The organism is Pseudochelatococcus sp. B33, from assembly GCF_053570585.1.
Genome location: NZ_JBSEFH010000031.1, coordinates 1 through 55,480, shown reverse-complemented (window position 1 = coordinate 55,480; position 55,480 = coordinate 1). Strand labels below are relative to the sequence as shown.

52 protein-coding genes and 5 pseudogenes are annotated in these 55,480 nt (G+C 61.1%); 24 read left to right on the top strand and 33 right to left on the bottom strand.

Annotated elements, in window-relative coordinates; all coding sequences use genetic code 11:
• Positions 1-349 precede the first annotated feature (349 nt).
• A complete protein-coding gene (locus ACUSIJ_RS25795; protein ID WP_449311287.1) occupies positions 350-751 on the top strand; it encodes a MerR family transcriptional regulator in 402 nt (133 codons plus the stop codon).
• A gap of 252 nt (positions 752-1,003) precedes the next feature.
• On the opposite strand, the gene ACUSIJ_RS25790 is transcribed toward ACUSIJ_RS25795, so the two are convergent.
• From ACUSIJ_RS25790 to ACUSIJ_RS25765, 6 genes are all read right to left on the bottom strand, one after another.
• Positions 1,004-1,579 carry a PIN domain-containing protein gene (locus ACUSIJ_RS25790; RefSeq protein ID WP_377590858.1) on the bottom strand — a complete coding sequence of 192 codons (576 nt, stop codon included), beginning with the start codon at positions 1,577-1,579 and terminating at the stop codon, positions 1,004-1,006.
• Positions 1,569-2,015, bottom strand: coding sequence for a DNA-binding protein (locus tag ACUSIJ_RS25785; protein ID WP_449311286.1), 447 nt, complete (start codon positions 2,013-2,015; stop codon positions 1,569-1,571). Before ACUSIJ_RS25785 ends, ACUSIJ_RS25790 begins: the two co-directional genes overlap by 11 nt.
• Positions 2,016-2,110: 95 nt before the next feature.
• Positions 2,111-2,602, bottom strand: coding sequence for a GNAT family N-acetyltransferase (locus tag ACUSIJ_RS25780; RefSeq protein ID WP_449311285.1), 492 nt, complete (start codon positions 2,600-2,602; stop codon positions 2,111-2,113).
• Positions 2,603-2,634: 32 nt separating this feature from the next.
• Complete coding sequence (locus ACUSIJ_RS25775; protein ID WP_449311284.1) at positions 2,635-2,940, bottom strand: type II toxin-antitoxin system TacA family antitoxin; 306 nt, start codon at positions 2,938-2,940, stop codon at positions 2,635-2,637.
• A 490-nt stretch (positions 2,941-3,430) separates the two neighbouring features.
• Positions 3,431-4,501, bottom strand: coding sequence for a UvrD-helicase domain-containing protein (locus ACUSIJ_RS25770; protein WP_449311283.1), 1,071 nt, complete (start codon positions 4,499-4,501; stop codon positions 3,431-3,433).
• Positions 4,488-6,083, bottom strand: a complete 1,596-nt coding sequence (locus ACUSIJ_RS25765; RefSeq protein ID WP_449311282.1) for an ATP-dependent nuclease — start codon at positions 6,081-6,083, stop codon at positions 4,488-4,490. The genes ACUSIJ_RS25770 and ACUSIJ_RS25765 overlap by 14 nt, the downstream gene beginning before the upstream one ends.
• 138 nt (positions 6,084-6,221) lie before the next feature.
• Between ACUSIJ_RS25765 and ACUSIJ_RS25760 the strand changes: the two genes are divergently transcribed.
• On the top strand, positions 6,222-7,622 hold the full coding sequence (locus ACUSIJ_RS25760; protein WP_449311281.1) for a hypothetical protein: 1,401 nt from the start codon (positions 6,222-6,224) through the stop codon (positions 7,620-7,622).
• A 187-nt stretch (positions 7,623-7,809) separates the two neighbouring features.
• Here ACUSIJ_RS25760 and ACUSIJ_RS25755 read toward each other — a convergent pair whose 3' ends face one another.
• The 3 genes from ACUSIJ_RS25755 to ACUSIJ_RS25745 form a co-directional block, all read right to left on the bottom strand.
• Positions 7,810-10,257: a S8 family serine peptidase gene (locus ACUSIJ_RS25755; RefSeq protein WP_449311280.1), complete on the bottom strand. Its 2,448-nt coding sequence runs from the start codon at positions 10,255-10,257 to the stop codon at positions 7,810-7,812.
• Positions 10,163-11,248 (bottom strand): AAA family ATPase, encoded by a 1,086-nt coding sequence (locus ACUSIJ_RS25750; RefSeq protein ID WP_449311279.1) that lies wholly within the window; start codon positions 11,246-11,248, stop codon positions 10,163-10,165. The genes ACUSIJ_RS25755 and ACUSIJ_RS25750 overlap by 95 nt, the downstream gene beginning before the upstream one ends.
• Before the next feature lie 285 nt (positions 11,249-11,533).
• Entirely contained in the window at positions 11,534-12,808 is a 1,275-nt protein-coding gene (locus ACUSIJ_RS25745) for a tyrosine-type recombinase/integrase (protein WP_449311278.1), read from the bottom strand.
• A 558-nt stretch (positions 12,809-13,366) separates the two neighbouring features.
• On the opposite strand from ACUSIJ_RS25745, the pseudogene ACUSIJ_RS25740 reads away from it, so the two are divergent.
• Positions 13,367-13,537 (top strand): annotated as a pseudogene (locus ACUSIJ_RS25740) (IS5/IS1182 family transposase); the annotation flags it as partial.
• 1 nt (position 13,538) lies between these two features.
• On the opposite strand, the gene ACUSIJ_RS25735 reads toward ACUSIJ_RS25740, so the two are convergent.
• From ACUSIJ_RS25735 to ACUSIJ_RS25725, 3 genes and pseudogenes are all read right to left on the bottom strand, one after another.
• Positions 13,539-14,705, bottom strand: a complete 1,167-nt coding sequence (locus tag ACUSIJ_RS25735; protein ID WP_449311277.1) for an alpha/beta hydrolase — start codon at positions 14,703-14,705, stop codon at positions 13,539-13,541.
• Between the two features lie 173 nt (positions 14,706-14,878).
• Positions 14,879-14,965 (bottom strand): annotated as a pseudogene (locus ACUSIJ_RS25730) (hydrolase); the annotation flags it as partial.
• Positions 14,966-15,387: 422 nt separating this feature from the next.
• On the bottom strand, positions 15,388-16,296 hold the full coding sequence (locus ACUSIJ_RS25725; protein WP_449311294.1) for a LysR family transcriptional regulator: 909 nt from the start codon (positions 16,294-16,296) through the stop codon (positions 15,388-15,390).
• Between the two features lie 246 nt (positions 16,297-16,542).
• Between ACUSIJ_RS25725 and ACUSIJ_RS25720 the strand changes: the two genes are divergently transcribed.
• Positions 16,543-18,045, top strand: coding sequence for an alginate export family protein (locus ACUSIJ_RS25720; protein ID WP_449311276.1), 1,503 nt, complete (start codon positions 16,543-16,545; stop codon positions 18,043-18,045).
• A 147-nt stretch (positions 18,046-18,192) separates the two neighbouring features.
• Here the strand turns inward: ACUSIJ_RS25720 and ACUSIJ_RS25715 are convergent, their stop codons facing one another.
• From ACUSIJ_RS25715 to ACUSIJ_RS25705, 3 genes are all read right to left on the bottom strand, one after another.
• Positions 18,193-18,609 carry a VOC family protein gene (locus ACUSIJ_RS25715; RefSeq protein WP_449311275.1) on the bottom strand — a complete coding sequence of 139 codons (417 nt, stop codon included), beginning with the start codon at positions 18,607-18,609 and terminating at the stop codon, positions 18,193-18,195.
• Between the two features lie 317 nt (positions 18,610-18,926).
• On the bottom strand, positions 18,927-19,667 hold the full coding sequence (locus ACUSIJ_RS25710) for an SDR family NAD(P)-dependent oxidoreductase (RefSeq protein ID WP_449311274.1): 741 nt from the start codon (positions 19,665-19,667) through the stop codon (positions 18,927-18,929).
• A 128-nt stretch (positions 19,668-19,795) separates the two neighbouring features.
• Positions 19,796-20,680 carry an enoyl-CoA hydratase/isomerase family protein gene (locus ACUSIJ_RS25705; RefSeq protein ID WP_449311273.1) on the bottom strand — a complete coding sequence of 295 codons (885 nt, stop codon included), beginning with the start codon at positions 20,678-20,680 and terminating at the stop codon, positions 19,796-19,798.
• A 75-nt stretch (positions 20,681-20,755) separates the two neighbouring features.
• Between ACUSIJ_RS25705 and ACUSIJ_RS25700 the strand changes: the two genes are divergently transcribed.
• A complete protein-coding gene (locus ACUSIJ_RS25700; protein WP_449311272.1) occupies positions 20,756-21,142 on the top strand; it encodes a winged helix-turn-helix transcriptional regulator in 387 nt (128 codons plus the stop codon).
• A gap of 57 nt (positions 21,143-21,199) precedes the next feature.
• Here ACUSIJ_RS25700 and ACUSIJ_RS25695 read toward each other — a convergent pair whose 3' ends face one another.
• The gene (locus ACUSIJ_RS25695) at positions 21,200-22,087 is read right to left on the bottom strand and encodes a LysR family transcriptional regulator (RefSeq protein WP_449311271.1); all 888 of its coding nucleotides are present in this window, start codon (positions 22,085-22,087) and stop codon (positions 21,200-21,202) included.
• A 223-nt stretch (positions 22,088-22,310) separates the two neighbouring features.
• Between ACUSIJ_RS25695 and ACUSIJ_RS25690 the strand changes: the two genes are divergently transcribed.
• The 12 genes from ACUSIJ_RS25690 (at position 22,311) to ACUSIJ_RS25635 (ending at position 36,061) form a co-directional block, all read left to right on the top strand.
• A complete protein-coding gene (locus ACUSIJ_RS25690; protein WP_449311270.1) occupies positions 22,311-22,964 on the top strand; it encodes a hydrolase in 654 nt (217 codons plus the stop codon).
• A gap of 246 nt (positions 22,965-23,210) precedes the next feature.
• Positions 23,211-24,251 carry an Atu2307/SP_0267 family LLM class monooxygenase gene (locus ACUSIJ_RS25685; RefSeq protein WP_449311269.1) on the top strand — a complete coding sequence of 347 codons (1,041 nt, stop codon included), beginning with the start codon at positions 23,211-23,213 and terminating at the stop codon, positions 24,249-24,251.
• Between the two features lie 28 nt (positions 24,252-24,279).
• Positions 24,280-25,149, top strand: coding sequence for an SDR family NAD(P)-dependent oxidoreductase (locus tag ACUSIJ_RS25680; RefSeq protein WP_449311268.1), 870 nt, complete (start codon positions 24,280-24,282; stop codon positions 25,147-25,149).
• Positions 25,150-25,281: 132 nt separating this feature from the next.
• The gene (locus tag ACUSIJ_RS25675) at positions 25,282-26,124 is read left to right on the top strand and encodes an alpha/beta fold hydrolase (protein ID WP_449311267.1); all 843 of its coding nucleotides are present in this window, start codon (positions 25,282-25,284) and stop codon (positions 26,122-26,124) included.
• Positions 26,125-26,249: 125 nt separating this feature from the next.
• Positions 26,250-27,992, top strand: coding sequence for a monovalent cation:proton antiporter-2 (CPA2) family protein (locus tag ACUSIJ_RS25670; RefSeq protein ID WP_449311266.1), 1,743 nt, complete (start codon positions 26,250-26,252; stop codon positions 27,990-27,992).
• Positions 27,993-28,101: 109 nt separating this feature from the next.
• A complete protein-coding gene (locus tag ACUSIJ_RS25665; RefSeq protein WP_449311265.1) occupies positions 28,102-28,746 on the top strand; it encodes a glutathione S-transferase family protein in 645 nt (214 codons plus the stop codon).
• The gene (locus ACUSIJ_RS25660) at positions 28,743-30,263 is read left to right on the top strand and encodes a VOC family protein (protein ID WP_449311264.1); all 1,521 of its coding nucleotides are present in this window, start codon (positions 28,743-28,745) and stop codon (positions 30,261-30,263) included. The genes ACUSIJ_RS25665 and ACUSIJ_RS25660 overlap by 4 nt, the downstream gene beginning before the upstream one ends.
• 314 nt (positions 30,264-30,577) lie before the next feature.
• Positions 30,578-31,252, top strand: coding sequence for a response regulator (locus ACUSIJ_RS25655; protein WP_449311263.1), 675 nt, complete (start codon positions 30,578-30,580; stop codon positions 31,250-31,252).
• Positions 31,249-32,571, top strand: coding sequence for a sensor histidine kinase (locus ACUSIJ_RS25650; RefSeq protein ID WP_449311262.1), 1,323 nt, complete (start codon positions 31,249-31,251; stop codon positions 32,569-32,571). Before ACUSIJ_RS25655 ends, ACUSIJ_RS25650 begins: the two co-directional genes overlap by 4 nt.
• Before the next feature lie 254 nt (positions 32,572-32,825).
• Positions 32,826-33,416, top strand: a complete 591-nt coding sequence (locus ACUSIJ_RS25645; RefSeq protein ID WP_449311261.1) for a CPBP family intramembrane glutamic endopeptidase — start codon at positions 32,826-32,828, stop codon at positions 33,414-33,416.
• Positions 33,417-34,221: 805 nt separating this feature from the next.
• On the top strand, positions 34,222-34,989 hold the full coding sequence (locus ACUSIJ_RS25640) for an alpha/beta fold hydrolase (protein ID WP_449311260.1): 768 nt from the start codon (positions 34,222-34,224) through the stop codon (positions 34,987-34,989).
• A 106-nt stretch (positions 34,990-35,095) separates the two neighbouring features.
• Positions 35,096-36,061, top strand: coding sequence for a zinc-binding dehydrogenase (locus tag ACUSIJ_RS25635; RefSeq protein ID WP_449311259.1), 966 nt, complete (start codon positions 35,096-35,098; stop codon positions 36,059-36,061).
• A gap of 16 nt (positions 36,062-36,077) precedes the next feature.
• On the opposite strand, the pseudogene ACUSIJ_RS25630 reads toward ACUSIJ_RS25635, so the two are convergent.
• From ACUSIJ_RS25630 to ACUSIJ_RS25610, 5 genes and pseudogenes are all read right to left on the bottom strand, one after another.
• Positions 36,078-36,476, bottom strand: a pseudogene (locus ACUSIJ_RS25630) (RidA family protein).
• 60 nt (positions 36,477-36,536) lie between these two features.
• Complete coding sequence (locus ACUSIJ_RS25625; protein WP_449311258.1) at positions 36,537-37,481, bottom strand: pirin family protein; 945 nt, start codon at positions 37,479-37,481, stop codon at positions 36,537-36,539.
• Positions 37,482-37,505: 24 nt separating this feature from the next.
• Positions 37,506-37,901, bottom strand: coding sequence for an MFS transporter (locus ACUSIJ_RS25620; RefSeq protein WP_449311257.1), 396 nt, complete (start codon positions 37,899-37,901; stop codon positions 37,506-37,508).
• Positions 37,902-38,464: 563 nt separating this feature from the next.
• A pseudogene (locus ACUSIJ_RS25615) lies at positions 38,465-38,754 on the bottom strand (P-type conjugative transfer ATPase TrbB); the annotation flags it as partial.
• 320 nt (positions 38,755-39,074) lie between these two features.
• Positions 39,075-39,632 (bottom strand): TetR/AcrR family transcriptional regulator, encoded by a 558-nt coding sequence (locus tag ACUSIJ_RS25610; protein WP_449311293.1) that lies wholly within the window; start codon positions 39,630-39,632, stop codon positions 39,075-39,077.
• Positions 39,633-39,804: 172 nt separating this feature from the next.
• On the opposite strand from ACUSIJ_RS25610, the gene ACUSIJ_RS25605 reads away from it, so the two are divergent.
• A complete protein-coding gene (locus ACUSIJ_RS25605; protein WP_449311256.1) occupies positions 39,805-40,743 on the top strand; it encodes an alpha/beta hydrolase family protein in 939 nt (312 codons plus the stop codon).
• An 83-nt stretch (positions 40,744-40,826) separates the two neighbouring features.
• A pseudogene (locus tag ACUSIJ_RS25600) lies at positions 40,827-41,576 on the top strand (SDR family oxidoreductase).
• 378 nt (positions 41,577-41,954) lie between these two features.
• Here the strand turns inward: ACUSIJ_RS25600 and ACUSIJ_RS25595 are convergent.
• Positions 41,955-42,602 (bottom strand): DUF2239 family protein, encoded by a 648-nt coding sequence (locus ACUSIJ_RS25595; protein ID WP_449311255.1) that lies wholly within the window; start codon positions 42,600-42,602, stop codon positions 41,955-41,957.
• A 144-nt stretch (positions 42,603-42,746) separates the two neighbouring features.
• Here ACUSIJ_RS25595 and ACUSIJ_RS25590 point away from each other — a divergent pair, with 144 nt between their 5' ends.
• On the top strand, positions 42,747-43,082 hold the full coding sequence (locus ACUSIJ_RS25590; RefSeq protein WP_449311254.1) for a GIY-YIG nuclease family protein: 336 nt from the start codon (positions 42,747-42,749) through the stop codon (positions 43,080-43,082).
• Between the two features lie 236 nt (positions 43,083-43,318).
• On the opposite strand, the gene ACUSIJ_RS25585 is transcribed toward ACUSIJ_RS25590, so the two are convergent.
• From ACUSIJ_RS25585 to ACUSIJ_RS25575, 3 genes are all read right to left on the bottom strand, one after another.
• Positions 43,319-43,603, bottom strand: a complete 285-nt coding sequence (locus ACUSIJ_RS25585; protein WP_449311253.1) for a type II toxin-antitoxin system RelE/ParE family toxin — start codon at positions 43,601-43,603, stop codon at positions 43,319-43,321.
• Positions 43,600-43,881: a type II toxin-antitoxin system ParD family antitoxin gene (locus ACUSIJ_RS25580; protein WP_449311252.1), complete on the bottom strand. Its 282-nt coding sequence runs from the start codon at positions 43,879-43,881 to the stop codon at positions 43,600-43,602. The genes ACUSIJ_RS25585 and ACUSIJ_RS25580 overlap by 4 nt, the downstream gene beginning before the upstream one ends.
• 599 nt (positions 43,882-44,480) lie before the next feature.
• On the bottom strand, positions 44,481-45,677 hold the full coding sequence (locus ACUSIJ_RS25575) for a serine hydrolase domain-containing protein (protein WP_449311251.1): 1,197 nt from the start codon (positions 45,675-45,677) through the stop codon (positions 44,481-44,483).
• 67 nt (positions 45,678-45,744) lie between these two features.
• Between ACUSIJ_RS25575 and ACUSIJ_RS25570 the strand changes: the two genes are divergently transcribed.
• Positions 45,745-46,374, top strand: coding sequence for a TetR/AcrR family transcriptional regulator (locus ACUSIJ_RS25570; protein ID WP_449311250.1), 630 nt, complete (start codon positions 45,745-45,747; stop codon positions 46,372-46,374).
• Between the two features lie 41 nt (positions 46,375-46,415).
• On the opposite strand, the gene ACUSIJ_RS25565 is transcribed toward ACUSIJ_RS25570, so the two are convergent.
• Positions 46,416-47,216, bottom strand: coding sequence for an NAD(P)H-dependent oxidoreductase (locus ACUSIJ_RS25565; RefSeq protein WP_449311292.1), 801 nt, complete (start codon positions 47,214-47,216; stop codon positions 46,416-46,418).
• A 96-nt stretch (positions 47,217-47,312) separates the two neighbouring features.
• Here ACUSIJ_RS25565 and ACUSIJ_RS25560 point away from each other — a divergent pair, with 96 nt between their 5' ends.
• Entirely contained in the window at positions 47,313-48,245 is a 933-nt protein-coding gene (locus ACUSIJ_RS25560; protein WP_449311249.1) for a LysR family transcriptional regulator, read from the top strand.
• A 23-nt stretch (positions 48,246-48,268) separates the two neighbouring features.
• Here ACUSIJ_RS25560 and ACUSIJ_RS25555 read toward each other — a convergent pair whose 3' ends face one another.
• Positions 48,269-48,400: a hypothetical protein gene (locus tag ACUSIJ_RS25555; protein ID WP_449311248.1), complete on the bottom strand. Its 132-nt coding sequence runs from the start codon at positions 48,398-48,400 to the stop codon at positions 48,269-48,271.
• A gap of 7 nt (positions 48,401-48,407) precedes the next feature.
• Positions 48,408-49,436 (bottom strand): zinc-dependent alcohol dehydrogenase family protein, encoded by a 1,029-nt coding sequence (locus tag ACUSIJ_RS25550; protein WP_449311247.1) that lies wholly within the window; start codon positions 49,434-49,436, stop codon positions 48,408-48,410.
• Positions 49,437-49,544: 108 nt separating this feature from the next.
• On the opposite strand from ACUSIJ_RS25550, the gene ACUSIJ_RS25545 reads away from it, so the two are divergent.
• Positions 49,545-50,450, top strand: coding sequence for a LysR family transcriptional regulator (locus ACUSIJ_RS25545; protein WP_449311246.1), 906 nt, complete (start codon positions 49,545-49,547; stop codon positions 50,448-50,450).
• Between the two features lie 28 nt (positions 50,451-50,478).
• On the opposite strand, the gene ACUSIJ_RS25540 is transcribed toward ACUSIJ_RS25545, so the two are convergent.
• The gene (locus ACUSIJ_RS25540; protein ID WP_449311245.1) at positions 50,479-51,495 is read right to left on the bottom strand and encodes a zinc-binding alcohol dehydrogenase family protein; all 1,017 of its coding nucleotides are present in this window, start codon (positions 51,493-51,495) and stop codon (positions 50,479-50,481) included.
• Between the two features lie 111 nt (positions 51,496-51,606).
• Here ACUSIJ_RS25540 and ACUSIJ_RS25535 point away from each other — a divergent pair, with 111 nt between their 5' ends.
• Complete coding sequence (locus ACUSIJ_RS25535) at positions 51,607-51,975, top strand: winged helix-turn-helix transcriptional regulator (protein ID WP_449311244.1); 369 nt, start codon at positions 51,607-51,609, stop codon at positions 51,973-51,975.
• Positions 51,976-52,358: 383 nt separating this feature from the next.
• On the opposite strand, the gene ACUSIJ_RS25530 is transcribed toward ACUSIJ_RS25535, so the two are convergent.
• From ACUSIJ_RS25530 to ACUSIJ_RS25515, 4 genes are all read right to left on the bottom strand, one after another.
• A complete protein-coding gene (locus tag ACUSIJ_RS25530) occupies positions 52,359-54,062 on the bottom strand; it encodes a recombinase family protein (RefSeq protein ID WP_449311243.1) in 1,704 nt (567 codons plus the stop codon).
• A 21-nt stretch (positions 54,063-54,083) separates the two neighbouring features.
• Positions 54,084-54,338: a hypothetical protein gene (locus ACUSIJ_RS25525; protein WP_449311242.1), complete on the bottom strand. Its 255-nt coding sequence runs from the start codon at positions 54,336-54,338 to the stop codon at positions 54,084-54,086.
• Between the two features lie 94 nt (positions 54,339-54,432).
• Positions 54,433-54,792, bottom strand: coding sequence for a type II toxin-antitoxin system PemK/MazF family toxin (locus tag ACUSIJ_RS25520; RefSeq protein WP_449311241.1), 360 nt, complete (start codon positions 54,790-54,792; stop codon positions 54,433-54,435).
• A complete protein-coding gene (locus ACUSIJ_RS25515; protein WP_449311240.1) occupies positions 54,789-55,013 on the bottom strand; it encodes an antitoxin MazE family protein in 225 nt (74 codons plus the stop codon). The genes ACUSIJ_RS25520 and ACUSIJ_RS25515 overlap by 4 nt, the downstream gene beginning before the upstream one ends.
• Positions 55,014-55,480: the final 467 nt, after the last annotated feature.

Genomic DNA, 55,480 nt, shown 5'->3' with positions numbered 1-55,480 from the left:
AAGCCCAACTAAAGTCAGCACGCGAACAGTGGGCGGCGTGCAGGTGTCGTTCGGCCCGCAGATCGATGCGGCCCGCTGCTCACGCCACAACAGCGCCACGCCACCGAGCCAAGCTGTGCTCTCGCCGATCGTCGTCAGGAGCAGTGGGAGCGCGCAGCACGATGCGACGCCAAAGGCGGCAGCCAAGGCCCCGAAGTTGACCCGCTCGGCCCCGACCCGCTTGGGGGCTGTCGAGCCGCCGCCATTTTCTCGATCGCATCGGACATAGGACACTCCTTGAAATCAGGATGGAGTGACCTTACCGTCTGTAGTCGCTACAGATTCAAGCCCTAATTTCAGGGAGCTGGATATGGCCGAACACACCATCCCCATCGGTGAACTTTCGCGGCGAACCGGCTGCAACATCGAGACGATCCGCTACTACGAACGCATCGGCTTGATGCCAGAACCGCTGCGGCGTGGACGCTATCGCAGCTATGGACCTGAGGACGTTGGCAGGCTGGCGTTCGTGCTACGCGCACGGGAGCTCGGCTTCACGCTCGACGAGGTGCGGACACTGCTTGGCCTGGCCGCCAGCGGACAAGCGTCGTGCGCTGTAGCTCGCGATCTTGCTGAAGTACATCTGAAGGACGTCCGGACGCGAATATACAATTCAGCGCATGATGCTTCGATGGGGTTGCACGCCGAGACCGGAGGGCAGAGCCGCAAGAGCGTTTTCAACGGGACCGCTTTGATCCGTTTCGAGGCTTAATTCCAGACTGTTGTTTCTACGCTTTTGCGTATTTACGGCGGGGGAAAGCCTTGTATGGGGAGTTCCCTGTCAAGGTCCAAGGAGCGACCGTCGGAGCGTGATTGGCCTGGAGAGCGTCGCGATAAGCGGACAGCAGGCGTCATCGCCAGCGTCGCACGCACGCACTGTTTCGGCCAGAACGCGTTCCATGCGCCTTAGATCGGCTAGGCGCAAAGCCGTGGCTGAGGGTTTCAGGAAATGGAGAAAGCCACCCTACAGATCGTCGACATGCTTCTCGATCTGCGCCGCCAGCTTGGTGAGCCTCTGGTCGCGAAGGATGCTGATGAAGTCGGCAGCCGACACGCGCGTCCGGCTGAGATTGCGCCGCGCATTCGCCAGCGAGCCGGTCAGCCGCTCTGGAACTTGTTCATAGAGACCGGCGAGGAAGGCATCCGGTGTCTGACGTACCAGATTGTGCTTCTTCAGCTTGGGGACCGGGAAATCACGCAGGTTCCAGGTTATGATTGTCGATGCACCGGCCTCGATCGCGGCGGCGGCGACGTGACGGTCATCGGGGTCGGGCAAGCTGACGGCCGCAATATGCTTCTCATATCCAACAACCGTCGCCGCCGGCAGCGCGATTGTCATGAGTTGCTTTGCGGCTTCCAGGCGAGTGAGCGAAAGGCTCGGCGTGTTGGCTACGAGATTGCGCATCCATTCGTCGTGGATCTCTTCAGTCCAACGCGCCTGGAACAGGCGGTCGACTCCTGCCTGGACGATGATGTTCCTCAGATGGAACGGGTAAAGGATGCAGGCGTCGCAGACCGCGACAACAGGACTAAATGCCATATTCGCGGTGGAGATCCTCGGCGTCGGCGGCCAGGGCTTCCATGGCCTTGCGCTGGACGTCGAGCTGCGCCTTCAGCGCCAGCACGTCCTTCAGCGACGCGCGCCGGTGCTTTCCGACATAGCGGAACGGCAGATCGCCGATCTCCATGCGGTGGACGACAAGGGGGCGAGAGATGCCAAGGATGATCGAGGCTTCGGTGGGGCTCAACTCCTCATGCTCCGCGATGACCGCTACCCGTTCGCCACTGAGAAGCCGAGACAGCAAGGCTTCGACGACATCGGCCGCAGCCGGCGGCAGCGAGATCGTCTGCTCCTCGCCGTCCCGGCGCCGAACATGCAGCTCAAGATGATCGCCCTCGCCGAGTTTCGGCAGGTGCGGCACCGCTTTGCGATCCCGGTCCGAAAGGCTGGCAAATTGGACGATTTGGCTGGCCATGGCATGTTCTCCTTGTCCGCCAATATAGGGACACGCGCCATCATCTGCAATAACTGAAAATCTGCGAGCCTAGCGAACGCGCTGCTGGAGGCAGATCACCCCTTCAACATTTTCTCGATGACGTACATGGGGAGCACCAGCCGCATCGAATCCGGCAGGCGCACGAACCCGTTGCCTTCGTAGAAGGCTGCGGCGCGCTCATTGATCGCGTCAACGACCAGCATCGATGAACCGATGGTCGAGGCGGATGCGTAAGCGCGTTGCACGGCATCGGCGAGCAGGATTGCCCCCAGGCGCTCTCCTTGCCGGACGGTCGACACCGCAAGGCGTCCGACCAGCGTGGCGCTCACCAGCGGATAGCGCGGGATATGCTTGCGGGCGGCATTCGGAACATCGCCCTGCGGCAGACTCGTCGCGCAGAGCGTATAATAACCGAGTACCGTTCGAGGCTGCTCGGGCTCAACGAGGATGAAGACGCCGTTCGCCTTGCGCCGCACATCCTGGCTCGCCTGCGTCCGCAGATAGCGGTCGAGACTGTCGATCCCGCAGGAGAAGGCATCGCGATCGTGATCGGCCGAAAGCGGCACGATCTGCAAATCCGGTCGGGAAGACGCCATTCTTACGGGGCGACCCGGCGCTTGTGATCGGCGAGCGCGCGCTGAAGACGATCGCTCGGCGCGGGAGGATTGATCAGGGCATCGAAGAAGGCATCACGATCACGCTCGGAGAGCATGAGCATTTCATGCTCGGCGATCGTCCGGCGTGCAGTGTCGGCGAGCGCCGACACGCAGAAGTCGCTCACCTTGCGCTGCGACAGGTAGGCGGCACGCTCGATGAGATTCTTCGTCGCCTCGTCAATGCGGAACCCCAGCCGTTCAACCCGGCCCGCTTCGTTCCGGTGCAATTTGGTCTGCTTCTGTGGCATGGGCATTCACCTGAGCAAGTTCCTATTCCTCCAAATATGTACGTCTTTGTGACTAACAATGCAAGGCTAACTGCCGCCGGATATGGAGGGTGTAGTTTCCCGCTCCGGCCCTCACGCAGCCCTTGTTTCTTCCTGTTCAGGAAGCACTGCCTTGTCCTCTTCGTCGAGCAGGGAGGCGATTTCCTCGCAGGTGCGGGTGACAGCAGGCTTCAGCGCCTCGTCGATGTGGACGTAACCCTAGGTCACGCTTTGCCGAAGCGGCGGCGATGGCGAGCACCGGCTGAAGATACTGGACGCTCGCCGCAATGCAGCCACAAGACACGATAGCTGCCTGCCGGTAATGATCGAAGTAGCTCTGCTTCGGGCATAGTGTGGTCAAGCCAAGCCATGCGTTGGTGCCGCCGAAGGACAGCCATGCGGTGACCGTGTATGGAACCTCGTGAAAATCGACCCTGCTGATCGGTATCTCAGCAGCCGGAGGGAGCGATTCCTACTCGTAGACCTGGGCGTCAGGGATCGCGACAGCACCGTCATGGACAAACGCTAGGCTGTGGCGCGCGCGCGTGGCACCCACATACATCCGCGCAACTGATTTCTCGACATGGCTGATTTGGCCGGTGCTGAGCCACTTCTTTGCCAGACCGTGCGGAAAGATCATGACCCGATTGAAGGTGAGGCCTTTGGACTCGCCGAAATTCATGGCTGGGAGGCCGCGGCAAGCGGTCTTTCGGTCGAAGCGCAGGACCTGCGGCGCGAAAGTCGCCATATAGGCGTCGACCTTGGCAGTCGCCACGATGAACACTCCGTCATGGCCGGTCACCACATCGTTCAGCGACTTGGTGGTGGGCTCGCCGGGGAAAAAGCGATCACCGAGGTCGGCGATGTGCTGATGACAGCGATGGGTATGCTGTTCGTAACTCAATGTTGCGAGCCCAGCCTTATCCCATGCTTTGAATTTCTTGATAATGTTGATGCCAGCGAAGGGCGCGTTCTTCTTGCCCTGGTTGGTCTTGAGGGTAGCCTGCCTGTGGTCGCCAACCAGCGTTAACTTGATTCCTACCCTCAGGATGAGTTCAAGGACATCAATGTCGTAGCCGGCCATATCCTGGATCTCGTCCACAAAAATGTGGTCGAAGCGCTGGGCGAGCCGACGCATGACCGCGCCGTTCGTCCGGCGGTCACATTCGCAGATGAATTTGGAGATCTTGTCTGAATAGATGAGGCGACCGCCCGCGAAATAGTGTGCGGCGGTGTTCGATTCCGGAATGTAGGGGACAGAGCGTCCTTCCTCCCATTGAAGTCCTTCGATGCGGCGGTCGTGCATGACCCGCCTGTAGGGACGTGCGAGGTCGCGTAGGAGGAAGCTGAACCACGTCATCACCTCGAGATTGGGCGGAATGACTGGTCCCAGACCATAGAGCTTTCGCTCGATCTCCTCTTCGTTGTTGCGTGTGTAGGTGACGAGCAACGCGCGTTCCGCGCCGCCAGCGGCTTCGCCGACAATACGGGTGGTCTTGCCGCCGCCTGCGGCACACATGATGATCCGGTTAGCTGACGGCACTGGCAATGTACCCTGGAACGATCCAGGGCTCCGTTGTTTTGAAGAACTTCAATGCCGTGTCGGCCTTGTTGTCCCTCATGTAGTCGAGCAGTGCGGTTTCCGACGCGAACGTCTTGCCGAGTACTTTTTCGATCGTAGCTTTGCCGTTTGCCTTCAAGAGCTGTGGCTCAAGCGTCGGGAAGTTTTGGTCGGTGTCGTAGAGGATGCTGATTTTTGGCTTTCCGATGTAGTCGGCATATTTCGTGGCGAGGGCGGCAACCTTGCCATCGTTATCTGTGACGACCGCCACCATCCGGTCGAGGAGAACGGCGATTTCAAGGAAGCGCCGGAAGGCCAGCGAGTTGACCGAGATGACATCTACACCATCGTCGAGCGGCATTTTTCCATGTTGCTTCACATAGGCCGCCTGGACAATTAATTCGTCCGATGGACCCTCGACGAGAATGGCGCGCCTCGCCAGGATCAGCCGCAAGGTATCGTGGCCCGGCAGGCGCATGAAGTAATCCTGCGTTCCGCTGCTCAAGGCGTTGAGCCGGATCGACTTGCCGTGGTGGAACAGCAAGACGGCCTCGACACCCAGCTTGTTCAATACGAAGCTGCTATGCGTGGTAATGATGAGCTGGCGGCTGCCGCGCCGTGTAGCGATGTGGCTGATAAGCGCGTTGAGGTTCGAGAAGGACAGATGGTTCTCCGCCTCCTCGATCAGGATCAGATGCGAGTCGGCAGACGACTCCATCGCCAGCTTGATCTTGATGGCGTTCTGTTCCCCCTTGCCGACAAGCGGAAGCGGCACGTCGTCAAGGTGTGGCATGACGCCAGTCTCCCAGGTCGCGCGCGATGATGTGTCGAGGGAGACCGAAAGCGCCTTGTCCGAGATTTCGCCCTTCTTCTTGGCGAGTGCCTCGTTGACACCCTTGACCTTGGCATTGTCGAGGAACGCGTCCTTCATCATGCGATAGGACAGCGCAAGATCGACTTTCTGGCCTTTGCTGAGGCTGTCGCGCATGATGTCCACGACATAGCGGCTCGCGGCAGCGTTGTTGCGGATGGTACTCGCGTCGATGAAGGCCGGCTTGATAGGGATCGAGCGTGAAGTCAGCAGTTCGTTGTCAGCGAACCCTCGCCAATTCACCATGTAGTATTCAATGGGCAGCGTCCGGATCAGTGTCGGGTCCGCGACGTAAGCTTTGAACTCCTCCGCATATTCCTGATTGAACTCGATCGAGAGGGCTACGCCGGGCAGGTCGGCGCCGAGGGTGTTGTTGGTCCCCTTCAGCTTCGACAGTGCGGCATCGTCGTGGAAATATAGTTCGATGAGAATCGCCGGTGGCGTGGCCGGAGTTTTGGCGACGAGCGCGGCGATGTAATTTGCCACGATCTCGGCGTTGAAAAGATGGGGGTGAAGTTCTGTCTGAATTGCCCGACCATTAAGCTGTCCAGTGAGCGCAAGGTGAATCGCTTCCAACAGCGTCGATTTACCGCTCTCGTTGTCGCCCACGATAATATTAAGATCAGGATTTAGAGTGACATCTGCTGTCTTCAGGCAGCGATAATTGCTGATGATCACTTGCGCTATATACAATGCTCCCTCCCAGTGACCGCCCCCTAAAGCCACCGCGGCAAGGTTGCAGGAATCTTAGTCGAAACGCCTATTTTGGTCTACTTTGCCTGGTGTGAATAGAACGGGAAAAGCACCGAAGTTGTTCAGACTGGAGAACAGATGCGGGAGCTGGCGCAATGGGAGTTTGATATCTACGCGCTCTCGCTGCCGCGAGGCCATGGCTTTGGCGAAGCCCCACCGACAGCGGCATGGCTTACCGATGACGGGCGCACGTGCGGCATCGTGACCATTCGAGGGGACAATGGTCTGTTCGGCTGTCTCGTCATGCGGCGTCGGATCGATTTGGTCTGGGTGGTCGTTGACGGGGCGCGCGACTTTCGCACACTGCGGGAGGCTAGGCTCGCCGTCGAGCGGCTAATGGTCGAGGGCAAGGCGCTAGAGCCGATGAAATCAGGTGTTCCCGCTCGGCCGGCGCTGTCCGATCTGCAGGGTCGTCAGCCGGGCGAGGTTTTCCGGCTGCTGTCACTGCCATCGCATGTTCCGGCTGCCTGGACGTTGAACCAGCTCTATCTCGCTCTCCCGAAGCCGGACCGAAACTGGGTTAGCGACTGTCAGACCGGCAATTTCCATACCCGCATTTGGGAGGCGCAATTGCTTGCGTCGTTTCGGGAGCAGGGTTTGCTGGTGACGCAGCCCTATGAGTCGCCGGATTTCCACATCGCGAACCGGCTCGGCGGCGAAGCGTGGGTGGAAGCCGTCACGGCAAACCCCTCGGTGGCGTACAATCATGTGAACGCCCCGCATGGCCCGGTGCCGACGGAGAGGGCGGAAGTGTTCTTTGGTGCAGCGGCCCTCCGGTTCGCGAAGACGTTGGGAAACAAGCTCGAGCGAGGCTACGACAAGCTGCCGCATGTCGCCGGCAAGCCCTTCGTGATCGCCATTGCAGACTTTCAGGCGCCATCGTCTATGGTCTGGAGCCGGGAGGGACTGATTGGCTACCTGTATGGTGAAGGCGCGCAGGTCGCGATGGTGGATGGGAAGGCGCAGGCCGTCGCGATGCCGGCCACACATTTGCTCGGGCCATCGGCCTTTCCTGCCGGATTGTTCGCCAATGACCGTCATGCAGAGCTTTCGGCAGTGATCTTCTCCAACGCCTGCTCGATCTCCAAATTGAATCGAGTGCCCATTTCGGGTGGCGGAGCGCCGAAAGGCCTGCGCTACATGCGGATTGGCAACTTCTTCGATCGGACGCCGGGAGCACTCGCCGGAATACCGTTCTGCCTGGATATCACGAGCGACGAATATAGGGGGCTATGGCCTCACGGATACGAGCCCTGGACGGCCGAGATGGAGGTCTTTCACAATCCGTTCGCCCGGCCTCCGGTCCCATTCGAACTTCTGCCGGAGGCGACGCATTGGTACGAGGATGAGAACGGCGAGCGGATCTGCAACACCGTGTATGAGACGTCGATTCTCTGGTCGCAAACCCTCATTCTGGACGAAGACAAACCACCGCCGAAGCTAGAGGATTTTCTCAGCGCACGTGACGTCGAGCCATGAGACTTTGCGCGCGTAGCCTGCGAGTCGCAATGCAGTTCGACGGATTTCGCAGACTTTATGTTTCGTACGGATTGGAATCCTCCCGATGACCGACTACCTATGGTCTATGCTACCGAATCACGCAGCGTGTGGAGCTCGTGCTCCGTGATGTCGGCGGCTGAAGCGTCGCACCCATTCGACGTCATCATCACACGATGTTCTCAACGGCATTGAGGATCTTGATGGCTGCCTCGACCTCGGCATAGAGCTCCGCATTGCTCTCGCCGGCGTCGATTTCGACGATTAGCGAAAAGCGGGCGACAAGATCCTGCGGATCGGGAACGGTCTTGGTCTTCCACCAGCCTGCAACAGGATGCACAGCGATCAGATTGCGGCGCGCCAGATCGGATGCCGGGCAGACCAGTTCATCGATGTGCAGCGATCCGACATCCCGGCGATTGCGGCCAAAGGTCCAGTTGTCGTCTTCCTCGACAATTGGACCCTCAGGCTGTTCGGCCGCCTTGCTGACGCGGGCCAGAAACGCGGTCTGGCTCTCGTTGGGCCGGTTCAGCTTGAAGCGCAGATTGTGGGAGGCATATCGAAATTTGGAACCGCGCGCCGGCTCGGACGGGTTCGGGTCGATGAAGGTGCTGAGCGCAACGCGCAGCTTCACCGGGTTCTGAACGAGCTTCCGCAATTCCTCGACCGGCCACGGCAACTGGAACAGCTTCATCTCGTTGTGAACGTGCTGCGTCGACGGCTTATCTGCCTTCCGGTAGGGCTTGATCGTATCCTGCACGATGAGGGTCAGGGCATTTGAAGCACTTCGGCGCGCACGGTCGAGGTCGGGAACGCCATAGCCATAGCGCTTGAACAGCGACGCATAATCCCCCTTGGCAGGATTAGCCGGCAGGTGGCTCCTCATCTGGGGGGTCCAGCGGGCGGAGGAAACGAACAGGGCGCGAATGGTTTCCGGCCAAAGATCGGGATAGTCCGACCAGATCTCGGTCACGGCGCGTGCTGCCAGCGCTGTGGCGCCGCTCGTTTCGCCTGTGGTCGTGAAGGCGCGCTGCGGGTATTGGTGATCGGTGGTGAGAAGCGAAAGCGCCAGATGCTTCATTGGTGGAGGAGCACCGTCCACCAGCCAGTTGCCGCCTTCGAAGACGACGTCGGGCTTGAGCGGCCAGTACGACGACCAACTGGCCGTCCGGGAGGACGGGGCGAGGTCGCCGACGGGTGCGAGAGGCAGACCGACCTCTCCGGCTGGCAATACGTTCTTCTCCGTATAGGCGCCGATGCAGATCCCGTTCCAGGCGTGAGCTGGCGATTCCACCTCGTTGTCGGGAAGATCGCAGACCTCCAGGTAGTCGTTATTGCCGAACAGGTTCTGGTTGGTGTTGCCGGCCGACACTAGGATCAGGCGCTTGATCTTCCTGTCGCCGGACACACCGGAGGCCAACTGGTCGACCTCGCTCGACCATGACGTGGGCGCCCCATCGTGCGGAGTATCGTCCTCTGTGGTGGTTGCCAAGGTGAAGGTGCGCCGGCGATCGCCGGTGATCTCGACGGCATTGATGCCTTTGCGGGTGACTGCGCCGAGAAGATGATGGGGATTGTGTCCGGCGTCCGGAATGATCTTGGCCGACTCCAGCCGATGCCGAACCTGAATGGGATTCATCGTCTGCACTACCGTGGTGAGGTCGCCGAAGAGAGCGAGGCCGGCGAGCTGCGTACCATGGCCAACCGCATCGTCCAGCCCCCATGCCGGTTCTGCCGCATGGCGGTCGGCGACAGCAAGCGCCGGCGCGATCAGCGGATGCGCTCTGCTGACGCCGCGGTCGAGCAGGGTGATGTAATTGGGATCGCCGCCGCCATCGAACGTCGCCCTGCCGACGACGTCATCCACCCACTCAACCTGTTCCTCAATTTCGAGCGCATCGAAGTAGTCCGCCGTGACGGTGGGAGCTGCCAGCGCACGAACGCCTGCCAGCCGGCGCACCGCCAAGGCCAAGGCGTCGCTGGTCGCTGTGCCGATGACGACGATGTCTTCAGGAAATTCTAGGCGATCGGCGCTGATGGCAACGCCGCAGCCGGGAGCGCCGGCAACGAAACCGGCCGCTGCTTCCTTGTCGAGCCAGATTTCCCAGGGACACGGGTCATTGCCGTCGGGAAACTTCTGATTGGGGCTACGCCACAGCGCTCGCAAGCCCGCTTCGACGATCACCCCGATGCTCTGGACAAGATCGGCGTTGTAGGGCCGACCTTCCGTTCCATCATTCTTGATGCGGTTCTTCTCGCCAAAGTCAGTGACTTTCTGGCGAAGCTTGTCGATGCCGTCTCCGGAAGCAAACACCGTCGCGCGCGCCGTCTGCTGCTCACCTGCTGCCGGTTGCACCTTCAGGAGCGTCAGGCCACTGGCGTTGAGGCCGGAGGTCACCATCACCTCTCCCGGTCGCCCCTCGACGTCAAGGTAGAGGCCGGGCCGCTCTTCGGCGGCTAGGTTCGAGAGATGATCGAGCGCTTGGAGGAGAGCATGAGCATGAGCAGCGCGGTTGGCGACATCACTTGGTCTTTTTGACGACCCGCCGCCCTTGGCTTTGAAGGCCTGGGCTTTTCCTAGGCCTTGCAGAATGAAGTGCTCGCGATCCCTCGGCATCCCCGCCCATTCCCCCTATTCCATGCAATGAGCGGCGGCGATCCAGGGATGCAACGAGGGATGTTGTCTCGATGCTCTCCTGATTAGCCAATACTGCTCGTCTTGCGGCGTCCTCTGCCGCGGCGACAACATCGGCGGTCGACAATCCCTCTGCACGGTGCGCGACACTCGCCCAATCGACATTGTTGGCGTCGAAACCGATCAACCGGCGGCGCAGCGCCTTCTCAATCGCCGCGCCCTTGGGCATCTCGTAGGGCAGCACAAGGTCGAAGCGACGCAGCACTGCCCGGTCCAGAATTTCCGGAAGATTGGTGGTGGCGACGATGATCGACGGACCCGTGTCCTCATCGAGGAATTGCAGGAACGAGTTCAGGATGCGGCGTGCCTCACCAATATCGTTTTCGGAGCCCCGCGCTGCGGCAAGCGCGTCGATCTCGTCGAACAGGTACACGCCTCGCGTCGTGCGAACCGCATCAAAGATCATACGCAGCTTCTGAGCGGTCTCGCCCATAAATTTTGTGATCAGTCCATGCAGCAGCACGGTAAAAAGGGGAAACCGTAACTCACCAGCCAGGGCCGCTGCACTCAAGGTCTTCCCGGTCCCGGGCGGGCCAGCGAACAGGAGCCGTCGACGCGGCCGCAACCCCTTTTCCTCCAGCCGCTCCCGCATGCGGGTTTCGGTGACGATGTGGATGAGTTCGTCCTCGAGGTGGAACGGCAAAATGACGTCATTGAGCCGCGTGGAGGGGTAGCTCGCATCAAGGAAACCGGCGAGATCACCGCGTGGTGCCGCCAGCGGCGTCGGTTTTGCCGCGACAGGCGTGGCCGGCGCCCGACTAACCTCCGCCCACTGCCGCAACTGCTCAGCAAGCCTTGTATGCCCTTTCTGGTCCTCGGCGGCAGCAAGCTGCATGGCGAGATCGAAGAAGCGTTCTTCGTCACCTTCGGCGTGACTCTTGACGAGTCCGATCAGTTGTTGTGCCGATGCCATGCTACCGCGCCTTCCAAAGCCTCCAAAGATGATTTATGCCAAATCACCACGAAACAATTTTATATCTCCGAAACGTTAATGGAAGGGGTTAGCATCCGTTCCACTGACGTTTAACCAACTTTATTGAACGCCGGTCGCTACCCCGGCGGGCGATACCCGGCGAATTGGCTAAGATAAGGCCGCCGTCGGAATCTAGGTTGCGGTATCATTCCCGCCGAAATACGACCGCGCTCCTGCATGGCCCTCATGGCCGTCATTTGCAATATCGACTGGCGGAGAAGCTCATCACGCCGCCTGTTTTTCTTCCTGTTCCGGAAGCACCGCCTTGTCTTCTTCGTCCAACAAGGAGGCGATTTTCTCGCAGGTGCGGGTGACGGCGAGCTTCAGCGCCTCGTCGATATGGACATAGCCCTGGGTCACGCTTTGAGCGGCATGACCAAGGAGAGCCCTGATCGTCAGCTCGGAGAAACCGAGATCGCCGGCGACGCTGCCGAAGGTGTGCCGCAGCGTATGCGGGGTGACGCCTTTGAGGCCGACGCTGGCGCAGAGCCTGAAGAGGCATGCCTTCGCTGCCGTGTAATGCCCGTCGGTGATGTCGGACGGGAAAACATAGGGGCAGTCCTTCCGAACCGGCTGGCTGGCGGCAAGCTTTGCGGCGGAAGGGCCGATCGCGCGGATCTGGGCATCCCCCTTGGTGTCGGGAAAGGCCACATAGCCCGCATCGGCATCGAGCCAATGGCGTTCCATGCCCTGCCCCTCGGAGATGCGGAAGCCGGTGAGGGCCAGGAGCCGGACGATGTCAAGCGCCATCGGGCTTTCGCCGTCGCGTTTCGCCTGCCGGATCGCCGCGCCGAGCATTTTGATCTCGGCCACACTCAGGCGCCGCTGCTTCTTCTTGCCCGCCAGTTTGCGCGCTCCGCGGCTAGGATGGCTTTCGAGCTTGTCGAGGCGGGCGGCATGGCCAAGGATGCTCTGGAGGGTTCCGACAGCACGGGATGCAACGCCGGGACCGCCCGTGGTGACGCCGCCTCGGCCCTTGCCTCGCGGTTTCGCCGTCTTGCCGGCCACGATATCGGACTGCATCCCCTCGATATCGGCCACCTTCAACGTATGCGCGAGACGTTTGCCGAGGAGCGGCTTGATGTGCGTCTCGATGCGGCTCTTGTCCATGCCGAGCGTCGACTTCTTGATCGGCCGATTGCGGCGACCGAGGATCCGACCGGCCTCGGCCTCCGTGAGATACCAGTCGCAAAGATCGGCAACCGTGACCTGCTGCTGGGGATCGTCGTCGGTATCCGCAGGATCTTCACCGGCCGCAATGGCGCCGAGCTTAATCTTGGCCTTTTCACGGGCCTGCTCGACGGTCATCACCCCGAAGCGGCCAAGATTGATGCGCCGTTCCTTATCGGCGGCGTTCCGATAATTCAGCACGAATGTTCGAAGGCCGGAGGGAAGCATGCGGACTCCGAAACCCCGGAGTTCGCTGTCCCACAACAATACCTGCTTGCCCTTCTCGGGCGGGCTCATGGCTTCGAGCGCTCGTTTGGTGAGTTTGGGCATACGCTTCCCTCCAACTGCGGTTGACGATTTTGCTGACAATAGCATAGACAGGTCGCCATTGTCAGCAAATTGTCAGCGGGTAAAGAGAAATGGACGGGTATTTGGAGGATATGGACGACGGCAGATGAATAAAATTTATCAATTATCGTAGTATGATAGGAAAATTTTGGATGTTGTTGCGTAGATACTTCTCAACCTTGCCAAGGTTGGGGTCGAGGGTTCGAATCCCTTCGCCCGCTCCAGACTTTATCAACAAAAACAAAGGCATATCTTCCGCCTTTAGGCGACGGAGTTGGAGACAAAGGTCTCCGGCCAAGCCGTTGTCTCCAGATTGTCTCCAGAAAAACGCCGATATTTGGATAGAGCCGGATAGCCGCGGCGGTGGCACCGATTCTGCGGTCGATCAACCCAATCTTTTCTGACCGTAGAATTGCGACCTCACCCGGCCTGTGCAGTCGGCTTGTTCCTGACGCAGGCCTGTCGGCTCCCTCGACACCGACCGTGACGCTGGGCGAAGCGACGGGGCTTTGGGAGCCTCCTATTTGGCGCAACTGATTATACGATGCCGACCATCTCGCAAACAGGATCGCCGAAGCCGGCGCCGAAGTCATCATTCCGCCAAAGCGTAACCGCAAGGTCCTGCGACCCTACGACGTCTATCTCTACAAGGAGCGCAACCGCATCAAGCGCTTCTTCGGCAAGCTCAAACAGTTCAGACGTGTCGCAACAGCTAGGGCTCGGTGGTCGTCGGACCGGCGACCCTTTGGACCAGTCGGGCGTCGAGCGTTTCGAACCTGTTAGCGACTCCAAGCTCGTAGACGCCCGGACCGACGTCGGAAGCAACCCTTCCATCTGAGCTCTGCGGGAGGCGGCCGTAGATCGAGGCAAAGGCCGCGAAACCATCGTGGCCGCTTCCTGCGTGCGTGGCCAGATTGGTTACGTCGATCACGCGGAGGTTTGCATTCCGCGCCTCGACGAGAACCCGTGGGTCGTCGATGTCGGCTGCGCCGGCGCGCAGTTGCCCTCCGGCGATAAACCTGGATAGCGACAGCGCCTGGTCCTCCTTGGAGACCAAAACGGTGACGGGGGAGCGCAGGTGGCCGACGACCCGGAGTTGTTGAAGAAATACTTCAGCGTCGATATCCGGCGCAGCGAGCGTGAGGTCGACGAGCTTGCCGAGGGTTCGATCATCTTTGGCGATCCGGATTTGCCGGACAGACTCCATGGTCAGCCAAGCCCCCATGCTGTGGGCGTGAAGCTTCACCCCCCTGACACGGCGATCGGCAGCGACCCGCTCGACCAACCGGGCAAGCGCATCGCGCGAGAAGGTCACCGCATCCTTGTCTGCGAGATACCCGGTAATCGCTGCCTTCGAAGGCCATGAGAACAGCACTGCCGACTGCGCGACATGGACGTCGACGGTGAGTTGCGCCGTGCGGAACAGCGATTCCGGAAAGTTGTTGTTGAAGCCGTGGACGAAGATGGCGACGTCGCGGCCGAGCCCTTCCCCGCGGGCGGCAGTGGCCCCGACTTCCGCAAGGAACCGCCTTTCGTCAAGGCGCTCGGACGAGACGACCGCGAAGTGCCGGGCCGGGTCCGGCACATCCGTCGGCCATTCGACCTCGGTCGGTCGGTGGGTCGGCGGAATGGAGACGACATAGCGAACGTAGGTAGTTGTAGCCGTAATCCCGTCGGTCAGGAAGGTCGGCGTGCTCGGCTCTGCTGCCCGCGTACTCGCCACGAAGATGGTGACGCGCTTCGTGCCCTCGACGGCAGTCACCGGAGTGAGGACGGATGAGCCGGGCCGCGAGGCGCAGGCGCCCAGTGCAAGCGCCAGCGCCGCGATCAGCGCGACCGCCATGGATCGCCCGGACTGCTGTCGCTGCCGGATCGTCATCGCTCTCCGCTCCTCATCCCCCTGACCAGCGCCTTTGGGCACGGTGAACCCTCGATCGTCAGGCCTCGCGCTTCCAGTTTGTGCTGCCGGTATCTCCGAATGTGCGGGTTCCGACGGTATGAGCCAGTTTTCTTCCGGTGCCCTGCTCGTGGACCGAATTCCGGTCACGCAGCCGCCAGTTGATAGGGCTGATGATCAATCAGGACGAGAACCGAATCCTCAGGACGAGGGAGTGACTTCAGGCCATTGCGGAACGTCATTTTCGATCCTTCTGCTGACGTCATCGGTAGTGAGTGCGTGCGAAGCGCAGCAACCCCGTGCGCATCGCCTTCTTCTACCGTTCGATCAGGCGTCACTGTAGTCTCGCCGCGCGCGAAACTGTGTCCTGCAACGAGGAACGCAAGCGGGAGAATCGAAGATCTGCAAGGGTTCGTTGAGATCGCGAATGCCGGGGCTTGATACCTAATGATAAAAACTATTCTCACTTGGCTGGATAAGGCTCAATGTCCGCCGACCAATAGTACCTAGCAATGTTCTGGCTGTTGCGGGTAACGTGTTAGGCGATAGGCGTACGCCCATGCAGAACCGCTATGTAATATTTTGCCAGAGCGGTTTCGTCGTTTTCGCTTCAGTCGGGTCACACGCCCTCAGTGCGAGGAATGTCACTACCCTGCGTCGATCGTTAAAATACCTTGTCGGTAGCCGGCGTGCCCTCGCTACCGGGAGGGGTTCCAAATCGTTCGATAAGCATCTCAGTCAGGGTTCGCACTTTTCGAGAGGGATACTGGCCGGGCGGCCTCACGACGAAGATTCCGGCTGGCGGAATCGGATGGCGCGTCATGATTGGCACAAGCGCACCCGAACTAATATGATCCGCGACCAGCGGTTCCGGCAGATAGGCGACCCCGACTCCGTCAAGAGCGGCCGCTACGAGAGACATTGCGTTATCAGCTATGAAGCGTCCCTGGGGCCGCACCGTGACAATCTCGTCGCCATCCATGAATTGCCACTTCTCGGCGTCCCGCATAACGACCTGGTGCTTCACAATCTCATCCGGTGTCTCGGGAGCACCGTGAGCCTCGATGTAGGCAGGACTCGCAACCAGCTTGCCAAAGATCGGTCCGATACGTCTTGCGACGAGGTTCGAGTCCGACAGATGCCCCAGCCGAATTGCGCAATCAAAACCCTCTCCCACGAGATCTACGAAGCGATCAGTATAGGAAGAAAGGATTTGCAGCTGCGGGTGTTGGCTAGCCATTCGGGAGAGGACTGGAGCAAAATAGGTCGGACCAAATGACAATGGCGCGGCTACGCGCATGCGGCCTCGAAGCTCACCGGCGGGCAGGATCGTTTCGCGCACAAGATCCAATTCGGCGGAGGTCTTGGCCGCGTAATCGCGGAATGTAGCGCCTGCTTCCGTGAGCGCTATACCACGGGTCGTCCTTGCAAATAGCTGTGCGCCGAGTTGCTCCTCGAGCCTGGTGATCCGCCGGCTGACCATCGACTTGGAGATGCCCAGTCGCAACGCTGCAGACGATACTCCGCCCGCTTCGGCAACTTCGACGAATATTCTTAAATCCTCAATTTCCACAAAGCGTTCCTTATTTTGCAACACGGCTTCACATGACCGAGGGCTACCAAGGCAAAGAAGAGAATGACAACGTCGGTGCCGGTGTCTCTCCCATGAGGGCATCCTCGCAACGTCCTCACCACCCGCCAAGATGGATTTATTCCATAATCTTTCGTAGCGGCTTCAACTCATTTCTCCGTCCATCGCACGCCGTGCAAGTAGCGGACAGCGGCGATCACCCATGAAAAATTAACACAGGATGTGGCCATGTGCCGAAGGTCGAAGGGCGAGCAGACGATTGACCGACAGAGATACGCCACCTCCCGTCTTTCAATAACGCTCGGCCTTCGGTCCGTATCCTGGGCGCGGTTACTGCTGCTTTCGCTTGCTGCCCTCGCCTTTGCTCAATGGGGCTACCGGTCAGCCCTGGCGGATGATTCTCGCTTGAAGCAGGAGAGGCCCTCGATAAAAGCCGACCGCTCGCGGGAGGACTGGTCGCTTCTCGCGGATCCGAAACTGCGGACTCAGCCGCTGGACAGTCTGAAATACATTCCGTTATTTTCCTCCAATCCCAACAGCTACATCTCGCTCGGGCTCAATCTACGCGGAATCTTCGAAGTCAGTGATGCGCCGGCTTTCGGAACCGTGCGTGCGAATCCCGGAGACTCCTACTGGTTGCAGCGTGCGCAGTTCCATATCGATGTTCACCTGCATGAAAACTGGCAATTGTTCACGCAGTTCGAGGATGTGCGTGCGTTCAACAAGACGGTGATCGGTCCTAACGACGCAAACCGATTTGACCTTCGGCAAGCCTTCATCGGCTATACGCAAAAGACTGACAGCGGAACGTTCAGGGCAAGGGTCGGCCGTCAAGACTTTGCGTTCGACCTGGAACGGTTCGTTTCGACGCGCGATGGGCCGAATGTCCGCCAGTCATTCGATGCTGTCTGGGTCGGGTGGGAGACGGATGCATGGCGCTTCTATGGTCTTGTCAGCCGGCCTGTCCAGTATCGCGATGACCGCCCTTTCGATGATCGATCGAGCGGCGATGCAATGTTCAGCGGGGCTCGCGTGGAGCGGCAGCTCTCGCCGACGATCGTGGCGTCGGCCTATTACGCACTTTACCAGCGCAAGGACGCCACCTTTCTCACCGCGTCGGGTGAGGAGGACAGGCATATCCTCAATATCCGGACAGCTGGCAAATACGCCGGTTTCGACTGGGATGCGGAAGCGATGGGACAGGTTGGCAAGGTCGGTCCGGCCGACGTTCTGGCCTGGGCCGTGGGTGCGAGGACCGGCTACACCTTCGAGGATCTCACCTGGTCGCCGCGGATCGGTATGCAGTTCGACGTGGCGTCGGGCGACCGTGATGCGAGTGATGGCACGCTCGGCACCTTCAATCCGCTGTTTCCGAACGGCTTCTATTTCTCGCTCGGCGGTCATACCGGATACGCCAACCTCGTCCACATCAAACCATCGGTCACCGTTCAGCCGAGGGAAGACCTGACCCTGATGGCCGGGGTCGGACTGCTCTGGCGACAGACGACACAGGACGCCGTGTACACCCTGCCAAGCATTCCCGTGGCTGGCACGGCGGGTCAGGGGCCGGCATGGACCGGAGCCTATTTGCAGGTCAGGGCGGACTGCCGCTTCAATCCCAATCTCACGGGGTCGCTGGAGGCCGTCCATTACCAGGTCGGCTCGGCGCTTCGCGACGCCGGAGGCCGTGACAGCAACTATGTTCGAGCGGAATTGAAATACTCATGGTAGCGCATGCACAGCTATACGCACCAACACCGGTCTTTCGCCGTGCCAAACATCTAGGGACGATGGATCGGTCGTCTCATATGCAGACGCGGTGTTGCACAATGAGAAAGCTGGATAGACATTCTGGGGCTGATATCGCAGCACCCATTCTCAAGACGCCGACTGAAACAACTCGACCGGCATCCTCTCATTGTCTCGGATGTAAGCGAAGCGATCGCCGGAATGGTTGGGGACGGAGGACGGTGGTATAACTATTTCAACACCCTTAGCCGCCAGCGCGGCTACAGTCTCTTCCAGCTCATCGACATTGAGCACGAAATGGTTGACGCCACCGAGTTTCAGGAACGTTTCGATTTCTTCTCGCTCGTTTGCCATGGGGGCAGCACCTTCGATTTGAAAGATTTCCAGCCGAGCTTCACCGCGAACGAGCATGGCCACCTGCACGCCAGGCAGAGTGAAACTGTATTGGTACTCGAACCCAAGATTATCTCGATGCCAGTCAATGCTACCCTGCAGGTCGTTGACAACGACACCGACATGATGGAGGCGAGGGACGAATTCTTGCACGTGATTTCCTGGCTTAGTTTTCTCGTTCCAGATTCGGTTCGAGAGACCATACCCGCAATGTTTGCAGGACTATATACTCTGCCGGAAACGAAGTTCATAAGTCCTAAGTCAAGTCCCCACCCCTTCTCCGATCACGGCAACATTTGTCACTCATGAGGGAAAGTGGGAACTGCCCCTCACTTTCCGAGAGCGGCTTGCACAGGTACTTCGCGTTCACGGATTCTTCGGTGCACCCGGTTTTCGTCGCAAATCTTGCCGATGGCGACGGCACATCAACGCGAAGGTTCGCCCCTCAGCATACGGAAGATTGAGCGCAGTCAGGCTATCGCACCCCCATCAGCGGTCAGGATGGCACCCGTAATCAGGCTCGCGGCGGGACTTGCAAGAAAGACCACAGCGTTCGCGATTTCGCGTGGCTCGCCGAAACGCCCCAGAGACGTGAGGCTCCGCTGGAAGTCAGCAGCCGCACCGTCCGCCGGATTTGCGTCCGTATCCACCGATCCGGGCTGCACGAGGTTTACCGTAATGCCGTTCGGACCAAGTTCGCGCGACAGCCCGCGGGTGAAAGAGGTAAGCGCAGCCTTGGACATCGCGTAAGCTGTCACGCCCGGAAAGGGAACCCGCTCGCCGAGACCGGATCCGATAGAGACGATGCGCCCGCCAGCGGAAAGATGCGGAATGACAGCCTTCGCGAACAGCACTGGCGCTCGCACGTTGACGTCCATCAACGTTTGATAGTCGGTCACATCGAGGTCGGCGATCGTTCCGGAGTGACCGATCGCCGCGCTGTTGACGAGAATATCGAGACCGCCAAGCGCCGTGACGGCATCGCTGACTGCACGCGTGATCGCCTCCGGATCAGCACTATCAGCCTGGATAGCGACTGCGCGATGCCCAGTACTCTCGATGGATTTGGCCATAGCGTCGGCTTTGTCGGCCGCGCGCTGGTACGTAAACGCCACGTCGGAGCCGTTCTCGGCCAGCGCCAATGCGATCGCGGCACCGATGCCCCGCGACCCTCCGGTTACCAATGCACGTTTCCCGTTCAGATCAATCATGTGTTCTTCCTTTTCTACCGTGGTCGTCGAGCTATCTCGGTAACCTAATGTTTCCGATTAACCCCTCTTAGTATCGAGGAGTGCTAAACTGTGTCGCAAAGTGCGGAACGCTGGCCGAAGCCGCGACGTCAAGCCCCCAGACTGCGGAGCAGACCTTCCAGATTTCGCTCGCCCTCCCTGGTCTGAGCGCCCGCGTTGAGCCCGCCCCGGATGAGCTTCTCGGCTGCAGGACGTGCGAACAGTCCCGCCCAGGCGTCGTGCTCGCGGCGAAACCCTTCCCGCAGGTTTACGGGAGGCATCGCCTTCTTGGCGGCGGCAATGACGCCTTCGGGTAAAGCGGCGATGTTGCGCGCCAACCGGTCGACGAAGCCATCGAGCTCCGAAGCCGGCAACGCCCGGTTGATCCAGCCATAGCGTTCCGCCGTCGACGCATCGATAAGATCGGCGCCGAGGATCACTTCGAGGGTCCGGCCGCGCGTCATCCGGCTGGACAGATATTGCGTGGCGCCACCGCCGGGCGTGATGCCCATTAGCGCCTCGCATTGGGCAAGCCCTGCCCGCCCCTCTGCGGCAAACACCATGTCGGCCGCCGCGACAAACTCCGCTCCGCCGCCGCGCGCCAGCCCCGCGAGCTTGACGATCGTCACCTGCGGCTGTTCCCGCAGCAGTTCGCCGAACGCCTGGAACGGGTTGAGACCTTCCGGAGCCTCGCTGACAAAATCGTCGAAGGCATGCGGCTCATCGATCAATGTCATGTCGACATGAGCAATGAAGAACTCCGGATCTGCACTCTGGAAAACGAGGACGCGCGTGTCTGGATCATTGCGAACGGAAAGGAGAAAGCGGCGAATCTCGCTCATCAAGGGCACGTCGAGAACATTCACCGGCGGATTGTCGATGGTGATCGTCGCAATACCGTCTGCCCGGGAAATCCGGAGCCGGCTGAAATCTGTGTCGGTCATATGTAAAGTCTCTGTTCTTCGGGGAACTCTGGCGCTGGTGTTTTGCACCATTGACCATAAAGTATTCATCGGATACCTAGCGTCAATTACGCACCTGAAGCATCCCAGGGATGCCGGAGGATACCGATGGATGAGTTGATCAGTGAAAATGACCCTGTCTACCGCGCCGACTGCCCGAGCCGCGTGATCCTCGACCAGATCGCCGACAAGTGGTCGATGATGGTGCTAGCGGTGCTGAGCGAGCCCCGTCGCTTCAATGCGATCAAGCGTCGCCTTGATGGCGTCACCCAACGCGTACTGACCCAGACGCTGCGCAAGTTGGAGCGCAACGGCATGGTGACGCGCAGGATTCTGGACGGACGCGTGCTCGGCGTCGAGTATGCGCTGACGCCGCTTGGGCATTCGCTGCAAGGGCCATTCTCGATCCTGTTCGACTGGACCATCGAGAACATCGATGCGATTCGAAACTGCCAGCGCAGCTATGACGCGCGCGAAGATCAGGCAGCGGTCTGAACCATGCGCGGCAAATGCAGGCAAACGCACGGTTTGCCATGATTAACGCTTTGGGCCCTAGTTGTCACGATGTGTTGAAAAGTCTTCAAAACACTCGACTAGCATCTCAGTGAGCACCCGTATCTTGCGTGCGGGATGCTGCCCCGGCGGCCGGACCACATAGATGCCCAATTTGGGCGGCGGATAGCGCGTCATGACCGGGACCAACGCGCCGGAAGCCAGATGCTCCCTGATCAATTCTTCCGGGAGACCGGCAAGGCCAATCCCGGCAAGTGCTGCAGCCACAAGAGCCACAGCGTTGTCGGCTTTGAAGCGCCCCTGCGGTTTCAGCGTGATGATCTCATCCCCATCCATCGCCAGCCAGGTTTCAGTTCCCTGCATGACGACCTCATGCGTGAGGAATTCCTCTGGCGTCTCGGGCGAGCCGTGCTTTTCGATGTAGTCCGGCGTTGCAACGTACTTGGCGGAGGTCCAGCCGACACGTCTTGCAAGCATGTTGGAATCGGCAAGATGGCCGACCCTTATCGCGCAGTCGAACCCTTCTGCGATCAGGTCAACGAACCGATCCGTATAGCTGGCTTGAACCTGCAACTTCGGATGGCGCTGCGCCAGGGATGCGAGCACCGGGGCGAAGTGCGTCGGACCGAATGTAAGCGGAGCTGCTATTCTCAGCCGGCCGCGAAGGTCGCCGGCGGGCAATATCGTCTCCTTGGCAATGTCGATCTCGGCGCAGACTTTTGCGGCGTGTTCCCGGAAGGTGATCCCAGCCTCCGTGAGGGCGGCGCCGCGCGTCGTGCGGGCGAGCAACTGCACGCCCAAATCCATTTCAAGCCGAATGAGGCGCCGGCTGACCATCGACTTGGAGATGCCTAGCCGCCGCGCGGCGGGCGAGACCCCGCCAGCATCGGCAACTTCCACGAAGGTCCGCAGGTCTTCGATGTCCAAATCAACGTTCCTGTATTCACGACAGATTAGTGCTCGAATCGTTCCGATTGTATCACAAATAGAAATAACGGGGTGGACATTGGCGTTCCTCATTTCGCGACACAGCTTCACGGGAACGGGCGCTACCGCATCACAAATGAAAATGACACTGTCGATCAAGGCGCCCTCGGAGGCAGGGCGCGCCTGCCGACTTCCCCACGCCTCAACAGCAAAGGATGCTTCCATGACCTTTCGTAACGGCCTTGATTCGCTTCTTCGCCCCGAAGACTCGGTCCTCGTTCTGATCGACCACCAGCCCTACCAGCTGGCGAACCTGAACAGCCACGACCCGCAAGCTGTGGTCAACAGCACAACCGCGCTGGCGAAGCTGGCAAAAGCCTACAATGTGCCGACCATTCTCACCAGCGTGATCGCGGCGCGCGGTGGACTTCTCTTCAAGCAGATCACCGATGTATTTCCGGACCAGGAAGTCATCGACCGGACCTGGGTCAACACCTGGCAGGACGAGAAAGTGGTGGACCTGGTCAAGGCGACCGGCCGCAAGCAGCTGATCATCGCCGGCCTGTGGACCGAGGTCTGCGTCGCAATGCCTGTCATCCAGGCCGCCGGCGAAGGCTGGGACGTGACCGTGATCACCGACGCTTCGGGCGGGATTTCGAAGGAGTCTCACGAAGTCGCCATCCAGCGAATGATCGCGGCCGGTGCGAACGTGATGACCGTGATGGCGCTCGCTGGCGAATGGCAGCGCGATTGGGCGCGCACCGGGCATGTCGAGGAGCTGACCGAGATTCTCATCCAGCACTTCAGCGGCAGCGGCATCGCGTATCTTTGGGAGCAGCAGCTTCTCAACACGCCGGTGCCGGGCAAAGTCGTCTGATCCGAACCCGGTAACGGGAAGGGGAAGGGCGCGCAACCGGCCGCGCCCTCCCCGCCGCCGCGTTCATCAACACCCGTCGACGGCGAGACGGAGTTTGCATCGGCGCCGGAGGCCGCCGTGAAACGGCACGGACGGCGGCAAACGCGACGACCTATCGTGCTGAACGATATCGGGTGCCGGAGAGGTCGAGCAGCGGCCTCCTCCTCGCGGTCGCCCCATCGACCAAAGAGTTTCGAAGGAGCCCTCATGGAAATTGGTGTCGACAGTTTTGCCGCGATCCTTCCTGATCCGACGACGGGAAAGCTCCCTTCGGCGACCGACCGCATGGCCGATCTTCTTGAGGAAGTGGAGGTCGCCGACCGGGTCGGTCTCGACGTGTTCGGCATCGGCGAGCATCACCGCGCCGAATTTCTTGATTCAGCGCCCGCTGTCATTCTGGCGGCAGCAGCGGCGCATACCAGCCAGATTCGATTGACGAGTGCGGTGACGGTATTGAGTGCCGCCGATCCTGTACGCGTCTTCCAGGAATTTGCGACCCTTGACCTGATTTCCAGAGGACGCGCCGAGCTCGTCGTCGGCCGAGGCTCGTTCGGCGAGGCCTTTCCGCTGTTCGGTCTGGACACACGGACATATGACGACCTCTTCGCCGAGAAGCTCGACCTGTTTCTGAAACTGGGCGAAACAAGCAATCCTGTCTGGGAAGGCCAATTCCGTCCGGCGCTGAACGGTCAGGGCGTCTTTCCGCGGCCCCACCAGCCGCGGCTGCCGTTATGGATCGGCGTCGGCGGTACGCCACAATCCTTCGCGCGCGCCGGGGCGCTTGGCCTTCCGCTGATGGTAGCGATCATTGGAGGAACCTTTGAGCGGTTTCGCCCGCTTGTCGATCTCTATCGTGAGACCGGCATACGCGCGGGGCACAGTCCCGAGAAGCTCAAGGTAGGTGTTCATGCGATGGGCTTCGTCGGCGAGACCGACGCGGCGGCCAGGGACGCATTCTTCCCGGGCTGGGCGCATCTGACGGCGAAGGTCGGTCGCGAACGTGGCTGGGCGCCCCCCACACGCCAGCAGTTCGAAGACATGGCCAGCCCTCGAGGCGCCTTTCTGATCGGCGCTCCGGCGGCGGTCGCGGAAAAGATGCTTCAGGCCAGCCAGGCGCTCGGCGGTCTTTCTCGCATCACCTTTCAGATGAGCACCGCCTCTCTGGAAACGGCGGCGATGAAGCGCTCGATCGAGCTTCTCGGTACCGAAGTTGCGCCAATCATTCGTGCGGCTGCGGTGCAGGCGTGAGGAGCGTTGCATTTCCGAAGGGAGATACATGATGGCGATGCGCTCTACCCGACGTTGGCGTTCCGTGGCGATCACTGGCGCTGGCTCCGGCCTTGGCCGTGAGATCGCGCTCGGGTTCGCCGCCAAGGGCTGTATCGTCTTCGGTACGGCAATGTCCGCTGCTCAGGTACAGGATCTCAGGGAAGCTTCAGGCGGCCGCGTCAGCCTCGCGGTCTGCGACATCACTTGCGAGGACGCCGTCAGGGCCTGGGCCGGCGGCGTATCGGACGCGCTCGATGGAGCCGGGCTCGACACCTTGATCAACAACGCGGGCATCCTGACGCCAGGTCCGATCGAAATCCTTCCGCTCGACACCATACGGCACGCGTTCGAGGTGAATATGTTTGGCGCCCTGTCGGTGATCAACGCATTCCTGCCGGCTCTGCGCATAGCCCGTGGACGGATCGTTCAGATCAGCTCCTGGATGGCGAGCGTGCCGCTCCCCTTCAACGGGGCATCGGGCGCGTCGAAGGCCGCGATGGAGGTGCTGTCGGCAATTTATCGCGCAGAACTGAAGCCCTTTGGCATCGACGTGGTTGTGATCTCCACCGGTACCATCAAGACCGACGGCGCGGCGGAGACGGTGGCTCTGGCGCGAGGGGCAGACGGAATGACCTCGAAGCAACGCGAGCTCTACGGCAAGGCGTTCGCCACTGTCGCAGATCGGCTCAACGGCCTTCAGGCGGCCGGCATCGAGCCGAGTGCGGTGGCGGCCCGCGTAGTCGAAATTGCCGAGCAGCACCCCGCACCAGGCCGTGCGGCTGTGGGTTCCGAAGCTGAGGAGATGCTTCGGATGGCGCGGGAAAAATCCGATGCGGAACTGGATGCGCTACGCCTGCAACTCGTCGGTCTGGACTGATCCAATGAAGCAACAAGAACATCCGCATGCCGATGATCGACCAGAGAAGGCTTCAACGACGATCGCTCACCATCGGGAAGAGGTGGCAACCCGGTCTTCCCATCCGAAAGCCCCAGGAAAGGAAAGAACACCATGACGACGATCACGACGCAGGACGGAACCCGGATATTCTACAAGGATTGGGGGCCGCGCGAAGCCCGGCCCATCATGTTCCATCATGGCTGGCCGCTGAGCGCGGACGACTGGGACAACCAAATGCTGTTCTTCCTCGGCAAGGGCTACCGCGTCATCGCACATGACCGGCGCGGTCATGGTCGCTCGGACCAGACCGATACAGGGAACGACATGGACACCTACGCGGCCGATGTCGCGGAGCTGGTCCGGGAGCTCGATCTGAAGGACGCGGCTCATGTCGGGCACTCGACCGGCGGCGGCGAGGTAATCCGATATGTTGCTCGTAGCGAGCCTGGTCGTGTGTCGAAGGCCGTTCTGATCGGTGCGGTGCCGCCGATCATGTTGGCGACGCCGCGTTATCCCGGTGGCCTGCCGATGCAGGTGTTCGATGGATTTCGCGAGGCACTTCTGCGCAACCGCGCGCAATTCTTCCTCGATGTCCCGACCGGCCCCTTCTACGGCTTCAACCGCGAAGGCGCCGAAGTTAGCGAAGGACTGATCCGCAACTGGTGGCGGCAGGGCATGATGGGCGGCACAAAGGCCCATTACGACTGCATCTCAGCCTTCTCGGAGACGGACTTTACAGAGGACCTCCAGGCCGTTTCCTTGCCGGTTCTCCTGCTGCACGGCGAGGATGATCAGGTGGTGCCGATCGACGCATCGGCCCGCAAGGCGATCGACCTCCTGTCAAACGGCACGCTGAAGACCTATCCGGGCCTGTCGCACGGGCTGTTCGCCACGCATCCCGAGCTGATCAATGCCGATCTGCTCACGTTCATCGAAGGCCGTGACATGGCATGAGCGAGGTGGCGGAGACCCCGCCGGGCATCGCTTCCAACTGGCGATCAAGGACGACTGCTTATAGCAGCCACCGCTGCGCCCTCGCCATTTGATCATGAACACCGCAAAGCAGGAAAGGCAAGTGAATGGCTGAAGTGAGCCTGGGGCAAACGATTGGACCTGCGGTCGTCCTGATGGGAGCGGCCGTCGTCGCTGTGCCGCTGTTCCGCCGGCTGGGCCTCGGATCGGTCCTCGGCTACTTCGCCGCCGGCGTGCTTGTAGGGCCATCGGTGCTGGGCCTGTTCACAGATGCCCAGTCCATCCTCCATTTCTCCGAACTCGGCGTGGTGATGTTCCTGTTCGTGATCGGACTGGAACTGCGGCCGAACAAGTTATGGGCGATGCGAAGCCAGATCTTCGGGCTGGGTCTCGTTCAGGTCTTCGCCGCGACGGCCGCCCTCGCGCTTGCGGGCGCCGCGCTCTTCGGCCTCTCGGCGACCGTCGCCTTCATCGCCGGAGCGGGCTTCGTTCTATCCTCGACCGCCGTCATCATATCGGTGCTGCAGGATCGGGGAGAGATCTCGAGCGCAGAGGGACAGAAATCGGTCGCTATCCTGTTGTTTGAGGATCTGATGATCGTACCGCTGCTGGCGGTGGTCGCCTTTCTCTCACCTCTCTCGCATGGACAGGCGGGATGGACTGACGTCTTCGTGGCCGTTGCGGCGCTGCTCGTGCTTCTGGGCGTATCGCGCTGGGGCCTGAATCCGTTCTTCGCATTGCTGGCGCGCGCGCACACCCGCGAAGTGCTGACGGCAGGCGCGCTGCTCGTCGTCCTCGGCGCAGCGCTGCTGATGGATGCGGCCGGATTGTCGATGGCGATGGGCGCGTTCCTCGCCGGAGTGATGCTCTCGAGCTCAAGCTACCGGCACCAGATCGAAAGCGATATCGAGCCCTTTCGCGGCTTGCTCATGGGACTGTTCTTCCTTGCCGTCGGCATGTCGCTGGACCTTTCGATCGTCGCAGCCGAATGGCGGCTCCTGCTGGCCATGCTGGGCGCGTTCACGGTCGCGAAGGGCGCCGTGGTCTATGCGGTCGCGCGTCTGTTCGGCGGCTCGAACCATCAGGCCCTGCATCGCACGTCGATGTTCCTCCAGGGCGGCGAATTCGCCTTCGTCCTTTATGCGGCGGCGATGGCGGGCGGCGTGATCGATGCACGGGAGAACGCGCTGTTCGCCACCGTGGTGATCCTGTCGATGGTACTGACCCCGCTGCTCACGATAGCGACCGACCTCCTGCTTCGCACGGAAGCGTCGATGGATGGCGTCGATCCCGCCCACGATCTCAAGGGGCGGGTCCTTATCATCGGGTTTGGACGCTTCGGTCAGATCGCATCACAGATACCCTTGTCGCAGGGCGTCGAGCTTTCTGTCATCGACAAGGACCCTGACCGCATCCGCGATGCCGGGCGATATGGGTTCAAGGTTTTCTTCGGCGACGGGACCCGGCTCGACACGCTGCGCCACTCCGGTGCCGGGGAAGCCGATGCGATCATGATCTGTGTAGACGACCCGAAGGCCGCGATGAAGATCGTGGAACTGGCGCAACACGAGTTTACGCAGGCGAAGCTTCTTGTCCGCAGCTACGATCGTGGACACGCGATAGATCTGATCCGCGCCGGCGTCGATTACCAGATTCGTGAAACGGTCGAATCCGCTTACCTGATGGGAGCCGAAAGTCTGCGGGCGTTGGGCTACGGGGAAGCCGATATTGAAGATGCCACCACCGACATTCGTCGGCGCGATGCCGAGCGCCTGTCCGAACAGGTTCACGGAGACATCATGTCGGGCAGCAACCGGCTGCTCCTTCAACCCGTCCGAAAGCCGCCCTGATGATCAGGCTTTCTGCAAATGCACACTCCGACGTGACCGTCTCTGCGGTGAATCGTCTCCGATCCGTCACAAATTCCATCGGAGTCGAACAACAGGATGAGGACAAATCATGCCCACACTCTACTACGCCGTAGGCGCCTGCTCACTGGCGCCGCACGTCGTTCTCGAATGGATCGGCGCACCCTACGAGGCGGTCAAGGTGCAGTACGGCTCCAAGGAGCTTCTTGCGGTCAATGCGGCCGGCGCCGTCCCGACCCTTCGTGAGGAGGACGGCTGGCTTCTGACGCAGGCCGGCGCGATCCTCGACTACCTGGCACACAAGCACCCCGAGGCTGGGCTTGCCGGCGGAGATAGCCTGCGCGCCAGAGCCGAAGCGCATCGCTGGTCCGCCTTCTTCACTTCGGACGTCCATGCGGCCTTCTGGCCGATCTTCATGCCTTTCCGCTATACGAGCGACGAAAGCGAAGCGGCCCGGCAGGCGGTGGTCGAAGCCGGACACAAGCTGGTCGCGAAGCAGTTCGGCATTCTCGACCGCCACCTCGACGGGCGTGAGTACATCCTGGATGGGGGGCGCTCGGTGATCGACGCTTATTCCTTCCCGATGATCCGCTGGGCGCTGAAGCTTCTGCCGGGCGGCTTGGAAGGATATCCGAACGTTCAGGCGCTTCATGACAGGCTGGCCGGCGATCCGGCGGTGCAGAAGGTGCTCGCGCGTGAGGCGGAAGGCTCACCGCGAAAGGCTAAGCGGGAATGACGACCGGCATTCATCACTTCACCGGCATTACCGGCAACGTGCAGGCCAACGTCGATTTCTATGTCGGCTTTCTCGGCCTCAGGCTTGTGAAGCGGACCGGAGGCTTTGCGGACGCCGAGCAGTTGCATCTGGTCTACGGAGACGGCCTCGGCAGCCCAGGCTCGTTGCTGACCTTTCTGGTCTGGGAGGCCGCCGGCCGTGGCCGCACCGGCATTGGGCAGGTCTCGGAGGTCGCGCTTGCCGTGCCGCCAGCTTCCCTGGGCGATTGGTTGACCAGGGCGCTCGCCGCCAACGTTCCGTTCGAGGGGCCGTCTCGCGAGTTCGGTGAGCCCGTCCTCCGGTTGAAGGACCCGGACGGTTTGATCGTGAAGCTGGTCGGTCTCGACATGTCGACACCGGCTCCACTTCCAGAGGCCCCCACCCGGTTGCGGGGCGTCACCGTTCTGACCGACAAGGGCGAGGAGACCGCCGGGTTCATGACACGTTTCGGCTACAGCAACGGGCAGCGAGATGGCCTGACGCAACGCATGATCTCGGATACCGATATCGTCGACGTCAGGGAGGTGTCGGGCTTCGTGCCCTCCGTAGCGGGAGCCGGCGTGCCCGACCATGTGGCCTTCCACGCGCCCGATGCCGACGGGGTCCGGTCCATGCGGCTTTCGCTCAAGGACCACGGGCCGACCGAGGTCCATGACCGGAAGTATTTCCTGTCGCTCTATGTTCGCGATCCTGCCGGCATACTCATGGAATACGCGACCGACGGACCGGGCATGACCGTTGACGAAGCGCCCGACGAACTCGGCAAAACCCTGTTCTTGCCTCCGCGCGCTGCCGACCGCGCCGAAGATCTGAAGGCGATGCTGCCGCAATTTGCCCTGCCCGGCGAAGAGAGGTTTCCCGCCCGCGAGCTCCCCTTCATCCATCGTTTCAACCGGCCGGAGAATCCCGACGGTACAACCTTGGTACTGCTGCATGGCACTGGCGGGAACGAAGCTGACCTGATGCCGATAGCCCGCCGCATAGCGCCTCGTGCCACCCTGCTGGGTGTACGTGGCCGAGCCTTCGAAGAAGGAACCAATCGTTGGTTCCGCAGGATCGACGACACGACATTCGACCAACTCGATATACGCAGCGAGGCTGAGGCGTTTTCGGCTTTCGTCGACGGTGCCACGGCCGGTTACGGGCTCGACACGAATCGCCTCGCCTTCCTCGGCTACTCCAATGGGGCGAATTTTCTGGCTGCGATTATACAACTTTATCCCGGTGTCGTGCGCCGAGCGATTCTGCTTCGAAGCATCCAGGTATTGAAGGAGCCGCCGGCTGTGGATCTCTCCGGGACGAGCGTGCTGATGCTCAATGGACAAAACGATCCATCTGCACACAAAGCGTCAGCACTGGCGAACGCCTTGAAAGTACATGGTGCGCTCGTGGAGTTGAGTGAGCTTCCAGTCGGCCACGGACTGGCAGACGAAGACGTCAGCGAGACGGATGAATGGATTGGGAGAAACCTCCAATGAAAGACAGTCAAAAACCAATTGTTTCACAAGGAGTTCGCGTAGACGAACGCACAATCCCCTCCCCGCCATAATCAGCGCCGAAGTGCAGGCGATGTTGCATGCCGCCGTGCGCGAGGGAACGCCGCTTAACGCGCTCTTTCCAACGCCGCTACCGCAAGATCACGATGCATGGGAATCTACAGGCATGGCGTTAACCGTGTCATAGGTGGAGGTCGCTCCACCGGCGGCATCGGTATTGGGAAACCACAGCGCAGCGGCGAGAGATACTACTTCGCTAATTCAGGCGCGCCTTTCGACGCCGCGGGATCAGCATCATGAGGATACTTCTCGTTGAAGATGAGACAGAGTTCGCCAAGGCATTGCGCGGCGCGCTCGAACGTGACCGTTTCGTGGTCGACTGGGTAACGAGCCTGTCGCTCGCCAGTGAAGCGTCACGGTCGGGCGTCCACGAACTCGTCCTGCTTGATCGCACGCTGCCCGACGGCGACGGCCTCAGCCTCATTCCGCAGCTGCGGATCGACACCCCGGGCGTGCCGATCATCGTGTTGAGCGCCCGCGGGGAGCTGACCGACCGGGTGGCCGGGCTCGACGATGGCGCCGACGACTATCTGGTTAAGCCTTTCGATCTGGAGGAAATGCTTGCCCGTATTCGCGCGGTTCAGCGCCGTCCGAACGAGCTTGCGTCAGACGAAATCGTCATCGGTGACCTCGTGTTCGACATGGCCTATGGCGAGGCCAGGGTGCGCGGTTTGCGGTTGGATTTGCAGAGGCGTGAAGTGACCGTGCTCACCGCACTGATGCGGCGACGCGGACGTGTCGTCCTGCGCGAGACGCTTGAGGAAGCAGTCTACGGCTTCGATGACCTGATACAATCAAACACACTCGATTCCCATATCTCGCGCTTGCGTCGAAAACTCGGCGATGCGATCGCCGGCGTCGAAATCCATACGGTCAGAGGAGTGGGCTATTTGCTCAGGGCAAAGGATTGAAGCGCCGCCAGCCATCGCTGAAGGCGCGCCTCATCACCAGGCAGCTCATCCTTCAATTTCTGGCGGTTGCGGTTGCCGCCATCAGCTTCATAATCTTTTTTGTCAATTCGGCCCTCGACGGGATGTATGTCGAGGAGGCAATCGTAAAAGTCGCTGCAGATTCAATCGTTCGCGATGCGACCGGAGCCGCGGTCGTGGAAGTGACGCCAGAGCTGGCGAAACTTCGAGACGAATCGCCGGATCTCTGGTTCGCAGCCCGGCTTGGCGATGGCGACGTGGTTGCCTTCAGCCAGGTGCCGGCGGAGTTCGCCCACCTCGTCGATCACCTCGACAAACTGGCCTCTGCGGACATGCGCGGGCAGTTCGCACCATTTACTCTTTCCGCCATCGTGCGACAGGCATCCGGCCCCATAGGTGATATGAAGATCATCGCGCACGGCCGGGTCCAACCCTTCACAATGCTGATCACGATGGCATCGAATATCGTCGCCATCACCATTTTCCTGACACTGGCGCTCGTCTCCATCGTCGCGACGCCAATGATCGTCAAGCGCGCCCTGGCCGGCGTCATCAAGATCGCAGAGGAGGCGGAAGGGGTCGACGCCGAGCGCCGAGGTATCCGGCTCTCGGAAGACAAGGTTCCGCGTGAGATCGCCCCGCTGGTTCGTGCTGTCAATGCAGCGCTCGGTCGCCTCGATGAAGGCTATGATCGCCAGCACCGCTTCATCGCATCGGCAGCTCATGAGCTGCGGACGCCGATCGCTATATTGCGGATGAAGATCGACGCTACGAAAGACAAAGGCATGCGTTCGCTTTTGCCGGATGTGTCACGGCTTGCGACCCTTTCCGAGCAGTTGCTCGATCTTCATAGATTGGACAATGGCGCACTGAGCGATCGGATCGACCTCGTTGTCCTTGCGCGTAGCGTCACGGCCGATCTGGCGCCGGTGCTGATCGCGTCGGGCAAGACAATCGAGGTGGCCGTTGAGCAACCCGGCTCGATCAGGGGCAACGCCGGATCGATCGAGCGCGCGCTCACCAATCTCATACAAAACGCGATCGAGCATGGCGGTGACAAAGTGATCGTGCGGATCGACGATGCTTCGTTAGAGGTCGAGGATAACGGTCCCGGCATTCCGGGGGAGGAACATGAGCGCGTATTCGAGCCCTTTTATCGGCTGCGGCCGCGATCCTCCGGTACCGGCCTGGGTCTCAACCTAGTGAAGCAGGTCGTAGACCACCATCGCGGCCGCATCACCATCGCAACGGCGCCCGGCGGAGGGGCAGTCGTGCGGGTGAAATTTCCCGCGATTTCGTAGCGACCGCCCAGCCAATGTTGAGGCAATGTTTCCCTGCGCAACTACCCGGACGAAGCGATAAATCCGGCTGATGGTTGCTACATGCGTCCACACCCACGGTTCGCATTTGCCATGCGCTGCGCCCCGACAGGCGCGCTCTGCGATAGGTGAGGTTGATGATGATTGCAGATGATCGATGGGAAAGACCTGGCTGGCCGGAAATACTCATTGGCCTCGTGACATACGCGGTTCTTCTTCTTTCTTTCGGCGTGCTGATGGGATTTCTTCCGGGGAACGACCCTGTTCTCCTGGGAGTTGTCGGCTCGACGGCGGGGGGAGTTGTAGGCGTCGGCGCTTTCGCCGCAGCATATGGCCTCCGGATACGGGATCTGCGCCCGTTCGGCTTCAAACCAGTCTCACCTCGCTGGCTGATGATCGCGGCAGGAACGGGCATCGTCGGCTATGGTCTCAACCTGATCATACAGTTCGCATATCTGGCCCTGTTCGGAACCAGTGATCCTCAGGGGATCCTGCATGCGGCCGCGCGCGGCGGCCCGCTTCCGTTTCTCTTGTCCTTCCTGGGCGGCGCCATCTTCACACCCTTCGGCGAGGAAATCCTGTTCAGAGGTGTCGTTGCGAATGCGCTCAACCGCTACGGCGCGTTTGCCGGCGTCGTTCTGAGCTCAATCATATTCGGACTCGCGCATGGCGTCAGCATGATCCTGCCGGTCGCGATCATGGTCGGTCTTCTAGCCGCCGTCCTTTTCCGGGCGACAGGATCGGTCTGGCCCTGCGTCATCCTGCACTGCGTCTATAACGGGATGAACAGCATCGCGTCGGCGTTCAGCTTCGCACCGATGCAGTAATTGCGCGTGCCGCGACGGTTGCGGACCGCAACCGGGCTGTTCAGTGAGCCCTTTTCGAACTCAGACAATGTTGCCGCAATGTTTGCCTGCTTTTTGGGGCTATGGGCGCGCTTGCGGGGCACCGCTCCGCCTTGCTCGTGTCGCCAAAGAAACGTCCAACGCTCATTTCTCAAGGATATCATCAGAATGCTGCAGCGCCCTTCCGTCAAACACCGTCGCTCCTCGGTAACCGTCTTCTCCATAGCCCTCCTTGGCATCGCCTTATCAGGATGTGTGTCGGCGGAAGAACGGCGGTACAGGGACGCGAATACCTGCCAGAGCTTTGGGGCACCCTATGGGTCTCGCGCTTATACGAACTGCATGCTGGAACAACAGGCGCGGCGCGACAACGCGCAAAGGGAGTCGCTCGAGCGGACCCGATTGACGCAAGAGATTGCAAGAAACGCTCAGGTTATGGCCGACCGCGCGCGCTGGGACCGCTGCAGGCGAGATCCTGACCGGCGCGAGTGCCGTCGATAGGACCAACCGTCCGCTGATGCTACTATGCACCAGCATCGCATGCCGAGACTCAATAACCGCGCTCGCTGCCAATACGTGCTGACGAATGCATAGCGCAGCGTTCCCGTTTCAGCGACACAGCTCTTCATGAAAAAGGGCTACCGAAGCTCGTGCGGGAACAATAAAAATCATCCCACCACGGCGGTGATGACCAGACCGAACGCTTCACCGCCGGCGTCAAGTTTCGCTCGTGTCTCAGATTCTCCGTCTATGAATTCACAAAAACAGATATGAGAAGGAAGTGATCATGCTCAAGTTTGCTGCAACGGTTGCTATCGCGGCCGCGCTTATGTCCGGTACCGCTATTGCTCAACCGGTCAAGCCCACTATCGTCCTCGTTCATGGTGCGTTTGCCGACTCGTCAAGCTGGAACAGCGTCATCATCAACCTTCAAAAGGCCGGCTATAAGACGGTCGCGGTCGCCAATCCGCTACGCAGCGTCTCGAATGATGCACGCCTCGTCTCAGACATCATCGGAAGCATCGAGGGCCCGGTGGTGCTCGTCGGTCATTCTTACGGAGGCCAGATTATCTCCAACGCCGCGAATGGGCACGACAACGTCAAGTCGCTCGTTTATGTGGCTGCCTTTGCACCAGATTCTGGCGAATCTGCATCCGATCTGGCGGGCAAGTTCCCCGGCGGCACGCTTGGGGATGCGCTTGCAGCCCCTGTCAAGCTCACTGACGGCGGCGTCGATCTCTACATCGACCAAACGAAGTTCCGCGACCAGTTCGCGCACGACGTTTCCGCCGGGACAACTGCGTTGATGGCGGCCGGCCAGCGGCCGATCACTGAAGCGGCCTTGACGGAAAAGTCTGGCGAACCAGCCTGGAGGACGCTGCCTTCCTACTTCGTCTATGGTGATGGCGACAAAAATATCCCGGCCAAGGCACTTGGCTTCATGGCGGAGCGTGCAGGTTCCAGGCGGACGGTCGTGGTCGAGGGGGCATCGCATGTCGTGATGGTCTCGCATCCGAAAGTTGTGACAGATCTGATCGAAGAGGCTACGAAATAAATCGTGCTTTCGGCCGATAGCCGACCACCGCTGCGAGTGTTTCCACCCCAACGAGATACGCAACCAGATCCAGGTCTGATCGAATACTGAGTCGTGGAGTGTCACATTGAAAGCTGTTACTGTTTCGAAGACAGGTCCAGAAACTCACCTCGTCCTTGCCGAACATACAGAACCCGGAGCCGCGCCGGACGAGGCAATCGTCGCGGTTCGCGCGTTCTCGCTGAACAATGGGGAAGTTCGCGGTGCACTCTATGAAGGTACCGATGGCGATCGACCCGGATGGGATCTGTCCGGCGTGGTACAGACGGCCCCGGAAGGATCCGGTTTCCGCCCGGGTGATCGCGTAGTGGGCCTTGTGTGGAAAGAAGGCTGGGCGGAACGTGTCGCCGTGCCGACGAGCCGACTTGCCAGAATTCCCGACGACGTAAGCTTTGAAGCGGCCTCGACCCTCCCTGTCGCGGGTCTGACCGCGGCCGTAGCGCTGCAGAAGAAGGCGATCGGTCCGGGAAGCCGTGTTCTCGTCACGGCGGCCACGGGTGGTGTCGGCATTTATGCGATCCAGCTCGCAGCGGCTGCAGGCGCCCACGTGACGGCCTTCGCGCGGGGTGCCTCGAATGCGGAATTCCTGCGCAGCCTTGGCGCGAACGAGATCGCGGTCGGCGTCGAGGCCGGCGAGAAAGGTGGGCCCTACGACCTGATTCTGGAGGGCGTCGGAGGCTCGCTTCTGGGCGAGGCGCTGATGTGGCTGGCATCGCGCGGTGTCTGCGTTCTTTTCGGCGATGCTTCGGAGGATACGCTCACGACCTTTGACGCCCGTCGCTTCCGCCTTCAATCCGGCGGAGCATACGGCGGTACGGTTCTCTACGGCTTCTTCCTCCTTGAGGAGCTGACCCGGCCGGAGGGCGCGGCCGATGGGTCGGCCATTCTTGCCGATCTTGCGCGGCGGCTGTCTGATGGAAGTCTCCGTCCGGTTATCGGAAAAACCGCACCATGGGCCAACATCGATGCAACAGCCCGCGAACTTCTGAAAAGAGAGTTCGCGGGAAAGGCCGTCCTTACAGTGGGCGGATGAGGGAAGGCCTCAGGATTTACTTGCTCTCCGGTATGCGCGCGATAACCTTGATCTCGAAATCGAACCCGGCCAGCCAGTTTACTCCAACGGCAGTCCAGTTGGGATAAGGCGGCTTGGTGAAAATCCTTTGCCTGACTTCCATGATCGTTGGGAACTGGTTCTCCGGGTCCGTGTGGAACGTCGTGACGTCCACGAGATCGTCGAAAGTGCAGCCTGCGGCGGTGAGTGTAGCCTTTAGGTTGTCGAAGGCCAGTTGAACCTGGCGTTCGAATTCAGGTTCGGGTGTTCCATCGCCGCGACTGCCAACTTGCCCTGAAACGAAAAGAAGATCGCCTGATTGGATCGCTGCTGAGTATCGATGTTATTCGTAAAGAGCATGCCTGTTTACGGGAAAGATGGCCTGGGGTTTTGTCATTTCTCGTTCTCTCTTAATCGTTGTTGATGGGTATGCTGACGAACCTGGTCTGACATTCGATCACTTCAGCTGTTCGGGCAGCGGAATGAACTCAGCCTCGTCGCCGGGCGGTAGACGGAAGCGACCATGCTCCCAGTCGCCCTTGCGCCAGGCCTCTTTCGCGGCGTCGATCTTCTCCTGCGACGAAGCGACGAAGTTCCACGAAATATAGCGCGGTCCATTCATTGTCTCGCCGCCCAGCACCATAAGGCGCGCGCCTGCCTCGCCCGCGGTCAGGCTGATCCGGTCGCCGGGGCGGAACACCATCATCTGGCCCGCAGCAAACGGAGTTCCGGCGATCAGGATGCTGCCCTCGACGACGTAGACGCCGCGATCCTCGTGATCGTCCGGCAAGGGCAGCTTTGCGCCCGCGGCCAGGACGACATCGGCATAGAATGTCTCGGTAAAGGTTTTGACCGCCGCCCGCGCGCCCCAGGCCGAGCCGAGGATCAGCCGGACCTGCTTGCCCTCGTCCTCGATGAAGGGCAGCGCCTCGCGCCCGTGATGCTCGAAACTGGCCGCGGTGTCTTCCGCGTGATCCGGCAGCGCAACCCAGGTCTGGATTCCGAAGGCGGTGCCGGGACGGCTGCGCATCTCCTCGCTGGTGCGTTCGGAATGGGTGACGCCATTGCCGGCGATCATCCAGTTCACCTCACCGGGATAGACCATCTGGTCGGCCCCGGTGCTGTCGCGATGGTGAAAAGCGCCCTCGTAAAGGTAGGTCACGGTCGCCAGCCCGATATGCGGATGCGGTCGCACGTCGATGCCACCGCCGGTGAGGAATTCCGCCGGTCCCATCTGATCGAAGAAGATGAAGGGGCCGACCATCTGCCGTTTGGGGGCAGGTAGTGCGCGGCGCACTTCGAACCCGCCGAGATCGCGGGTGCGCGGGATGATGAGGGTCTCGATGGCGTCGAGGCTGCCGGTTTCGGGGCATTCGGGGTTCTGCGTGGGGTTCCAGCTCATGTCACGTTCCTTCGCTCAAACTGGTCATAGAGGCCGCAGCAGGTGGCGGACGGTTGGCGGTTGGTCGCCGATATGGAAGGCATTCAGGAGCTCCTGATCCAGCGCGTCGGCCTTGGTGACACGCGCGTGCTGGCGCTGGTGCTCGATCCAGCTTTCAACGACAAAGCCTTCCACGATCCGGCCGGGATCCGCCACGTCTTCCCAGACATCCCAGCGGATTGCGCCGTCGCGCTGCCGCTCTGATTTGAAGCGGCGCAGGGCGGCAACGAAATCGGCCTGCCGTTCCGGGGCGATCCGATACTCGATCTCGATCAGCACGGGTCCGCGGTCGTCGTTAAGCGGGATGGCGACCACGGGCTCTGCCCAGTGGTTTGATGGGGCGAGGTCGGTGGCCGCATCTTTTGGCAGGCGCCAACCCAAGCTGGTAGGACTGGTGATCGATCAGAACGGCCACCGAGTCTTGGGGCGAAGAAGCGAGTCAAAGCCATTATAGAAGGTCATGGAAATATCTTCTGTTGCCGTTGAGTTAGGCTGATTGACAGGCACAAACCGCCTCCGACAGTGCTTCAAAGGACACTGACATTTATATTTATGGTGCGGTAGCACCCGTTTATGCGAAGCTGTGTCGCATCATGAGGAACGGCAAGATCCGCATACACGATCTCGCATTCGAGGAATGCCTCCAATGTTGGCGGAGTTACTCTGCGGCGATTTCACTTTGCGGCTGCGAGGTTTATCGCCGAGTTACTCCAGCGCTACCGCGAGCAAAATCCCGGCATCCGTTCCGAAGTTCGTGGAGGGCGCGCCGGCCGAGCACATGGTGGCCGTACGGTGACACGAGATCGACCTTGCCTTTCTGACAGGGCACGCTGAAGTGCCGGGCTGCGAGGTGGCGCGGCTATGGTGCGAGAGGGTCTTCGTCGGGCTCGGAGACGCACGAGCTGGCAGCGAGGGCGCGGATCCAATGGGCCGACTTGCGCGGGCGGCACCCGTTTCTGGCAATTCGGCCGAGACGCGTGGGAGCGGGCATCTCCGCACCGACATGGTGCGCGACCACGCGGACGATGCGCTCGCCGTCGGTGGCCGTCATCGTCTCGCCGGTGTCGGCCAGCCCTTCGGAGAGACGATCGACCCAGATGCGGCCATCGGGGTTCACCATCACTTCGACCACGGTCGGGTCTTCCAGAAACCGTGCGGTGGCGCTGCCGAGCGCGGTGCGCAGCATGCGCTCGCCGCGTTGGATCGCTTCCTGTCTGTGGTGGGTGGATGCCATCTCGTCCCCGTTTCTTGTGACGCAACAGATGGTCCCGGGATCGGGGATGATTAAAAGAGCCCGGAATCAGGCCGCTTCAACAAGTTCCGGTCGGCGAGGGTCACATCTTGACGGATTACTCGCTACGATTGTTCGCCGATTGCGTGTGAAAATACAGACGGCGGTTCGGCGGCCTTTATAAAGGCAGCAATGGGGTGGAAACCCGTAAGGCTTCTTTTGGGAAGGGGAGCACCGAAAGCTTCCATCGGCGAGAGTCGTTGCCCCCAGAAGCGATGGAGTTCTGGTATCAGTCCTATCGAGCGTCTTCTTGGCAGTCGCGGCTATTTCGGCTTCGCCGCACCATAGCGCAGGCCATCCAGCAGCAGCATGAGCATTCGTTCAGTGTGCGCTGCCCCATCGTCCCCGGAAGCCACGGCGAGATTCCCGATCGCTCGCAGCAGATCATAGGGCGCGACGTCGGCACGGACTTCGCCCGCATCGGCCGCGGCATTCAGCAGCATCGACAGAGCCGGTTCAAATCGGCTTCGGAAGTAGTCCGGCAAGGTGGCGAATGCCGGATCGCCGGAATGGAGCGCAGCAGCCAACCCCTGCTTGGTGGCCAGGAAGCGCGTGTAGCGCTTCAGCCAGGCTGCCAGCGCATCGGCTGGCCCGCGCTCAGCGGCAAGCGGCGCTGCCGCATCGGCGCAGGCATCAACCTCGCGGCGGAACACCGCTGCCACCAGGTCAGCACGGGTCGGGAAACGGCGGTAGAGCGTACCCAGCCCGACACCCGCCTGTGTCGCGATCTCCCGGATGGGCGCATCAACCCCCGAACGGGCGAACACGATCCTGGCGGCTTCCAGGACTGCTTCCTCGTTCCTGCGAGCATCGGCACGCATTCGCGGTGCGGGCGTTTCGGCATCGCCCGTAGCCGGTGACGGGGCCTCGACCGCATTCGGGGATTTGGCCGACAACATTTTTCTCGATCCTCCTTGATAAGCGGATCATTGATCCGTATTTAGAATATAGCGGATCAATGATCCGTTTGCCAGTCTGGAGGTTCGCAGTTCTATGTCCAGTTCGCTCGCAGAAGCCCGTGCGCATGCCGCCGGCTTACCCGCCATTGTCTCCATCGCTCCCATTGCCTTGCCGTCCCCGGGACGAGGCGTTGACCTGCACGTCCGGGTTTCCACGCCGATCGTAGGCGACGCGCTACCCGTCATCATCTTCTCGCATGGCAACGGCCAGTCGCTTCACGCCTATGGCCCCCTCGCTGACTATTGGGCGGCACATGGCTTTGTCGTGATCCAGCCGACGCATTTGGACTCGCGGATGCTCGGCCTTGCGCCGGACGATCCTCGCCGCCCGCAGCTCTGGCGCTTCCGTGAGGAAGACCTGGCAGCAGTTCTCGACGGGCTCGATCACATCGAGAGCAGGGCACCGATGATCCGGGGGCGGCCCGATCGCTCGCGCATCGCGGTTGCCGGCCATTCATGGGGCGCGCAGACCGCCAGTACATTGCTCGGTGCCACCCATCCCGATCCTGACAACGGATCGGTGATCAACAGGAAGGATGCTCGCATCAAGGCGGGCGTGTTGCTCGCGGCGCCAGGGAGCGGCAACGACCTGACCGAACATACAGCGCGCACCTTCCCGTTCATGTACCCCGACTTCTCCAACATGACGGCGCCGACCCTGATCGTCGTGGGCGACCACGACGTGGGCAGGCTTTCGACACGCGGTGCCGACTGGTGGCGCGATGCTTACGATCTGAGCCCTTCGCCCAAGGCGTTGTTCACGGCCTTTGGCGGCGAACATGCGCTTGGCGGCGTCCCCGGCTATGAGGCGCGAGAGACGACGGATGAACGGCCCCAGCGGGTCGCCGCGATCCAACGTCTTTCAACCGCTTTCCTCCGCAGCGCGCTCTATCCAGGCGATCCCGCCTTTTCCCAGGCGGTCGCGACACTGGCAGCCGATGACGCGCCGGAAGGCAGCGTCGAGACGAAGTAAGTCGGACATGCCTGTACCCCCGCAACGCGCGTCCCGCCCCATCCACGGTCGCGCTACGCCATGACCGCAACCAGGAGTTTTGCATGAACACAATTCTCATCACCGGCAGTTCGTCCGGCTTCGGGCTTAAGACTGCCTGCTATTTCCTCGATCGCGACTGGACCGTCATTGCCACGATGCGCACACCTCGTGGGGATGTGTTGCCCGCATCTGAACGTCTGCGCGTCGTTGCACTCGATGTGACCAACGCTGCCAGCATCGCTCGCGCTGTGGACGAAGCAGGGCCGATCGAAGCCCTCGTCAACAATGCCGGTGCCGGTCTCATGGGCGCGCTGGAAGGCGTGTAGATCGACGCAACCCGCCAGCTTTTCGAGCTGAACACGTTTGGCACCATGGCGATGACGCAAGCCGTGCTGCCCGGCTTCCGTGCGCAAGGGGCGGGCGTGATTGTCAACGTGTCGTCCGCCGTGACGCTCAAGCCGTTGCCGATGCTGTCCGCCTACACAGCCAGCAAGGCGGCGGTGGAGGCATTCAGCGAAAACCTCGCATTGGAGGTGGAGCCGTTCGGGGTACGCATGCGGCTGGTCATCCCCGGTCGAGCACCGGAAACGTCCTTTAGCGCGGCCGCTCGTGCCCGCTCGCAGAACGGCATACCCGAAGCTTATGCCGCCTGGGCCAAGCAGGTGTTCTCCGCAGCGCCGCCGCAGCCCGTCGAAATCACCACCGCAAGTGACGTGGCGGAAGCGGTCTGGCAGGCCGTGACCGATGCGTCTTCTCCGTTTCGCATCCCGGCAGGCGCGGACGCCGTAGCGCTTGCTTCGAAGGCATCGTAACGACCGAACGCGGGCCCTTCACCGGTCGGATCGTTCGTCGCGATTCTGCCGTCCCGATCGGAAGAGTCGAATGAGCCGGTGTGCTCCGTCATCCCAATTTCACTCGCTGCCAAGAAACCCTGAGCGATGGCGAGTAGCCTTGCGCGTGAGATCATGGTCATCATCAAGTATATTTGTACCAGCCGAGAGCAATCAGCTTCGGCTTGCCACCTCCAGCTACCTCGTGGAGAGAAGCATGAGCAAGACCGCCGCTCCCGGCCCATATCCGGCCTCGCGCGCGCATAGGTTCACCGCCGTGATGAGAGACGCATGCGCGGACGATTAGCCCGTATACCTATCGAGACACGAATGCACAGCGTGGTGTGGCGATGAGCCGCGTCACGACTGTCGGGCTGCAGGCAGAACCCCGAAGGCAAGCCGAATGACGTGCGTTGCAATATCTTCCGGCCACTCCGCAACACAGTGCTCCAGCATTTCACGATCATCCGCGAAAAGAGCGCGAGCAGCCTCGTCGTAATTTGGCAAGTCGCCGGCGATCCCCCACATGAATTGATAACAAGCTTCTTGGGCGGCTCGTCGTTCTTGCAGAGAATTGCCGTTTCGTTTGGCTTCATCAATGAGCCGCCGGAGGACGGCCGAGGTACCGCCGGGTTGCGCGGCCAGCCATTCCCACTGTCTTGGCAGTAACGTCACTTCACGGGCCACAACGCCCAATCTTGGCCGCCCCCGCCCTCGTGGCTCCAAAGCGTCTGCCTTTGGAGGCTCGGATGGTTCGCCCGATCGAGATGTAAAGCGTCCGGCAGGCTGTTGGGCGACATGCGACAGTCTTTCAATGATCTCGGCCTTCGAGCCACGCAGATCCAGATCGATCACACGTCCCGTCAAATCGTCGAACACCAGAACTGCGCGCGTGAGGTCGCTTTCGATCACCGCTTTCACCGCGAGGGCGACCTCGATCAATGGACCGGACGACAGCAGCCGATAGCCGTCGAATGCAGTGCAGGGTTTCGAGAGATAGTCGGACACCGGTCAACTCCATATAGCCACGGGCATAAAATACCCGGATAAAAAGCCTTGCGTCAATATCATCCGGATAATATTAATGGTGTCGGTATGTCGCTGGCGAGGCAGTTTGCGGAAGCGGCACAATGAATTGATGGGAGAGGTGAAATGATCGGCGAAGAGAGAAAGGCGGCAGTTGCCGCTTACAAGGAACGCAAAGTGGCTGGCGGTGTTTACGCTATTCGCTGCGACGCCTCCGGCGATATCTGGGTCGGCCAATGGTCCGACATAGAAACCATTCAGACACGCATATGGTTCGCACTTCGGCAAGGCATCCACCCAAGACCAGACTTGCTGGCCTCATGGCGTCAATACGGAGAAGTTCACTTCAGCTTCGAGGTCATCGAGAAAATCGAAACCGACGCGTCTCCTTATATACGTGACAAAAACTTGAAGGAGCGGGCGCTCCACTGGCGAATAAAGCTGAACGCCAAAGCTATGTGAGCACCGTGAGTCTTTCGTGCCTGTCTCGAGCGGTCACCGCGCGGTTACTCATTCGCCAATCCAGCGATTCCATCCTATTTCACCCAGGTCGAATGCCACGAGGCACGACGGAACCGGCACTCTGGCCCACCGGAGTGAACTGCGATAACTTCTTTTTAAACAGTGCGATAGCAGGCAGTATGCCCCTGTTCCTAAACCGTGTTTGCCATCGGACGTTCTCCACACCCACCGTGAGGTCAGAGCAGATCTTCCCATTGGCGTGCGCCATGCACGACGCGGACGATCTCTGCCCCATCATCAATCTGACGATACAAAATCAGGTAGTTACCAATGGGGAAACTTCTCAGGTCGGGCCTCACCTCCGGCCTCGCGACGCCGATACCCGGCATCTCCCCGATCCGCTGGCAGCGGCGATAAATGTCGTCGTACCGGCGTCGGGCTGCCGAGGGATTATCCTCGGCGATGTAAAGGGCGATGGCTTCGATATCCGCCTCAGCCTGTGGGCGAAGCCGATAGCTCATTCGGCCTCACGCTCAGCGATCTTGGCGTCGAGCTTCCGCCTGATCCGGGCGAAGGCTGCCTCGCCATCGACAGCCGGGCCGCTGTTAATGCCAGCATCCCACAACCGTCCCAGTTCCTCGACAGCCTTGGCACGCTGCGTCCGCCGGTGCTTCCAGTCGCGCAGGGCTTCCCGCATAACCTCGCTCGCCGACGCATACTCACCCGCCGCGACGACCTCCCGAATCATCGCCGCCATTTCAGGAGTGAGCGCGACGCTCACTTTCTCGACATTGGCCATGAGACCGCTCTCCTTTCGTTGGATGGTAGGCAAGTTTACTACCGAGAGCAGGGGGAGTCCATCATCGCGGTCACCGCACGGTTACACATCCGCCATTCCGCTACTCTGGCGCACCGGGGAAAACTCCGATAAGCTCTTTTAAAACAGCGTGATAGCCTAATTTTTAGCTTGCCAAGGTTGGGGTCGAGGGTTCGAATCCCTTCGCCCGCTCCAAATATCGATACGATCGAAAGCCGCGGTTTTCCGCGGCTTTCGTCGTTTTGGGCGTGGTTGAAGTCGCGGGGCGCGGATTGGGCGCTGGAGGGCTCGGCTATCTGGAGCAGCCCGCACGCCACCGGCATTTCGACCCGGGCCTGTTCGATGCACTGGCCCATGTCGCGGCGGAGCCGGGGCGGCTCAGCGTGTGGGCTATCCGGGGTACGAGGTGTATGCCGCCGGCAGCATGATACCGGCTAGTACACGGTGCCGCACCGCCGCGAGTGCTGTGATTTGGGCTCATCGTCCTGCTTGGGCTTTCCGTGCAGACAGCGCCACGACGTGTCGCGCAAGTGCCTGCTGGCGACGATCCCGACTGCCGTGCTGGCAATCTGGATCGTTTTCTACTCGTAGACCGCGTTTCTGATGTCGGTCACAAACGCGCCGGCCATGCCCTCGAAGGCGGTGTTGGTGAGGGCTACAACCGTCAGGCCGTTTTCACGGTCAATAAACCAGTTATGGCCATAGGCCCCGCCCCATTGGAGGGTGCCTGCGGCCTGCGGCGTGCCCGTCGGCTTGGGATCGACGAGCACTGCCCAGCCATAGCCGAAGCCCCAGCCCGGCCCCTGTGTCTCGGTCTGCGGGCCGACACGGTCCTCAACCATGGTTTCCACAGTCCCGGCCTTCAGGATCGGCGCTCCACCGGTGCGAATCGCCTCCAGAAAGTGAAGGACGTCGCTAGCCGTGCCGGCCATGCCCGCACCACCCGATGGATAGGATTTGGAGTCGAGGATGCGGGAGGGCGCGAAGGTTGCGGCGAGCCCATCGAGAGGCACAGCGATGCCATCCGTCATCGGTATGGGTTCGGGATCGCCATCAGCGTAATGTTTCACCAGCCGGGAGGAATCGCGGACGGAAAAATCCGTATCCTTCAGTCCGAGCGGATCTGTCACCTTTTCCTGCACGATCTCGGAAAGGCTGTGGGCTTCAATCTTCTCCAGCACGCCGCCGAGCACATCGATTCCCAGGGAATAGCGCCAGCCGCTGCCGGGTTCGAAGTTGAGCGGCGCGGACGCGAGGCGGGACAGGTTTTCCTCCAGCGACAGGCCGGGCTGGTCGAGGCCATCCGAGACGTTCAGCCGGTGATAAGGGCCGTCCGCCGGCTCTAGAAAACCATAGCCCAGGCCGGAGGAATGGGTGAGCAGCTGACGGATTGTGATTTCGGGCGTCGAGCCGTCCGGCAGCGCCGGGCGGAAATCCGGCAGCCATCGCGTGACGGGAGCATCGAGGTCCAGCCGGCCTTCCTCGACCAGCCGCATGGCGGCCGCCGTTACGAAAGGCTTGGTGACCGAGGCAAGCAGGAAGATCGAGTCCTCACGCATCGGCGATCCGGCTTCGCGATCCGCATGGCCGGCAGCGCGGCGATAGACGATCTCGCCGTTCCTGCTGACCAACACAACCGTACCGACGATCCGCTTTTCATTGATAGCACGGTCGATCGCTGAGTTCAGCCTTGCTTCGAGTGCCGGGTCGGAAGCGGGCTGAGCGAGAGCAGCACTTGCGAGCGCGATGGAGGCAATGCCGACAATAGCGATGCGCATGGCGCGAAAACCTCATATATCAGGAGCGATCGTTCCTGAATAGCGCGTTGCGGAGGATATTTCCAGAGTGATCGTTGTTAAAAATAATGAAACCGCGCCGCGCCGGCGTGGTCGTCCGCCCGCCTTCGACCGCGACGAGGTGCTGGCGAAAGCGACGGAGACTTTCTGGCAATTGGGCTATGAAGGCGCCTCTATTGTGGACCTGACGAAAGCAATGGACATCACGCCACAGAGCCTCTACGCGGCCTTTTCGTCCAAGGCCGATCTCTATCGCGAGGTGCTGGCGTGGTATCAGGCCCATATCGGAGCTGGCGCGGTTCGTGCCCTTGCGTGGAAGGATGTTGTGGCGGCGCTTTCGCAGGTGCTTCGCGACTCCGTGCGGGAGTTCACCAGACCGGGACGTCCGCGCGGATGCATGATCTCGACAGCCGTGCTCACCTGCGCGGTCGAGAACGAGCCGGTCGCCCGCCACGTCTCGGGCCTGCGGGACGGAACACTCGATGCGATCAGGTCGCGGATAGAACGCGGCATTGCCGAGGGACAGTTGCTGCCGGAAACCGATGCGGAGTCACTCTCCCGTTTCGTGGGTGCAATGATTCAGGGCCTGTCCGTCCAGGCGCAGGATGGCGCATCCGAGAAGGCGCTGTTGGCACTGGTTGAGCACGCGATCGCGGAAATCGAGCGTCATCGGGCCTGAAGGACAAGCACGATGATGACAGGAACAGGCGGCCCTTCCCGTCAGTCTCCCGCGAGACCTGTTTCCCGTCGGTGCAGCGCAAAGCCGGTCGCGCCCGGCACGCCGACACCCGGCCGCAGTTCGAGACTCGGGATCAGATAGTCCCCGCCGTTCTGGCGGCGGAACGGGATCGGCGGCGTGGCCTCAATCGTCCGCATCCGCTCGCGCAAATGCTCAGCAACCCGCGCGAACCCGACCTCATTGAGACGGTCGGCTTGGTAGGCCGCGAAGGGCGGCAGCACGTCGTAGCCGGGATAGTGCAGGATACCGTGATTGATCGGGAACAGCAGGTCATCGACCGGGCCGTTGATGCCGCGCGCCGCATAGTGCGATTCCCAGCCGCCGGCTGTCACGATCAGCATGGCGCGCCTGCCGGAAAGCGTACCTTCCCCATAGCGGTCGCCCCAGCGATGATCGCTGTGTTCGCCGACGCCATAGGCAAAGCCATAGGAATATACCCGATCGACCCAGCCTTTCAGGATCGCCGGCATGGCGAACCACCAAAGCGGGAACTGGAGGATCAGCATGTCCGCCCACCGCAGCTTGTCCTGTTCGGCCTTGACGTCCTCGGTCAACGTGCCAGCCGCAAACGCCGCGCCGGAGGCGGCAGGTACCTTAAGGCGCGCGTCGGCGTCGAGACCCGGAAAGTCAGCGCGATCGACCGCAGCCTTGAAGTTCATGGCATAGAGATCCGAGACCTGCACCGGATGTCCCTGCGCTTCCAGTTCCGCGACGGCAACGTCGCGCAGAGCGGCGTTGAGGGAGCGGGGGTCGGGATGGGCGAATACGATCAGCACGTTCATGGCGGACACCTGCTTGTAGAAGACGATGTTCTCCCAAGCTAGGCGCTGACTCATTAATCCGGTATAGATCGAATTTGAATATGATAATGCCGAAAAATGGATCAATCGAACATCACGCTCGAACGCATGCGTTCCTTCGTCCGCGTCGCGGAACGCGGGAACCTGTCGGCTGTGGCGCGTGAGATGAACATTGGCCAGTCCAGCGTCACGCGGCATATCCGCGAGTTGGAGGAGGCACTTGGCGTGGCGCTGTTCAGCCGGACCACGCGGCGTGTCACGCTCACCGAGGAAGGCAGCCGCTACTACGCCAAGGCCGTACAGATCCTGCGCCTTGTCGAACAGGCCGGTGATGAGGCGCGCAATACGGGTGCAGCCGCCGCCGGCATAGTGCGCATCTCCTGTACGGCAGCGCTCGGCAGCCGGCATATCAGCCGGTTGATTTTCGCCTTTCAGGACCTCTATCCCGCCATTGCCGTCGATTTGAGCCTCACGGACGAACGCATCGACCTCGTGCGCGAAGGGGTAGACATCGCCATCCGTCTCGGTCCGCTCGCAGACAGTTCCATGAAACTGCACGCGCTCGGGGTCAGCCGGCGTGTCCTCGTCGCCGCACCCGGCTATCTGGCGCGGTATGGGCTGCCGACGAAGCCCGCGGAACTGACCGCACTCGAAGGCGTACGCATGTCGAACATCGCCGGAAGCGATGTCCTGACGCTGGAGGAACCGGATGGAGGAACCCATGTCGTGCCCTTCGACGGACGCCTGCGGGTCGATCATGGGCTTGCCGCGCGCGAGGCGTTTCTTGCCGGCCGTGGCTTCGGCCCGGCGCATCTCTGGCTGGTGGATGACCTCCTCGTCGACGGTCGTCTCGAAGTTCTCCTGCCGGACTACGCGCCGCCATCCGTGCCGCTCAACATGCTCATCGTACCGGAACGGGCCGCTATTGTGCGCGTCAGGCTGCTGGTGGAGTACCTGGCCGAAAAGATACCTGGCATCCCCGGCATCGAACGGACCTCGCGGAACGGCTAATTCCCGTTGAGGGCACCTCCGCCTCACCGGAACCCGCCCGAGGCAACGACGCGCCGTTCCGCCTCGCCGCCGGCCACGCCATTGGCACACGTGCCTTCGGTTTCAACGCCACCCGGTGCGATAGCGTCGACCCGGATGTCGCGCAGCCCAACCATCCCGTCCTCACGCCAGTTCGATGACAATCTTGCCGAAAGCGCCGCGGTCGAGATGCTCGAGCGCAGCGGGTAGTTCAGCGAGCGGATGGATTGAATCGATTGTCGGCTTGATGATGCCAGCACGGTCTACTGCAGCAACCAAATCTTCCAATGCCCGACGGTGTCCAACGCCGATGCCGTGGACGGTTAGGTTCTTAAGCATCAGCGGACCGGCGGGAGCCGCAATATCGAAGCCTTCGAACACACCGATCTGGTGAATGCGTCCGCCGATGGCAGCTGCCTGCACGGCCTTGCCGACATGTGGCCCGCCAACCAGTTCCACAATATGATCTATGCCTCGATCACCGGTGATACGCCACACCGCTTCCACCCAGTCTTCTTTGGTGCGGTCTATGCCATGGTCCGCGCCGAGTGCTTTCGCACGCTCCAGCTTTTCCGCGCTGCCCGAAACCACGAACACCTGCGCCCCATGCACCTTGGCGATCTGGAGGCCAAACAGCGCCACGCCGCCAGTGCCTTCGACCAGAACCGTTTCACCGGCATGGAGCTTTCCCTTCTCAATCAATGCGAACCAGGCGGTCAGGCCCGCGCAGGGCAAGGTGCTCGCCTCGGCATCGGAGAGGGTCTCCGGGGCGCGAACAAGCCATTCTTCTGAAACTGCGACATATTCCGCGAGTACACCGGGATAGGTGCCGCCAAGGGTGCGATAGGGTGGTGTGCGCGCGTCGCCCAGCGGCGCGCCGTCGATCCAGCCCGGTGCGAAGGTCGAAATCACACGTTCGCCCGTGCGGAACCGGGTGACATGCTCACCCAATGCCATCACCGTTCCGGCCAGATCGGAACCGGGAGTGAACGGGAAGGTCAGCGGCAAACCCATGCCGCTTTCGATTACCAGCTTGTCGCGGTAATTGAGCGAGGCTGCCGTCACCTTCACGAGCACGTCGCCCGATCCCGGCTTGGGAACCGCAACTTCTCTCAATTCCAGTTGGTTGAGGCCAATTCCGCCCATCTCCCAGCGCCGCATTGTCTCTGTCATCGCTCGTTCCTTGTTTGTTGTTGAAGGAGTCGCGGCAACATACCGTTGAATAACAGACGCCAGTGATGATATATGTTCCCTGCATTGGTTCCTTCAGGATGACAATGGATGAGCGAGCCGCTCGGTGGGGTGGATGTTTTCGTGGCAGCGGTAGAGAGCGGCAGCTTTGCCGCCGCTGCTGAACGGCTGCATCTCACACGTTCGGCTGTCGCCAAGACAATCGCCCGGATAGAGGCACGGCTTGAGGTTCGCCTGTTCCATCGCACGACGCGCAGCCAGAGCCTGACCGAAGACGGACAGGTCTATTACGAGCACTGCGTGCGAGCGCTCCATGAACTGCGAGCGGGCGAAACCGCGCTGGATTCCGGCCGACGCGAGGCTTCGGGGCGTATTCGGGTCTCCGTGCCAGTGCTGTTTGGACGCCGCTGCGTCGCGCCAGTCCTTGCACGGCTCGTAATGGAGCATCCGAAGCTTGAACTCGACCTTTCCTTTTGTGACCGTCCGGTGGACCTGACCGAAGACGGCTTTGACCTCGCCATCCGCAATGGCGGAATTGGAGATGGTGCGGGGCTGATGACACGCACAATCAGCCTGCAACGGATGACCGTCTGCGCTTCCCCGGCCTATCTTGCCGAACACGGTCGCCCGGAAACGCTCGATGATCTCGAAGCGCACGTGGGAATCGTTTACGGTCGTGCCGGGCGCATCCGGACTTGGCAGTTTCCGGTAGGCGACCGGCAATTGCGGGAAGTGACGCCGCCGAGCCGGCTTCGCTTCGACGATCTTGAAGCCATTGCCGATGCTGCCGAGGCAGGCCACGGACTGGCTTGGCTGCCCTGCTGGCTAATCCGGGATCGTGTTCGCAGCGGGCGGCTCGTTCCGCTTTTCGAGAATGTGCCGCAGCTCATCTTCAGGACGCATGCGCTTTGGCCCGAGACACCGCATCTGCCACTCCGGGTACGGTTTGCTATCGACGCGCTTGCGGCGTCATTGCCCGGCAGCGCTGAGCTGTAATCTTTCAAAGCGCAACACACTACTTAGCTCAAAAATCCTCCAGCGTGATCTTGCCCTTGGCCTTGCCACTTTCGATCAGGGCATGGGCGCGCTTGAGGTTCGCCGCGTTGATCGGCCCGAAATTCTCCGCCAGCGTAGTGCGGATCGTGCCATCATCGACCAGACGCGAAACCTCATTGAGCAAAACGCCCTGTTCTGCGATATCGGCGGTGCCGAACATCGAGCGCGTGAACATGAACTCCCAATGCACCGAAACACTCTTGCGCTTGAAGGGATTGATGTCGAACGCGGCCGGATCGTCGATCAGCGCCACGCGGCCCTGCGGGGCAATCAGTTCGACGATTTCGGGGAAGTGCTGGTCGGTTTTTGTGGTTGAGAACACGAAGGCAGGCGCACCAACGCCGAGGGCAGCGACCTCCTGGGCCAGAGGCTTGGAATGATCCACGACATGATGTGCGCCAAGTTCGGTCGCCCACGCTTCCGTCTCCGGCCGTGACGCTGTGGCGATGACGGTCAGATCGGTCAGCTTGCGGGCAAGCTGGATAGCGATGGAACCAACGCCGCCAGCGCCGCCGATGATGAGAATCGCAGGTGCAGCGCCGGGAACCGACCGCCCTTTCACGTCCAGACGGTCGAACAAGGTCTCCCATGCCGTTATCGCGGTCAGCGGCAGCGCTGCCGATTCCGCCCAGCCGAGCGTCTTTGGCTTGCGGCTGACGATTCGCTCGTCTACGACATGGAACTCGGCATCGGTGCCGGGCCGTGTGATCGAACCGGCATAGAATACCTCGTCGCCGGGCTTGAACAAGTTGGCGTCCGGCCCGGCCTCGACCACGATTCCAGCCGCATCCCAACCCAGCACCTTCCAGCCATCCCCTTCCGGCCGGGCATTGGCGCGGACCTTGGTGTCGACGGGATTGACCGAGATGGCCTTGATCTCGACCAGCAGGTCGCGGCCCGCGGGGGTGGGACGCGGCAGGTCTATATCGACCAGCGAATTGCCCTCTGCGATGGGAAGCGGGATCTTGTAGCCAACGGCACGCATCTGCGTCTCCTGTTCGATTCAGAACTCATGTCTGGTTATAAGTGACGCCTTGGCGTATTTTTCGCAAGAATGCACATAAACTGCACATAGTGTCGAAAAGGATACCGTCTGATGCCACGCCTCCGTCATGAGCGTTTCGATTGCAGTCCGGGCTGCCCGGTGGAGGCGACGCTTGCGCTCATTGGCGGCAAGTGGAAGGGCGTGGTGCTCTGGCACCTGCTGCAAGGCACACTCCGTTTCAACGAAATCCGTCGCCGGTTGCCCAACGTCACGCAACGGATGCTGACCAATCAGCTCCGTGAACTGGAGACGGATGGCTTCGTGATCCGCACCGTCTATCCTGAAGTGCCGCCCAAGGTGGAATACTGCCTGTCTGAACGCGGGCGCAGCCTTGAGCCCGTCATCCTCGCGCTCAAGGAATGGGGCGAGGCGAATGTTGCAGGTGCTGGCGACGCAGAAGCTCGTCAGGCGGCTGAATAACGGAGGCTATAGCCCAACCTCCTTTTCTGCCACAACTGCCACGAGACCGCCCCCCTGCACGACACCCATGACCTCGCGGCCGAGCTAGCAATCGATAGCTGGGGCGTGTCGATGAAGCTACCGTTGAGGTTCTGTCGCTGGCAAGCGCAGCCAGATTCCGCCGGTTCACAGCTATCAAAGATTTCGACACCTCTGTGGAGAACGAAACCCTGAGGATTGGGGCTGCATGAACAACCGCGGTCACCACGCGGTTACACATCCGCCATTCCGCTGCGGTACACATGCCAATCCGGCAGTTCCGCAGGGTTTCACCCAGGTAAAATGCCACTAGCCCCGACGGAACCGGCACTCTGGCGCACCGGGGCAAACTCCGATAAGCTCTTTTAAAACAGCGGGATAACCCAATTTTTCGCTTGCCAAGGTTGGGGTCGAGGGTTCGAATCCCTTCGCCCGCGCCATTTCAGTACAGAACTCTGAACGCCGAACGCCGCCGTTTCTACGCTCGAAGCGGCGACCAGCGTTCGCAGCAATTCCGACTTCGATCCCATGATGCGAACCTCGTCGTCCGCGACCTCGACGCGCTGGGCCAGCGCGCGCAGGTGGTCACGGCGATAGCCTCCACCTTCGAGCCGTATCCGCTCGCGGGCCTTGCGGGCGAACCCTTTGAGCATATCGGGGCTGACGCCCTGATTGCCTGAACTGTCGAGCGCGAGCTGCGTGCGCTCTGCGTCGGCAGCGGCTTGATCCCGCAACGCCTTGAGGCTTGCCATGCGCTCCTTCGCCATGGCGTCGTCCTTGTCCACCATGCCGGCTTCGATGGCGTCAAAGAGCCGGCCAAGCCGCTGGTCGGTTTCCGTGATTCGCCTGTGAAGCTCGGCTAGATGCTCGCGGCGACGCTCGGTGCGCTCCTGCCTGCGGTCGATAACGCTGGCGAGCACGGTTTCCAGCCGCTTGGGCTGGAGCAAGCGATCCCCAATGTGATCGGCGACAAGGTGATCCAGCTTGCCCATCGGGATCGTGCGGCCCTTGCAGCCGGTCTTGCCCTGCCGCGCCTTGGTCGAGCAGGTGTAGTAGCGGTATGTGCCGCCCGCGCTGCCTCGGCCGGTGCGGAGCGTCATCGCGCCCCCACACTTGGCGCAGAAGCAAATGCCGGTCAGGAGCGTGGGACCACTCGACACGCGCGCGGGCGTCACCATGGGGTTGCGGGATTTGAGGCGGGCTTGCACCGCATCGAATATCTCGCGGTCGATCAAGGGCGGCACTGCCATGATGGCGACCTCGCTCTCCGGCTTCTTCTCCCGGTTCTTATGCGAGCGCGTGTTGAATCTGTGCTCGCCGATATAGGTGGTGCGGGTCAGGATAGCGTGGATTTGCGCCAGTCCCCAACGTCCGCCGTCGCGGGTGAAGAAACGGCGCTCATTGAGATAGGTGGTGATGGCCTTGACGCCCATCGCGCCGGACGTGCCGTCGCCTTCAAGGAACAGCCGATAGATCAGCCGCACGGTGTCGGCGTGCAGCGGGTCGATCTCCAGCTTCTTCTTGATCTTCGATCCCCGCCGCTCGGCCGCGACGATGCGATAGCCGATGGGTGGTCGTGCGCCGTTCCAGAAGCCTTGCCGGGCATTCTCGTTCATGGCGCGCAGGACGTGCTTGGCGTTCTCTTTCGATTGATATTCGTCGAACAGCGCCATGATCTGCCGCATCATCTGGTGCATGGGATCGTCGCCCATCTCCTGCGTAATGGAGACCAGCTTGACGCCGTTCTTCGCCAGCTTGCGAACGTAGAATTCCATCTCGAAGTGATCGCGGAAGAAGCGCGAGAAGCTATGCACCACGACAGTATCGAAAGGTGCGGGCTTGGACGTGCCCGCCTCGATCATGCGCTGGAACTCGGGGCGCTTATCGTTGGTGGCGGTTGCGCCCGGCTCGATATAAGTCTCAACGAGCTGATAGCCGCGAGACTCGCAATAGGCTTCGCCCTGCCGCTTCTGGTCAGGAATGGAAATGTCATGCTCGGCCTGCCGGGCGGTCGAGACGCGAAGATAGAGGGCGGCACGCACCCCGTTCGAGAGTTGGAGTGCAGTCATGACAGAAGCCTCCTTCTCACATCATCGGCATGGCCCGAAGAGTTCATCGAATAGATCGCCGAACCACGCCTCGAACACGTCCACCTCGGTCTCCGTGACCGGGATGTGCTCGGGCCAGTCGTCGGTGACGGTCCAGCCGGAAAGGTCATGCTTGACCGGCCGCCCGACGCGCGACGGCGTTTGGGGCTTGGCGTAGTCGTAAAGATCGTCGGGCAGCACGCCGGTTTCGACGCGCCCGCGACGGTTGGGCCTGTGATGGGCGCACGTCCTGGACATGCCCTCATCATCGCCCGGCTCTTCCGTATCCGGAACGACCCGTTCGCCGCCGATTGCCGCCGTTTCCCTACCTGCAAGGTCGATGCTCCAATGCTCACGTCTCCTTCCTCCTTCCGGCTCGGGGAGAGACGGCCATGCCGAGGAACACGGTCATGGCCTGATTGAGCCGCACCATGTCCTCATCATCGAGACGCCCGACACGCACACCTATCTTCGCCTTGGGGACGGTGGTGATCTTGTCCACCATCAGGCGGCAGGGGGAACGCAGGCCGTTGCGCTCGTTCGGCTCAACCACGAGACGGAACAGCGGCGCATCGGTCGGGTCGGTGGTGAAGGCGCAGATCGTGATCGAGTCGGTTGCGTCAAAACTGTCGTCTTGCACGATCACGACCGGGCGCGGCTTGCCTGCATAATCCTTGCCGCCCGAGACCGTCCAGACCTCGCCGCGCCTCATTCATCGTCCCAATCGGAAACCGCATCGATGAAAGCCTGATCCTCGCGGGCATAGGCGCTCGCGGCGACCGCTTGCGACTGGCGATGCGCCTGTTCCCGGAAAGAGGCTGCGCGCACGTCCGGCACCCAAATCTGGATGGGCCGCAGCCCTTGGGCGCGCAGCCGGTCGCGGTGCTCGCGCACCTTAACCCGCACGGGCTTGGAATTGGATGCTGTCACCATGATCGGTCTCCACAATATAGTTACATGTAACCTATCACGACCCACTCACGATGACCACCCCTTTCGTTCGTTCCGGCATGGGAGCGCGACAGCGCCCCCAATCCTTCCTTGTCTGCTTCCCGAGCCACCACCGGAGCGGCGGCAGGCGGTCAAGGCGGGCGCGTGCGCCCCCGCGCAGCGGCTTGGCCTTGAGGGCCTGACGGCGATCCGGTTTCATGCTCCCGGCAGCAAGACCATAACGCCGGTTATGTACCGCGATGTGCTCGGACGTTCTCCGAGCCGAAATGCCGAAAACTGGACGATTTGCGCCTTTGGTGCCGCTCGAAATCCAAGAATGCCAAAGCTTTGCGCGCAATCGAGGCACCATAGGGGTCAAAAGTGGGGTGCCGCTCGCGCCCCACCTAAACAGTGTGCAGACAACGATAATTTCTGAAATCCGGCCAACGTAGTGCCGGTTTCTTTTATCT

What these genes read in the sequence shown, in the direction of transcription:
- ACUSIJ_RS25545 (WP_449311246.1), top strand. Translation starts at nt 49,545, where the DNA reads ATGAGCGAGCCGCTCGGTGGGGTGGATGTTTTCGTGGCAGCGGTAGAG.
- ACUSIJ_RS25565 (WP_449311292.1), bottom strand. Translation starts at nt 47,216, where the DNA reads ATGAACGTGCTGATCGTATTCGCCCATCCCGACCCCCGCTCCCTCAAC.
- ACUSIJ_RS25710 (WP_449311274.1), bottom strand. Translation starts at nt 19,667, where the DNA reads ATGATTGATCTGAACGGGAAACGTGCATTGGTAACCGGAGGGTCGCGG.
- ACUSIJ_RS25670 (WP_449311266.1), top strand. Translation starts at nt 26,250, where the DNA reads ATGGCTGAAGTGAGCCTGGGGCAAACGATTGGACCTGCGGTCGTCCTG.
- ACUSIJ_RS25575 (WP_449311251.1), bottom strand. Translation starts at nt 45,677, where the DNA reads ATGCGCATCGCTATTGTCGGCATTGCCTCCATCGCGCTCGCAAGTGCT.
- ACUSIJ_RS25625 (WP_449311258.1), bottom strand. Translation starts at nt 37,481, where the DNA reads ATGAGCTGGAACCCCACGCAGAACCCCGAATGCCCCGAAACCGGCAGC.
- ACUSIJ_RS25720 (WP_449311276.1), top strand. Translation starts at nt 16,543, where the DNA reads ATGTGCCGAAGGTCGAAGGGCGAGCAGACGATTGACCGACAGAGATAC.
- ACUSIJ_RS25755 (WP_449311280.1), bottom strand. Translation starts at nt 10,257, where the DNA reads ATGCCGAGGGATCGCGAGCACTTCATTCTGCAAGGCCTAGGAAAAGCC.
- ACUSIJ_RS25550 (WP_449311247.1), bottom strand. Translation starts at nt 49,436, where the DNA reads ATGACAGAGACAATGCGGCGCTGGGAGATGGGCGGAATTGGCCTCAAC.
- ACUSIJ_RS25605 (WP_449311256.1), top strand. Translation starts at nt 39,805, where the DNA reads ATGTCCAGTTCGCTCGCAGAAGCCCGTGCGCATGCCGCCGGCTTACCC.
- ACUSIJ_RS25690 (WP_449311270.1), top strand. Translation starts at nt 22,311, where the DNA reads ATGACCTTTCGTAACGGCCTTGATTCGCTTCTTCGCCCCGAAGACTCG.
- ACUSIJ_RS25735 (WP_449311277.1), bottom strand. Translation starts at nt 14,705, where the DNA reads ATGACGATCCGGCAGCGACAGCAGTCCGGGCGATCCATGGCGGTCGCG.
- ACUSIJ_RS25520 (WP_449311241.1), bottom strand. Translation starts at nt 54,792, where the DNA reads ATGAGGCGCGGCGAGGTCTGGACGGTCTCGGGCGGCAAGGATTATGCA.
- ACUSIJ_RS25775 (WP_449311284.1), bottom strand. Translation starts at nt 2,940, where the DNA reads ATGCCACAGAAGCAGACCAAATTGCACCGGAACGAAGCGGGCCGGGTT.
- ACUSIJ_RS25750 (WP_449311279.1), bottom strand. Translation starts at nt 11,248, where the DNA reads ATGGCATCGGCACAACAACTGATCGGACTCGTCAAGAGTCACGCCGAA.
- ACUSIJ_RS25555 (WP_449311248.1), bottom strand. Translation starts at nt 48,400, where the DNA reads ATGGTTGGGCTGCGCGACATCCGGGTCGACGCTATCGCACCGGGTGGC.
- ACUSIJ_RS25525 (WP_449311242.1), bottom strand. Translation starts at nt 54,338, where the DNA reads ATGTCCAGGACGTGCGCCCATCACAGGCCCAACCGTCGCGGGCGCGTC.
- ACUSIJ_RS25705 (WP_449311273.1), bottom strand. Translation starts at nt 20,680, where the DNA reads ATGGTGCAAAACACCAGCGCCAGAGTTCCCCGAAGAACAGAGACTTTA.
- ACUSIJ_RS25675 (WP_449311267.1), top strand. Translation starts at nt 25,282, where the DNA reads ATGACGACGATCACGACGCAGGACGGAACCCGGATATTCTACAAGGAT.
- ACUSIJ_RS25680 (WP_449311268.1), top strand. Translation starts at nt 24,280, where the DNA reads ATGATGGCGATGCGCTCTACCCGACGTTGGCGTTCCGTGGCGATCACT.
- ACUSIJ_RS25665 (WP_449311265.1), top strand. Translation starts at nt 28,102, where the DNA reads ATGCCCACACTCTACTACGCCGTAGGCGCCTGCTCACTGGCGCCGCAC.
- ACUSIJ_RS25640 (WP_449311260.1), top strand. Translation starts at nt 34,222, where the DNA reads ATGCTCAAGTTTGCTGCAACGGTTGCTATCGCGGCCGCGCTTATGTCC.
- ACUSIJ_RS25745 (WP_449311278.1), bottom strand. Translation starts at nt 12,808, where the DNA reads ATGCCCAAACTCACCAAACGAGCGCTCGAAGCCATGAGCCCGCCCGAG.
- ACUSIJ_RS25660 (WP_449311264.1), top strand. Translation starts at nt 28,743, where the DNA reads ATGACGACCGGCATTCATCACTTCACCGGCATTACCGGCAACGTGCAG.
- ACUSIJ_RS25530 (WP_449311243.1), bottom strand. Translation starts at nt 54,062, where the DNA reads ATGACTGCACTCCAACTCTCGAACGGGGTGCGTGCCGCCCTCTATCTT.
- ACUSIJ_RS25515 (WP_449311240.1), bottom strand. Translation starts at nt 55,013, where the DNA reads ATGGTGACAGCATCCAATTCCAAGCCCGTGCGGGTTAAGGTGCGCGAG.
- ACUSIJ_RS25655 (WP_449311263.1), top strand. Translation starts at nt 30,578, where the DNA reads ATGAGGATACTTCTCGTTGAAGATGAGACAGAGTTCGCCAAGGCATTG.
- ACUSIJ_RS25580 (WP_449311252.1), bottom strand. Translation starts at nt 43,881, where the DNA reads ATGGCCAATGTCGAGAAAGTGAGCGTCGCGCTCACTCCTGAAATGGCG.
- ACUSIJ_RS25535 (WP_449311244.1), top strand. Translation starts at nt 51,607, where the DNA reads ATGCCACGCCTCCGTCATGAGCGTTTCGATTGCAGTCCGGGCTGCCCG.
- ACUSIJ_RS25585 (WP_449311253.1), bottom strand. Translation starts at nt 43,603, where the DNA reads ATGAGCTATCGGCTTCGCCCACAGGCTGAGGCGGATATCGAAGCCATC.
- ACUSIJ_RS25785 (WP_449311286.1), bottom strand. Translation starts at nt 2,015, where the DNA reads ATGGCCAGCCAAATCGTCCAATTTGCCAGCCTTTCGGACCGGGATCGC.
- ACUSIJ_RS25795 (WP_449311287.1), top strand. Translation starts at nt 350, where the DNA reads ATGGCCGAACACACCATCCCCATCGGTGAACTTTCGCGGCGAACCGGC.
- ACUSIJ_RS25790 (WP_377590858.1), bottom strand. Translation starts at nt 1,579, where the DNA reads ATGGCATTTAGTCCTGTTGTCGCGGTCTGCGACGCCTGCATCCTTTAC.
- ACUSIJ_RS25700 (WP_449311272.1), top strand. Translation starts at nt 20,756, where the DNA reads ATGGATGAGTTGATCAGTGAAAATGACCCTGTCTACCGCGCCGACTGC.
- ACUSIJ_RS25685 (WP_449311269.1), top strand. Translation starts at nt 23,211, where the DNA reads ATGGAAATTGGTGTCGACAGTTTTGCCGCGATCCTTCCTGATCCGACG.
- ACUSIJ_RS25760 (WP_449311281.1), top strand. Translation starts at nt 6,222, where the DNA reads ATGCGGGAGCTGGCGCAATGGGAGTTTGATATCTACGCGCTCTCGCTG.
- ACUSIJ_RS25540 (WP_449311245.1), bottom strand. Translation starts at nt 51,495, where the DNA reads ATGCGTGCCGTTGGCTACAAGATCCCGCTTCCCATCGCAGAGGGCAAT.
- ACUSIJ_RS25610 (WP_449311293.1), bottom strand. Translation starts at nt 39,632, where the DNA reads ATGCGTGCCGATGCTCGCAGGAACGAGGAAGCAGTCCTGGAAGCCGCC.
- ACUSIJ_RS25645 (WP_449311261.1), top strand. Translation starts at nt 32,826, where the DNA reads ATGGGATTTCTTCCGGGGAACGACCCTGTTCTCCTGGGAGTTGTCGGC.
- ACUSIJ_RS25590 (WP_449311254.1), top strand. Translation starts at nt 42,747, where the DNA reads ATGATCGGCGAAGAGAGAAAGGCGGCAGTTGCCGCTTACAAGGAACGC.
- ACUSIJ_RS25560 (WP_449311249.1), top strand. Translation starts at nt 47,313, where the DNA reads ATGGATCAATCGAACATCACGCTCGAACGCATGCGTTCCTTCGTCCGC.